Here is a 55,195-nt window from a genome sequence, read left to right as displayed (position 1 = left end):
AAAGTGCGATATATTAAAATGAGAAAATTGACAAAAAAATAAGCCTATATCAAGGTTTTCAAGGAAAATTTATTTATACAACTGTCAAAGACCCGCTCTGCTAACAGACAAAATAAATTGACAAATAAATTGAAATATAATAATATATAAACTAAATACAATAGGATAATGATATTCTTATCCAGAGTGGTGGAGGGACTGGCCCTATGATACCCGACAACCAGCATTTTTCATTTGAGTGTATGGTGTTAATTCCTACAGAATAAGTATTCTGGAAGATAAGAAAAGATCGCTATAAATATTTGATGGTTTAGGCTGCTTTTCTTGGAAAGGCAGCCTTTTATGCTCTTATTAAAAAGTTCAAAGCTCTATTGCAGAAATATATTATTAAAAGAGGATGGTAAAAATGACTTTAGATAATTTATTAGAAAAATTCAAAAACAAATTTATATTCTTTGATGGAGCTATGGGAACTATGCTTCAGAAATGCGGACTTAAGCCAGGAGAACTTCCTGAAATCTTAAATATCACAAATAGTGATACTATAAAAAAAATACATGAAACTTATTTGGATGCAGGTTCGGATATCGTAATAACAAATACTTTTGGTGCCAATGATTTAAAATACAGTGACTCTGAATACTCATCGGATGAAGTAATTGAGGCAGGAGTTAAAATTGCGAAACAGGCAGTAGCAGGCAGAAAAAACAAATTTGTAGCCCTTGATATTGGGCCTATAGGACAGGTTATGGAACCTTCGGGAAACCTGACTTTTGATGGAGCATATAACCTGTTTAAAAAACAGGTAGTTACAGGTGAAAGAGCCGGTGCTGATTTGATATTGATTGAAACCATGATGGATTTGTATGAAACTAAGGCCGCAGTACTTGCTGCCAGGGAAAATAGTTCACTTCCTGTTTTTTGTACCATGACTTTCCAGGAAAATGGGAGAACACTTATGGGTACCGATCCAAAAACCATGGTAATAGCACTTGAGGGATTGGGAGTAGATGCACTTGGAGTAAATTGTTCTCTTGGACCATCGGATTTGCAGTGCATAGTAGATGAAATATTGGAGTATTCTTCTATACCTGTTATGGTTCAGCCAAATGCTGGTCTTCCAAAATATGATGGTAAAGATACTTATTACGATGTAGATGTAGAAGAATTTTCAAATAATATGAGGATTATGGCTAAAAAGGGAGTCAGAATACTTGGAGGCTGCTGTGGAACTAATCCGGATTTTATAAAAGGTGTTGTAAAAGCTGTAGAAGATTTGCAACCATTATCTGTTCAAGAAAAAAATTATACGGCGGTAACTTCATCAACTCAAACTGTAACAATAGGCAAAAACGTTAAAATCGTAGGAGAGAGAATAAATCCTACTGGAAAAGCTTTATATAAGCAGGAACTTAGAGAAAAAAGCGTCAAATATATAGAGAATCAGGCTGTAATTCAAAAGGAAGAAGGAGCAGATATACTTGAATTAAATGTAGGACTTCCTGAGATAAATGAAGTGGAAATGATGAAAAAAGCAATTAAGGCAATTCAGAAAGTATCACATTTACCTGTAAGCATAGATAGTCCTGATGCAAAAGTTCTGGAAACCGGGGCAAGATTATACAATGGCAAACCACTTATAAATTCAGTAAATGGGAAGGAAAAGACTATGCAGGAGGTATTCCCAATAGTTAAGAAATATGGAGGATGCGTCATAGCACTTACCTTAGATGAAAATGGTATTCCAAAGACAGCAGAAGAAAGATTTAAGATTGCAGAGAACATAGTAAAAAAAGCTTCAGAATATGGTATAAATAAAAAAAATATAGTTGTGGATTGTTTATCACTTACGGCATCGGCCCAGCAAAAAGAAGTAATGGAAACTATAAAAGCTATAAAGATGGTAACAGAGAGACTTGGAGTAAATGCAACTCTTGGAGTGAGCAATGTATCTTTTGGACTTCCAAATAGAAAGCTTTTAAATAGAACTTTTCTGCTTATGGCACTTCAAGCAGGACTTAAACTTCCTATAATGAATCCACATGATGGAGGCATGAAGGATACCATAGCTGCTTTTGAAGTACTTGCAAACGTGGATAAAGATAGCAAAACTTTTATAGAAAAATATAAAAATATGCCAAAAGAAGTAAATCAGATATCTGTATCTATTAATAGAAGTGAAATAAAAAATACAGATAATAAAGTAAAATGTGAGAGTTCAGATTCAAAAGATTTAAAACAAGTAATAATAGATGGAATTGAAGACAAGACTATTGAATATACTAATCAACTTTTGAAAACTAATGAGCCTCTTGATATAGTGAATAATTATATAATTCCGGCTCTTGATAAAGTGGGGGTAATGTATGAGGAAAAAGAAATATTTCTTCCACAATTGATACAATCAGCTGAGACTGTAAAAAAGTCTTTTGAAGTTATAAAAAAGAAGATAGATGAAAATGGGGATAAGGGAGTAGAAAAAGGAAAAATAGTTTTAGCCACAGTCAAGGGGGATGTACACGATATTGGAAAGAATATAGTAAAAGTTCTTCTTGAAAATTATGGATTTGATGTAATAGACCTCGGTAAAGATGTAGACATTGAAGAAGTTGTGGAAACCGTAAAAAAACATAAAATAAAGGTTGTAGGATTAAGTGCACTTATGACTACAACAGTAATAAGCATGAAGAGGACAATAGAGGCATTAAGAAAAAATGATTTACCCTGCAGTGTTATAGTAGGTGGAGCTGTTTTAAATGAAGAATATGCAAGTATGATAGGTGCTGATTTTTATGCAAAGGATGCAAGAGATACAGTTAAAATAGCAGAAAAAATATTTTCAGAGGATAAAATAAGCTCTCTTAAATAATATTTTTTATGGAATATTTTAAAAGATTAATATAAAATATACTTATAATATATTTTAGTCGATTTTAGGAGATAATATTATGGAAAAAATTAATGAGAAGGTTAACAAATATGTACCTGAGATAAGGGGCACCCTTAGAGATCACATGATAAATGTACCACGCGTAATAAGAGAATCCAGCGGGATAAAGGTTTTTGGAAAAAGGATAAAGTCTTTTGCGTACACTACAGATGTTGCCGTTATAAAAAACATAGATGCAGATGCAGTTTTTGCAGTTTATCCATTTACTCCACAATCAGTTATAACAGAAGCTCTAGTTGGGGCATCTGATATTCCTGTCTTTTGTGGCGTAGGAGGTGGACTTACTATGGGAAAAAGAGTTATAAATCTTGCACTGAATGCAGAATTTACAGGAGCTATGGGAGTAGTTGTAAATAGTCCTACTTCAAATAAAGTAATAGAAGCTATGAGCGATTCAATTGATATTCCAATTATTGTTACTGTGGTTTCTGAGAAAGATGATATACAGAAGAGGATAGATGCAGGTGTGTCTATTTTAAATGTATCAGCAGGGAAAAATACTGCAGCACTTGTTAAAAAAATAAGAAGTGAATTTCCTGAGTTTCCAATAATGGCAACAGGCGGCAGAAGTGAAAAAGAAATAGTTGAGACTATTAAAGCAGGTGCAAACGCTATTTCATATACACCTCCTTCTACGGCAGAGTTATTTAAAGATACCATGGAGAAATATAGGAATATATAATTCTATTCATAAATATGCATAAAGGTTAAAAAGATTTATGCAAAAAATTGCTTTTAACATAACAAAATAAATGCTTGAACGGATTATTTATAATTATGCATAGTTTTTTATAATTATTCACAAATAAGTGTTGAATAATTATAATATATTATGTATAATTATAATGTAATTTATTAAAACATGATTATACATAATATATATAAGTGAATTTGGGAGGATAAATATGATTAAATTAAAAAAAGTACTGGTTTTGGCGTTGTCAACGATTATGATTTCCGCAGTGTTTGCTGGATGTGGCAATAGCGGCAATAGTAGTTCAAATAAAAACAGTAAAAGTTCAAATACACTTGAAAGTGTAAAAAAATCAGGAGTATTAAAGATAGGACTTGAAGATTCATTTCCACCAATGGAGTTTAGGGATAAACAAAATCAGCTTAAAGGTTTTGATGTAGATCTTGGAACAGAGATAGGAAAAAAATTAGGAGTAAAAACTCAGTTCGTTTCTACAGATTTTAATGGAATTATCCTGGCTCTTAAATCAGGAAAATTTGATGCTATAATGTCAGGAATGAGCATAACTGATGAGAGAAAGAAACAAATAGATTTTTCAGAACCTTATGTAATGTCAGGACAGATTATAGTTATTAAAAATGGTAATGCAGCTATAAATAAATCTGCAGATTTAAAAGGTAAAACTGTAGGTGTAGAACTTGGTACAACCGGTGAAAAATCAGCAGAAAAACTGAGTGGTATAAAGGAAATAAAGAAATATGATAAAGCTACAGAAGCACTTCAGGATTTATTTACAGGAAGAATTGATGCTGTAATAATTGATGAACCTGTAGGAAGATATTATATTTCAAGTCAGAATGAAAAGGGAAAATATAAAGTATTAAATGAAAAACTTACAAGCGAACCAATGGGAATAGGATTTAAAAAGGGAGACAAGGAACTTGAGACATCATTCCAGAAGGCAATAAATGATTTGAAGAAAGATGGTACTTTATCTAAGCTTTCAATAAAATGGTTCGGTAGTGATATCTATAAAAAATAGAGGAAAGAGGATCTAATAGTGAATACTAGTTTTATTAAAAGTATATTACCTATTCTTTTAAAGGGTAGTGTGATAACAGTTGAATTAACAGTTATAACTATAGTTTTAGGAAGCATACTCGGAATACTGCTGGCACTTTTGAGATTGTCTAAAAATAGAGTCTTGAGAATATTATCAGGCTTTTATACATGGGTATTCAGGGGAACACCTCTTTTACTTCAATTATTTTTCTTCTACTATGGATTACCATTTGTAGGAATTGAATTGACTCCGTTCACAGCAGCTGTAATAGGTCTTGGCTTAAATTGTGGAGCGTATATGGCGGAGATTATAAGGGGAGGAATTCAGTCAATAGACAAAGGACAGTTTGAAGCTGCAAAAGCCCTTGGATTCAGTTATTGTCAGACTATGGCAAAGATAATTCTACCTCAAACATTTAAGGTTATAATACCTCCTGTAGGAAACGAATTTATTTCAATACTTAAAGATACTTCTCTAGTTTCAACTATAGCTATGGTAGAGCTTATGAGATCGGCCCAGCAGATATATGCAAGTAGTTTTGATCCAATATCGGTATTCCTTACAGCAGCTGTGCTTTATCTTGTAATGACTACGGTTTTTACAACTGTATTTGGATTTTTCGAAAGAAAATTACAAGTATATAATTAGAAAATGGGTTTTAATGTGAATAAGAGAGGTGAATTGATTTATGGAAACGGCAGCTGAAAGTAAATGCAGTGCTTCTGATGAATATATGATAGAAGCTTCAAATTTAACTAAAAAGTTTAACGACCTGGTAGTATTTGAAAATCTGAATATTAAAGTTAAAAAAGGTGAAGTTTTGGTAGTAATAGGCCCTTCTGGTTCGGGTAAAAGTACACTTTTAAGGTGCTTGAATTATTTGGAAACAATAGATAAAGGAAAAATTGTTATAGAGGGTGAAATATTAAATCCAAAAGACAAAAAAATGCTCAGAAGAGTAACTACAAAAATGGGTATGGTTTTTCAGAATTTTAATTTATTTCCACATATGACAGCTATCCAAAATGTTATGGAAGCACCAATTGTAGTTAAAAAAGAAAATAGAAGTGAAGTTAAAAAAAGGGCGGAAGAATTACTTAATAAAGTTGGACTTGGAGATAAAATGGATTATTACCCATCCAAGCTATCTGGTGGACAGAAACAGAGAGTTGCCATAGCAAGGGCACTTGCTATGAATCCTGATATAATGTTATTTGATGAACCAACATCAGCTCTTGATCCTGAGCTTGTTGGAGAAGTTTTAAATGTAATGAAGAATCTTGCAAAAGATGGTATGACTATGATAGTTGTAACACATGAGATGGGTTTTGCAAGAGAGGTAGCAGATAGAGTTATATTTATGGATGATGGGAAAATAGTAGAACAGGGAAAACCTGAAGACATATTTTCAAACCCTAAAGAAGATAGAACCAAGAGCTTTTTAAATAAAGTATTTAAGTAGTAAAAAATATAATAAAACAAATAGGAGGCTATTTTATGAAAGATAAAGTAGTATTAGCATATTCAGGAGGATTAGATACCTCAATTACAATTTCATGGCTTAAAGAAAATTATGATTTGGATGTTATAGCTGTTTGCCTTAATGTAGGTCAGGGAGACGATTTGGATAAGGTAAAAGAAAAGGCTATAAAGACAGGTGCTTCAAAAGTATATGTGGAAGATTTAACAGGAGCATTTGTAAAAGATTATCTTTTTAAGGCTGTAAAAGCACATTTATTATATGAAGATGAATATATGCTTGGTACTTCACTTGCAAGACCACTTATGTCAAAGAAATTAGTTGAGATAGCTCACAAAGAGGGAGCAAAATATATATCTCACGGATGTACTGGTAAGGGAAATGATCAAGTACGTTTTGAGACTGCAATAGCTAGTTTTGATCCTACAATAAAAATAATTGCACCATGGAGAATATGGGATATAAAATCCAGAGAAGATGCTATAGACTATGCAAATGCAAGAGGAATAGAAATTAATGTAACTAAGAAAAAGATATATTCAGAAGACATGAATATATGGCATATAAGTCATGAGGGCGGAGACTTAGAAGATCCAAGAAATGAACATAAGAGAGAAATGTATTCCATGACTACACCTATGGAGAAGGCAAAGGATGAACCTTCCTATGTAGAAATTTATTTTAAACAGGGAGTTCCTACAAAAGTAAATGGTAAGGAATTAAAACCAGTAGAATTGTTAACTGAGTTAAATAAAATAGGTGGAGAAAATGGAGTAGGAGTTATTGATATAGTTGAGAATAGACTTGTAGGTATGAAATCAAGAGGAGTTTATGAAACTCCAGGAGGAACTATACTTTATGCTGCTCATAGATGCCTTGAAAGACTTACAATAGATAAAAATACTTATCATTATAAACAAATAATATCTCAAAAATATGCAGAACTTGTATATGATGGATTGTGGTTCAGCCCACTTAGAGAAGCACTTGATGCTTTTGTTGAATCTACACAGAAAAATGTTACAGGTTCAGTTAAGCTTAGATTATATAAGGGAAATGTAATTACAGCAGGAATAGATGCAAAAAATGCACTCTATGATGAAGGAATATCGTCCTTTGGTGCCAGTGAATTATACAGTCATAAGGATGCAGAAGGATTTATAAAAATATTCAGCCTTCCAACCAAGATAAAGGCTATGGTTGATAACAAAAATGAAAAATAATAATTTTTGCTCCATCTCTAAGCAGATGGAGTAATTTACAATTAAGCCAAAATAGAAAGGAAAGAAATTTGTATGAAGTTATGGGGAGGAAGATTCAAAAAGTCTGAGAGCAAACTTATGGAAGATTTCAATAGTTCTTTAAGTTTTGACAGGACACTTTATAAAGAGGATATAACTGGCAGTATTGCACATGTAAAAATGCTTGCAAAATGTAATATACTCACAAACGAAGAGAGAGATTCAATATTAAATGGATTAAAATCTATACTTTCAGATGTTGAAGAAGGTAAACTTAAAATAGAAGGAAATTATGAAGATATTCACAGTTTTGTAGAGAGCAATTTACTGGACAGAATAGGCGATGTAGCTAAAAAACTTCATACTTCAAGGAGCAGAAATGACCAGGTGGCAGTAGATTTCAGACTCTATGCCAAAAATAAAGCACATGAAGTAGTAGAAAATATAGATAAACTCAAAAGCACGATAAAAGAAAAAGCTGATAAAAATGATTTCATAATGCCAGGTTATACTCATCTCCAAAGAGCTCAGGTAGTAACATTTAAACATCACTTGATGGCATACCACAATATGCTTGAAAGAGATAGAAAAAGAATAGTGAATGCAATAGATATACTTGATGAAAGTCCACTTGGATGCTGTGCACTTGCAGGAACTACATATGATATAGATAGAGAATTCACTGCAAAGGAACTTGGTTTTAAGAAACCTGTAGATAATTTTCTGGATGGAGTTAGTGACAGGGATTATGCATTAGAACTTTTATCGGATTTTTCCATAATGATGATGCATTTTAGCAGGTTGAGTGAAGAACTTATACTCTGGAGCAGCAAGGAGTTTGGATTTGTTACTATAGATGATGAATTTTCAACAGGCAGCAGTATAATGCCTCAGAAAAAAAATCCGGATGCAGCAGAGTTGATACGTGGAAAGACTGGCAGAGTTTATGGCGACTTGATGTCTCTTCTAACTACTATGAAGGGAATTCCACTTGCATATAATAAGGATATGCAGGAGGATAAAGAGGACTTTTTTGATGCTGCAAAGACAGTTCTTAGTTGTACCAAGATAATGGAAGGTATGATATCCACACTTAAGGTAAATAAAGATAGGATGTTTGCTGCTGTAAAAAAAGGATTTTTAAATGCAACAGAAGCAGCAGATTACCTGGTTAATAAAGGTATGGCATTTAGAGATGCGCACAGGGTGATAGGTGAAATTGTAATCTATTGTGAAGATAATGGCAAAGCCATAGAAGAACTTTCACAGGAAGAACTTGCAAAATTTAGCAAACTTTTTGATGAAGATGTATATGATTTTATAGACTATAATAATTCACTCAATAGAGGTATAAAGAAGAATCTTAAATAACACTGATGTTGAATTACGGGAAAGCTTTAAACTTTCCCGTAATTTGATTATGGTATAAATTATAACTTTTAATTATTTAGGGTCAGCTTCAGTAGTGTTGTCTCTATCTCTTCCAAGAAATGAAATTGCGTATAGTCCGCAGATTCCAACAACTGCATATACAATTCTTGTAAAAGAGGACATAGTACCAAATAGAGAAGCTACCAAGTCATATTGAAAAAATCCAATTAGCCCCCAGTTTATTGCACCTATTATGACAAGTATAAGGGCTGTAGTGTCTAATGTTTTCATAAACTGCATCTCCTTTTTAAATTTATCAAATATATTATTTGCAGTTTATCTATAATTATAAGTGTAAATAAAATTATTATTTAGATTCTGGATTTTTCATATTTTTTTCATTATTATTTTGTAATATGTCTATCTGTATGTTTCTATCTATAGGTTCATAGAGAGATATAAATGTATTTGTCCTTTGAATTCCGTCTACTGCCTGTATTTTGTTCATAAGCAGATTTTGAAGGTCAGCTATGTTTTTACATATAACTTTTACAAATATTGAATACTCTCCTGTAGTATAATGAAGTTCTACTATTTCCTTTATTTCTCTCATTTCATCTAAAACTTCATTAAAATCCTTTGCTCTATCAAGATATATGCCTATGAAGCAGCATACGTCATAACCTATTTTGGAGTTATCTATAATAAGTTTTGTACCTTTTATTATATTCATGTCCTCCATCTTTTTCATTCTTACATGTATTGTTCCACCACTTACATGACATTGTCTGGCTATCTCGAGAAAAGGTGTCCTCGAATCCTTTATCATTATATCTAGAATCTGTATATCTAGATCATCCAAACCGTTAATTTTTAAACTTGTACTCATATAAAAACGCTCCTTTATGTATAAACATACTTTTTTATGGCATTATTAACAATAAATGCCTGTATTTCAGAGTAAAAAATATAATTATTATACTTGATTTAATTACATTTTAACTTTTTAAAATTGTATTTAGGTTATTCATAATAATATTATATCAGAAATTTTTATTAATTTAATAACTGAAAACGATAACATTAAAAAAATATTTTTAAATGCTTAAACTTATATATACATAATTGGTAAATTAATAAATATTTTAAATATAATTATTAATATTGCAATTTTTATTAAAAAGTATTATTATATTAGTAAAGTATTATTATAATTAGTAATGGAAATAAAAATTTAGAATTCGATTTATATATGATTTGTATTTATACAGGGAGGATGTAAATTATGACTATAGCAGTAGAAAGCGAAAATAGAGAAAAGGAATTAAAAGTTTTGGACAAGGCAATAAAAAAAATGTCAAGGAAGGAATTACCACATATACTTCGCGTTCAACAGGCAATATTAAGGGCAGTAGATGAATATATGTATAAAAAAGGTGTAACTAGAATTATGCCAATTATGATAGCCCCAATTACAGATACTTTGAACCACGAGGTAGAAGATTGCGGTATAACATATGAAGGACAGAAGTTCGATATAACAAAATCAATGATATTCCACAAACAGATAATGTTGTCGAGTCCATATCTTGATAAAATATATATAGTATCTCCTAATGTAAGACTTGAACAGGCAGAACCTGGTGATACAAGACATTTATTTGAATTTACTCAAGTTGACCTTGAAATCAAAAATGCAACAATGGATACTATATTTGATTTTGAAGAGGGATTAATAAAGTATGTATTTGATTATATAAAAAAAGAATGTGCGGATGAATTCAAGGCACTTGGAATAGGAACTTCACATCTTGATATAACAGGACCATTTGAGAGACATACTACTCAGGAACTCAGAGCAAAATATGGTGAAGATTTTGAGATGGAAGCTTCAAAAGCCTCAACTCAACCATTCTGGCTTATAAATCACAAGAGAGAATTTTATGATGCTGAAGATTTAGACAACAGAGGAACTTATAGAAATTATGACTTAATCTGGCCAATGGGATATGTTGAAGGATTGAGCGGTGGAGAGAGAGAATACAAATATGATAGAATTCTTGAGAGAATGAGAGAACTTGATGCAGATGAAAATTCACTTAGAAACTATATCCAGCTTGCAAAGGACGGAAAACTTCCAAAGACTGCAGGTGCCGGCTTCGGAGTTGAAAGAATGACTAGATTTGTATGTCAGCAAAAACAGATAGATGATGTTACAGTATTTACAAGAAAACCAGGAGAAACTTATATATTCTAATTGTAAATTATAATAGGCTGAGGACGGTAATTCAGCCTATTATTTATTTTTTAGATTTTATATTTATGAAAGGAGCCTGCACATGAGAAAACAGGTAGTAAAATCCAATATTTTTCTCTTACTTACAGCTGTTATATGGGGATTTGCATTTGTAGCACAGAGAGTTGGAATGAAATTTTTAGGACCATTTACATTTAATGCAGTAAGATTTTTACTTGGAAGTATTTCGATTATTCCAATAATAATATTTTATAAAAATGAAACTGGAAATAAAAATAATGTTAAAAATTTAAAGAGCACTATTTCAGCTGGAATAATTTGCGGAATTTTTTTATTTTTAGGATCATCATTTCAGCAGGTGGGATTACAGGGAGCTACTGCAGGAAAGGCAGCGTTTATAACAGGGCTGTATATTGTAATTGTGCCTATTATAGGAATATTTTTAAAACAACATATCAATATAAATTCATGGATTGGTGCAGTTGCAGCTGTCATAGGTTTGTACTTGTTATGCGTTAATGGTGGATTCAATATATCATATAGTGATTCACTTGAATTGGTTTCAGCTTTTATGTTCTCGGGACAAATAATTTTAATAGGTCATTTTGTCAATAAAGTAGACAGCATTAAGCTTGCATTCTGTCAATTTATGACCTGTACTATACTAAGTTTTATAATAGCGATTTTTAAAGAAAATATAAATTTTCACAATATAATTCTGTCGTCTGCACCTATACTATATGGTGGAATAATGTCAGTAGGTGTTGCATATACCCTGCAGATTATTGGACAGAAATTTTCAGAACCTGCCCATGCATCTATTATTATGAGCATGGAATCAGTATTTGCATCTCTCGGGGGGTTTTTAATTCTTGGAGAATATTTTGGGTGCAAGGAAATAGCGGGATGTATACTGATGTTTGCAGGTATGCTTTTATCTGCTGTCCCTTCATTGAAGGATAAAAATACAGGGACTGTATTTTAGCAAAAATTCAGTTTATAATTAATTATATAAGTATCTTTATTGGGGGGAATTATTGTGCTTGATAACAAAAGTTGTTTGGAGAGAATTAGGGAAGTATATTCATCACTTAATGCTAAAGAACAAAAAGTGGCCAAATACATACTCGATAACACTGAGGATATTGTACATTTTTCTATAACAGAATTGGCAGATTGTAGTTCTGTAAGTGACGCTACTGTATTTAGGTTGTGTAATAAGCTTGGATATAAGGGATATCAGGATTTAAAAATAAATTTAGCCTGTGCAGTTGTAAAGCCAATGGAAAATATTCACGAAGAAATAAATGAAAATGATAATATGTATATAATAATACAAAAGCTTTTGACTGCAAATGAATTCAGTCTTGAAAATACGGTAAAGATAAATAGTGATGAAAATCTCGAAAAAGCTGTTAATCTTATTTTAAATTCTGGAGAAATTATCTTCTATGGAATGGGTGGCTCCGGCAGTCTTGCCTATGATGCATATCATAAATTTGTGAGAACAGGTATAAGGTGTGTAGTTAATACGGATTCTCATTGGCAGGCCATGATATCGTCTATGGCAAAAAAAAATGATGTTATAATAGCATTTTCAAATTCAGGCAGCAATAAGGAACTCATAGAATCTATGAAAATAGGGATAAAAAATGGCGTAAAGGTTATATCTATTACAGGAAATGCGAAATCTCCTATAAGCAAAGTATCAGATGTAGTGCTTGTATCTTATGGAAAAGAATCAAATTTTAGAAGTGAGGCAATGGAATCAAGATTGAGTGCACTTATGCTAATAGATGCATTGTATGTTGGAGTTGCTATTAAACGAAAGAAGGAAACCCTTGAAAATTTGGAGAAAATAAGAGAGGGTATAGCGGAAAAGAGATATTAGAGATATAAAAGATTTAGTACTGAAATAATTTTTATTTTCGGTGCTAATTTTTTTCATTATTTTTATAATACATAATGAAAATTTTTTTTGCACTTGCTTTTCAAAAGCAATATGTTATAATAAAAATGAAAAAAATATTTTTTATTAATATATAATATATTCTAAATGTAAACGTAGAAAAAAATATTTTTTATATAGGGGTGATGTTGTGGATTATATTATAGGAATAGATATAGGTACTACGAGTACTAAGGCAATTGCTTTTGATTTAAATGGAAAAATACTATGCAAGAAAAGTATAGAATATCCAATATTAAATCCAAAGCCATCTTATAGTGAACAGGATCCAGAAGAAATATTTACTGCAGTGCTAAATTCAATAAAATCTGTAATAATAGAAAACGTTTATAAAAAACCTATTGGAGTTAGTTTTAGTGCAGCTATGCACAGTGTAATTGCTGTAGATAAGGATGGTATACCACTTACCAATTGTATAATATGGGCTGATACCAGAAGCAATGAATACGCAGAAAAAATAAAAAATAGTAAAGTTGGACATGAAATATACATGAGAACAGGGACACCTATACATCCAATGTCACCGCTTTCAAAACTGGCATGGATGCAGGACAATATGAAGGATATTGTGAATAAAACATACAAATTTATTTCAATGAAGGAATATGTATTCTTCAAACTGTTTGGAAAGTATGTGATAGATTATTCCATTGCATCTGCGACTGGAATGTTTGATATATACGATTTAAAGTGGAATAAAGATGCACTTGCTATTTTGAATATCAATGAAGATAAGCTATCAACACCGGTTTCACCAACTTATGTTATGAAAGGTATATTAAATGGATATGCAAGCTTTATGGAAATAGATTCAGATACTCCATTTGTACTTGGTGGTAGTGATGGATGCCTTGCAAATCTTGGAGCTAATGCTATAAAACAGGGGGATGCAGCTATTACTATTGGAACTAGTGGTGCTGTAAGAGTTATTTCAAATAAACCTAAAAATGATGAAAAAGAAAGGATATTTAGTTACATACTTACTGAAAACCATTATGTATTAGGCGGACCTGTAAATAATGGAGGGGTTATATTCAGATGGTTCAGGGATAATTTTTCTCCAATGGAAATCCAGGAAGCAAAAGATTTGAATATTGATCCATATGTGCTGCTTACAGATAAAGCGATGAGTGTGCCGGCAGGTTCAGACGGACTTATCTTTCTTCCTTATCTTTTGGGAGAGAGGGCACCTCATTGGGACGCAAATATGCGTGGAGTGTATTTTGGAATAAATATAAAACATACAAGAGATCATTTTATAAGAGCTCTTTTGGAAGGAATAATATTTGGAATTTATAGTGTAGGCAGAGCATTGGAGGAAACTACAGGAAAAATAAATACAATATATGCAACAGGTGGATTTGCAAGATCCAAGATGTGGGTTCAAATGCTAGCTGATATATTTAACAAAAAAGTTGTTATAGCTGAGAGCTACGAAAGTTCAGGTCTTGGAGCTGCTGTGATTGGTATGAAAGCTCTTGGTGTTATAGATAATATAGAAGAAGTTGAAAATCTTGTACCTATATCAAAAGAATTTTACCCGGATGAGAAAAATCATGATATATACATGAAAAATTATAAAATATTCGATAGGTTGTATGAAAAATTGAAGGATGAATTTAAAGAAATAACAAAGATTCAATAAGGGGGAGTATAGTATGCCATTATTTATTGTTTTAGTAGGAGTATTACTTTTATTACTTTTTATGATAGGATTTAAATTAAATGGATTTCTATCTTTAATTGTAGTAGCTTTAATTGTAGGCGTAGCTGAAGGTATGCCGATTGCAAATGTAATCAAGTCTGTAGAAAGTGGAGTTGGAGGTACTCTTGGGAATTTAGCACTTATACTTGGATTTGGTGCCATGCTTGGAAGACTTATAGCAGATAGTGGTGCGGCACAGAGAATAGCTGAAACTCTTATAAATAAATTTGGAAAAAGTAGAATACAATGGGCTGTAGTTATAACAGGTTTTGTAGTGGGAATTGCAATGTTTTATGAAGTGGGATTTGTTCTTTTGATACCACTTGTATTCACTATAGCAGCTGAAGCAGATATTCCTCTTTTGTACATAGGTGTTCCTATGGCAGCAGCATTGTCTGTAACTCATGGATTTCTGCCTCCTCATCCAGGACCAACTGCCATAGCAGTTGTTTATAAGGCTGATATAGGAATGACTCTGGTATATGGACTTATATTGGCTATTCCAACAGTTATAGTAGCAGGACCTTTGTTTTCAAGACTTTTAAAGAAATTTGAACATGAACCACCAAAGGGATTATATAATCCGACTATATTTAAAGATGAAGAAATGCCGGGTTTTGGGATAAGCTTGTTTACTGCTATAGTACCTGTTATACTTATGGCATTTGCAGCTGTTGTAAATATGACTCTGCCAAAGACATCATCTTTGAGAATAATATTTGATTTTATAGGTGATCCAGCCATGGCAATGCTGATAGCGGTATTTGTTGCAATTTATACTCTTGGATTGTCAAAAGGTACAAAAATGAAGGACATTATGAAAATAATTGAAAATTCAATAAGCAGTATAGCAATGATACTTCTTATAATTGGTGGTGGTGGTGCCTTAAAACAGGTACTTGTAGATAGTGGAGTCAGCAAGTATATAGCCGGAGTTATGCAGGGCTCAAGTCTTTCGCCATTAATTATGGCATGGCTTATAGCAGCGGTTTTAAGACTTGCACTTGGCTCTGCCACAGTGGCAGCTATGACTACAGCAGGCATAGTTCTTCCAATGATTGCAACTACTGGAGTGAATCCATGTCTTATGGTTCTGGCAACAGGAGCAGGAAGCTTGATATTTTCTCATGTAAATGATCCTGGATTCTGGATATTTAAAGAATATTTTAATTTAACAATAGGTGAAACTATGGCTTCATGGTCAACTATGGAAACTATAATATCAGTAATGGGACTTGCTGGAGTATTAATTTTAAATACATTTGTTTAAATACAGTAAAATATTAGGAGTGATAAAATGAAGATTGGAATAGTTGGACTCGGAAAAATGGGATATAATTTAGCTTTAAACCTTATTAAAAATGGGAATGAAGTAGCAGCATATGATGTAAATTCTGATTCAGTAGACAAAATAGCACAAGAGGGTGCGTTACCTGCTTGCAGTATAGAGGAATTGATAGGCAAATTACCGGATAAGAAAGTAGTATGGCTCATGGTCCCATCAGGAAATATAACGGAAAGTGTTATAGAAGAAGTTACAAAATATTTAAAAGCTCATGATATAGTTATAGATGGAGGAAATTCAAATTATAAAGATTCTATAAGAAGATACAATAAGCTTAAAGAAAAGGGAATAGATTTTTTGGATTGTGGAACAAGCGGTGGAACAAGTGGTGCTCTGGAAGGAGCATGTACCATGATAGGCGGCGATAAAGAAGTATTTGACTATTGTGAAAAGATATTTAAGGATATATCGGTAAAAGACGGATATGTATATGCTGGAGCTGCTGGAAGCGGACATTTTGTAAAGATGGTTCACAATGGAATAGAATATGGGATGATGCAATCTATTGCAGAAGGGTTTGAAGTATTAAATAAATGTGATTATGATATAAATTATAAAGAAATAGCAAAGGTATGGAATCATGGTTCCGTTATAAGGGGCTGGCTTATGGAACTTATGGAAGATGCCTTTACGAAAGACAGCGATTTAGGAGAAATCAAGGGTATAATGAACTCTTCAGGTGAGGGAAAATGGACGGTAGAAACAGCAATGAACCTTGGAATTCCAACTCCTGTAATTGCACTATCATTATTTATGAGGTACAGATCACAGGAGGATGATACTTTTACCGGCAAAGTTGTAGCTGCTCTTAGAAATGAATTTGGAGGGCATGCTGTAGAAAAAAATAAATAATTACATAATAAAATGCAGGTATACAGTAAAACTAATGCCTGCATTTTATTATATTTGGAATGTTTTCTATAGGTATTGATACATAATATGAAATGTATGATAATATATAATAGAAGTAACAGATTTAATAATTTTATAGGAGGAAAAAAATGTCCTGGAAAACATTAATATTTCAATTATTATTTATTACGGTAATATTTATAGTTGTATATAATTTACTAAAAAAATATGTTCTGGTAAAATTTCATCCAAACCGTACTATAGTACTCATAGCATCTGTAATTGCTTTTTTTATACCTACTATTGTAGGTGGAGCTTTAAAACGAAATATGGCAAATTCAATACTTCAATATATATGTTCAGCTGTATTTGTAGTTCTGTTTTTATGGTTTTTGGATTTGCATAATGGGGTTATGTATACAAAAGGCAGCAACAAAAATATAAAAATAAGACCTAAAGCAAAGCCAAATAGAGTACATAAAAATAAAAAATAAGTCGAAAATTAATTTATAAGAAAAATACATTGACTTATTTGTGAAAAGATGTTACTATATTAAAGTAATGAAACATTGTTTCATTAAATAATATCCCCTATTTAGCCGCATGCTCCCCCATGTAGGCTTTTTTTATTTGATAGTTAATAATTAAGAATTAATAGTTAATTCTCAATTATTAACTATTAATTCTTAACTCAACTAACTGCATCCTGTGGTAGAACCGCAATCAAGGCAAACCATGCAGGTACCATTTCTAACCATTCTTGTACTTGAACAATTAGGACATATGGAACCATACAGTCTTTCTCCAGTTACTTGCTTTGTATTAACTTGTGAATAGTTCATATTTGTAGTCTCTTTGTCATAATTTTCAGGCTTAATCTCGCATCTTGAAAAATCCCCCAGTTCTATATCAATTACTTTACTTATGAGATCTGATATAGAAGATACATATTTTATATAAGGATGTTTTTTAACAAAACCATAAGGCTCATATTTTTGTCCCCTGAGCATTCTTGCAATGTCCTGGGCAGGAACGTGGTACTGCAGCATTACGGATATTGACTTTGAAAGAGAATTTAAAAGTCCTGTGATTATTGTACCTTCTCTGTCTGTAGTTATATAGACTTCTGATATTTCTCCATTTTGGCGCCTGTTTACTGTGGTGTATACTTTAACATCATCTATTTGTGCAGGATGAGTTGTTCCAGTTCTTATGCCAATGGGTTTTTCACGTTTTGAATATTTAATTCCACTTTGGAGTTCCCTTACCTTATTTAAAAGCTGCTTATAAGTTAAATCTTCCAATTTTATATCCTCATCATCTGAAAGAGTTGTATTTAAAGGCTGTGCTGCTTTTGAAGAATCTCTGTAGAGGGTTATACCTTTAACTCCAAGTTTCCAGGAAGATAAAACTACATCTTTGAAATCCTCAACAGTAGCCTCTTTTGGAAGATTGACTGTTTTCGATACTGCTCCGGATATTAATGGAGTTATAGCTGCTACCATTTTTACATGTCCCATAGGAGCAATATATCTTTCTCCGCTTCCACACTTATTGGAAGTATCAAATATTGGCAAATGTTCATCTCTTAGATGGGGAGCACCTTCTATTTTGCCGTCAAGTATTTTTTCATAAGTAAATCCATTTTCGGTTACCTTCTCTTTTTCAAGAACATATTCTAATATATCATCTATTTGGTCTTTGTTATATCCCAGTTTTTTAAGAGCTATATTTATTACAGGATTCATTATTGTCATAAATCCGCCGCCTGAAAGCTTTTTATAAACAATATGACTGAAAAAAGGTTCAATTGATGTAGCACCGCAGTCCATTGCAAATGATATGGTACCTGTAGGTGCAAGCACTGTAACCTGGGCATTTCTATAACCAAATTTTTCTCCGCTTTTTAGGGCATTAGTAAAACTGTCCTTTAATTGTGTGCTTATATAGTCCAAACCCTGATTTTCTAAAAGTTTATGATTTACTTTTAGAGGTGTATAGTTTAATTCTTCAAATTCATTTCCATATTGCACATCCTGATCTTTTGTAATTTCCTTTAAGTCCACTCCGGCAACTCTTGAATGATTTCTTATGACTTTCATCATATAAGGCTTATTTATGTGAAATTTGTTAAATGAACCTATTTCTTTTGCCATAAGTGCTGAAGTGTAATATGATTCACCAGTAAGAATTCCTATAAGTGAAGATGCAAGTGCCCTGGCTTCTTCTGAGTCATAAGGGTATCCCATAACCATAAAAAGAGAAGATATATTTGATATACCAAGTCCTGTAGTTCTGAAAAGATAGGTTTTTCTTGCTATATCCTTTGTAGGAAATTGTCCCCAATGTATAGAGGATTCAAGGATTAATTGCACTAGATGTATTATATGCAGGTATCCCTCAATATCAAAATGTGATGTTTCCGAATTGTAAAACTTATATATATTTATAGAAGCTAAATTACAGGAAGTATCATCTAAAAATGCATATTCTCCGCAGGGATTAGTGGAATTAATTTTATTGTATGGAGCATTGACATTTCCATCTTCTCCAGCAGGACATGTATGCCATGCATTGAAAGTATCATTGAATTGAGGAGCAGGGTCTGCACACTTCCATGCGGAAACATTAAATGCCTCCCATATGTCCTTTACTTTTTCCTTCTTTGTGAAATTTGAATCCACTCTACCTGTAAGATAAATTGTGCCTTCCGGATTATTCTTTAAGTTCTCAACTTTATGCATAAAGTTGTCAGAGAATCTAATTGAATTATTGCTGTTTTGTCCTGATACAGTTTCATAAGCCTCTCCGTCAATGTCCATGTCATAGCCCATTTTCCCGAGAGCCCTTACCTTGTCTTCCTCTCGTGATTTCCAGGTAATGAAGTCCAATACTTCGGGATGGTTTACATCAAGACATACCATTTTTGCAGCTCTTCTTGTAGTACCTCCTGATTTAATTGCACCTGCATTTCTGTCAAGTGCTTTTAAAAAGCTCATAAGACCGGAAGATGCACCGCCGCCTGAAAGCTTTTCACCTTTTGCCCTTATGGATGAAAAATTGCTTCCTGTTCCGGAACCTCCCTTGAAGAGCTTTGTTTCTGTGATAAACTGGTCTGATATGGAATGAGGACCTAAAAGTTTATCCTGTATCGAAAGTATGAAGCAAGCTGATGCCTGTGTTCTTGTATAATTATCTTCACATTCGACTACTTTACCTTTCTTTTCGTCAAAATAATAGTTTCCCTGTTTGGTTCCTTTTATTCCATAGGATAATTTAAGTCCTGTGTTGAACCACTGAGGAGAATTGGGTGCATACATTTGATTTAAAAGTGCATATACGCATTCATCATAAAATATTTGTGCATCTTCTTCAGTATTTATGAGTCCTTCATCTTTTAAAGACTGGCACCAAAAGTTTACAAGTCTGTTTGCGGCAGATTTCATGCTGTTTTCATAACCTAATTTTCCAGGAACGCCTGCTTTTCTAAAATATTTTGAAGCTATTATATCGCAGGCATTTTGAGAGTAATTTTCGGGAAACTCCAGATCTTTAATATCAACGAGAACTTTATTTGACTTTTGATCTTTTAAAAATACATCTACTTTTTTCCACTTAAAAAGATCATATACTGTTTTGGATTTATCTTTTTCCAGTATTTTGGTATAGTATCTTTTGAATATATCCTTTATAGAGTTCAAAGTGTATCCTCCTTGTATAGTTCAATTGTATTAATAAATATCTATATGTTGTATTTTAAATAAATATAAATACAATATATAGAACAATGGTGCTTTTATTATTATAGATTATAGATAAATAATATTCAATATGAATTATTATTTTTTTCTATTATTTAGAAGCCTTGTTATTTGAAATTTTTATTCGTATAATCAAGGTGTATCAAAAGGTGTATCATTATATTTAAAAGAGTTGAGAGGTATAGAGATTTATTTATGAAAAGAATTAATAAGATATATAATTATTTGAGTGAACAGACACAGGGTTTGAAGATAGAGGACTTAACAGAAAAAGTAGGATTTAGTACTATTCAAATATCAAATGAACTTGGAATACTTAAATAATTTAATATTTTTGTTATAATACATATAGATAATAAATTTTTAATACTTATGAGAAGGAAGTGCTTAATTTGATAATGAAATTTAAGAAATACAATCCAGATATAAAAAATGGATGTTTTATTGCAGATAATGCATATGTTATTGGACAGGTTAAAATATGTGAAGATGCAAATATATGGTTTGGAGCAGTACTTAGAAGTGATACAAATAGTATATATGTAGGAAAAAGCAGCAATATACAGGACAATTGTACAGTTCATGTTGATACAGATAGTTCTGTGCATATAGGTAACTATGTAACTATTGGTCATAATTCTGTAATTCATGGATGCACAATAGGTGACTGCACTTTGATAGGTATGGGTTCAATTATTATGAATGGTGCAACTATAGGTAGTGAAACCATAATAGGTGCTGGAAGTCTTGTAACTGAAAACAAAAATATTCCATCCGGAGTTCTGTGCATGGGTTCACCTGCAAAAGTTGTTAGAAAACTTACAGAAGAAGAAAAAAAGGGCCTTAAACGTACAGCAGAATCTTATGTAAAAGAATCTAAAGAGTACAATTAAATCCTGTATGGTGTATTGGATTACTTGTATATGTCAACCAGGAGACCACTTATATCATCTATGGTAGCGGCTACATTTAGGTTTTCTTTTTGTTCACTCATAAGCATGTTTGTAAGTTTTTCAAGTTTGTCATCTATGGTATCAACCGTTATAAAATATTGAGTTTGCCAGAAGCTTATGTCTTTTTTTACACTATACATATAATTCAATACAGATTTAAGATATTCCTGTATCATTTTTTTGTATGCTTTAACATCAGCATAACATTTGGTTATAGATAGTCTGTTTCCTTTTTTCTTGATATCATCAAACATATTTTTCAACTGCTGTTCAGACTTTTTCTCCATTTGAGAATTAAAACTCTGTGAAAAATCTTTTTTTACACTTATGTTTCTACTTTTGGAAGAAGGTGTAGATGGTGCGCTTACTCTAGATATCTCCATAATTTGCCTCCAAGTTTTATTTATAGTAAAATTTACATTTAATTAATTTTTAAATTAAATTATATTTCTATTATATAGTATATTTGTATAAAAATATAGTTAAGTTGTATAAAACTTTTAGGCATATTATGTACAAAGAATATAATTTAATTAAAATGAAATAATTAATCTATGCATAAGATTGAACTTATTATAGAAAATATAAAAGTAGTGGATTTTATATTAAAAATTAGAGTGAGGAAAGGGTGATTTTATGTGGTTTTATAAATCTGGAGAGCAGGTAATTGAAGAACTAAAATCAGATGCTGAAAATGGTTTGACTTCTGATGAGGTTTCTATAAGGCTCCAGAAATTCGGACCGAATAAATTGAAAGATAAAAAGAAAAAATCCATTTTATGGCTATTATTTGAACAAATAAATGATCCTCTTATATATATATTACTCGCAGCAGCTCTAGTTTCAGCACTATTAAAAGAAATAAGTGATGCTGTTATTATAGCAGTTGTAATAATAATAAATTCAATTGTAGGTGTGGTTCAGGAATCAAAAGCGGAAAAAGCACTGGAATCGCTTAAAAAGCTTTCAACACCTAAGGCTATAGTAAGGAGAAATGGTGAGCTTGTAGAAATTTCGTCAGAAGAGCTTGTAGTTGGAGACATAGTCATTTTAGATGCAGGCAGATATGTCCCATGTGATTTAAGATTAATAGAAACTGCAAATCTTAAAATAGAAGAATCAGCACTTACAGGGGAATCGGTACCTTCTGATAAATCTTATGAAAAAATTGAAAAAACTAACGATGCAGCACTTGGGGATCAAAAAAACATGGCATTCATGTCTACTCTGGTTACCTATGGCAGAGGAACAGGTGTAGCTGTAGCTTCAGGAATGGATACTGAAATAGGTAAAATAGCTAAAATGTTGAATACAGATGAAAAAAATCTTACACCACTTCAGAAAAAACTGGCGCAGCTTGGCAAAATTCTTGGATTTGCAGCACTCTTTATATGTGTGCTCATGTTTATAATTGCAGTAATTCAGAAAAGGGATTTATTTGAAATGTTTTTAACTGCAATAAGTCTTGCTGTGGCTGCCATTCCAGAAGGATTGCCTGCTGTAGTTACTATAGTTTTAGCTATGGGTGTCCAGAGAATGATAAAAAAGAATGCTATAGTCAGAAAACTTCCAGCAGTTGAAACTCTGGGAGCTGTAAATATAATATGTTCTGATAAAACAGGTACATTGACTCAAAATAAAATGACAGTTACAAAATTTTATGCAAATAATAAATTGGAGGATATATCATCTTTTAATTTAAAGAATCCCACACAAAAATTGCTTATGAATAGCATGATGCTCTGTAATGATGCCACTTACTCTGAAAATTCAAAAACCGGTGATCCTACAGAAATAGCTTTGCTTGAAGTGGGAAGTAAATTTAATATATTTAAAAATAATCTTGAAGATTTGAATAAAAGAGTTAATGAAATACCTTTTGATTCTGAGAGAAAATTAATGACTACCTTAAATAAGCACGAAGACAAATACTATGCTATAACAAAAGGTGCAGTAGACAATCTACTCAAAATCTGTACGAAAGTGTATATAGATGGTAATATATTGCCTATTACTGACAAAATAAAGTCAGATATACTTGTAGGTTCAGATGCCATGTCGGATGAAGCTTTAAGAGTTCTGGCATCAGCTTTTAAAGAGATTGAATCTCCTGATGTAAAAATAAATTCTCTTGAAGAAGATTTAATATTTATAGGTCTTTATGGAATGATAGATCCACCAAGAGAAAATGTAAAAGATTCTATAGAAGAGTGTAGTGCGTCAGGTATCAGAACTATAATGATTACAGGTGATCATAAAAATACAGCTTTTGCAATAGCAAAGGAGCTCGGCATAGCCCAAAGTGAATCACAAGCTATACTGGGTGCTGAATTTGATACTATGAGTGAAGATGACATATCTGAGAGAATTGATAATTTGAGAGTGTTTGCAAGAGTATCGCCTGAACACAAGGTTAAAATAGTAAAAGCACTCAAGAACAAGGGAAATATAGTGTCGATGACAGGAGATGGGGTAAATGATGCGCCTTCTTTAAAGGCTGCGGATATAGGAGTTGCCATGGGAATCACAGGCACGGATGTAGCTAAAGGTGCTTCTGATATGATACTTACAGATGATAATTTTTCTACAATTGTAGCTGCAATAAAAGAAGGAAGAAATATATATAACAATATAAAAAAGTCCATAATATTTTTACTTTCCTGCAACATAGGAGAGATTGTGGCGATTTTTATAGGAATACTTCTTGGATGGCAGCCGGTTCTACGACCAATACATCTTTTGTGGGTTAATTTGATAACAGATAGTTTGCCAGCACTGGCGCTTGGAGTAGACCCTGATGATCCAGATGTAATGAAAGAAAAGCCAAGGGATCCTAAATCAGGTATATTTCCAGGAAAAACAGGTGTATTCTTATTGATAAATGGAATGATTATAGGTATAACTACACTTACAGCATTTTATATTGGAAATAAAATATACAAGGATTCCCTTATGCATGCTCAGACAATGGCATTTGTAGTGCTTAGCGTATCCCAGTTATTTTATACTTTGAGTGTAAGGCACAATAAAAAGTCAATATTTAAGATCGGAATTTTCAAAAACAAGTATTTAATTGGAGCAATAGTAATTGGAATATTTCTTCAGAATATAGTAATCTCAGTACCTTTCCTGGCAGATGTTTTTAAGGTGTATATGCTCACAATAAGTGATTGGTTTTTTGTAATTTTACTTTCATTCATACCACTTGTACTAAATGAAATATTTAAATCTATTCGATTTTAATCTTTATGTTGCTTTTATCACAGTAAACACTGGTATTCTTAATTATTATATTGCCCTGGTCGTCTGTCCTCAAAACTACTATAGAATTCTTAAGAAGCCTTTTTATGGTAGAATTATTGGGAGATCCAATTCCATTACTTGTTACAATAGCTAATTTGGGTTTTACTTTATTTAAGAATTTTTGCGATGTACTTGTATAAAGCCCATGGTGTGGAACTTTTAAAATATTACATTTTTTAAGTTTATTGTATTTTATCATGTCCTCTTCTTCACGTTCCTCACAATCTCCCGGAAATAGGTATGTTAAATTTCCTATTTTACCTTGAAGTACTATTGAATTGTTATTTTCATCTGAATTGCTGTTTTTTGATTTAACATCTTTGTGAATTGGAGCAATTGCATGAAGCTCCATTTTGCCAAATTTAATACTCCAGTCTTTATCTATATACTCAACTGGAGTATTTGATTTTGAAAGTTGTTTGGATAAAGCAGCTTTCATGGCATTTTTATTATTTGGAAGGTATACTTTGGATACATTCATGAGTCTTGCCATCTTTATAATTCCTTCATAGTGATCGTCATGATAATGAGTTAGTATTATCCCATCAATTTTATTTATTTTGTTTAAATGAAGGTAATTCATGATTCTTGGAGCATAGTAGGCTGCCCCTGAATCTATTAAATAATTTCTATTATTTGTCTTTATAAGTATACAGTCACTTTGACCTGTATCTAAAAAGTGAACCTCTGTATCGCGGTACTTTGCAAAGGTAATAGTATTCATGCATATGACTAATAGTAATGTTATCAGTAATATTGCCTTTTTTTTCATTTTTCATTTCTCCTCGTAAATAAGATTTAACTATATTTTTTGTAATATAGATTTAAATATTCTTATTAATTTTGGAGTAATGAAAAATTTCTAGACTAATTTTGTTCCATTTTTGTCTTGAACTATCAATTTTCTTTTCATAAGTCCCCCAAGTGCATTTTTAAAATAGTTCTTGCTTTCATGGAAGGTTTTTCGTATATCATCAGGAGAGCTTTTATCATTATATGGCATAGTGCCATTGTGTTCTTTTAAATATTTAATTATAGTATCCTCTAGAGAGAGCCTTTCCCTTGAAGCTCTTTCTCTAGGAGTCAAAACCATCTTGCCATCCTCATAAAATTTCTTTATTCTAAGTTTTATTTTTTCACCTGGATTAATTTCTGTGAAATATTCATTTTTTAGGATAATTCCTCTATATTTATTGTTGATAGCTATCATTACACTGCCGTTGGTTTGAAATCCATATACTATTCCTGTCACTTCATCGCCTATCCTACAGTGATTTTCTATAATTTCATCCTGATTTTCAGTATCCAGACATGAAAGATATTTATCGATATTTGTTGTGGCTGCTAATCTATTTGTCCTATCTATATATATATAAAACAAATATTTTGCTTCTTGAATTAATGTATACTTTTGTTCTGCCATTGGTACAAATACGTCTCTTTCAAGGCCTATGTCTATAAAACTTCCAAAGCTTGCATTTGAAGCTACTCTTAAATATGCAATATCTCCTACTTTTGCAATAGGAGTTTTCATTGTAGCTATTAATCTATCTTTTGAATCCCTGTATATGAATACTTGAAGTTCATCTCCAATTTTAATGTCATCTGCTGCAGCACTTCCATTTGGAAGTAGTATATCATCATCTGTATTTCCTGTTTTTGCATCTAAATAATAACCGAAATCAGCCTTTCTAATTACAGTTAGTTTATTAAATTCACCTATTTTTATCAATTAATTTCAACTCCCTGTTTGATTCTATTTTAAACTTTGTACAACTAATTATATACTAAGCTTGAGTATAATTCACTCTCTAAAATTAGTTTTTGTTGAGGAACCTTCTAAGTTTACATCAACTTCTACCTGTAAAGTACTTTTTTTAATTGGATCTTTTATATTTATTTTAGGATATTTTCTTTCGAAATCCTCATCTATATTAAAAATATCAAGGTTTTTGGATTTATATGTTTTAAATACATTATTACATGCATTTGCAATATTTTTTTGCGCATATTGTTCTATTTTCTCCCTTGTAGCATTATTTAAATCTATATAATTTTGCACTTCTGCTATAGTCGTTTTAACTTTAATTATTTTTTTTACCAATATTCTATTGTCTTCATAATAAATTTTAGTTTTAGTTTTACTTTTAAGTATTTCAAGGGTTATGAAGTTATTGGCAGAGTATGGATTTGTAACTTCAAGTGAACCGCCTTTTATATTATCTATTAAAAAGTTATATCCCTCACCATATCTTCCATTAATTATATCTACCATTTTACCTTTTTTGATTACAGCACCATTTATTACTTCAATTTTTGGTTCCGGCTGATCTTTTTTTTGCTCTATCATGGTTATTACAGCAGTACCTTGTTTTGTATAAGCTTTATTTAAAAAATCATTTAATGTAGTAATTACTGTTCTTGAAGATGCAGGAATATTGTGTATCAAATCATAAATAAAAAGTCCTATGTATTTATTTTCACTTAAATTTAATTTTATAAATTTTTCGGGGTCTCCATTTAATATTGCAATATTGCTCCTTATCATAAACTCTTGATCTCTGCCAAAAAAATCTACAAAATTGTATAAACCTTCTTCTGCTGCTTTTTGTGTAAATATTATGCTTTTTACCTGTGTGAAATTTATTTTATTGCCGGCGGACATATTCATGTTTCTTAAAGCTTCAAATAATGTTTTACCAGAAGATTTGAATGTAATTTTTTTACCTGTTCCAGAAGAAGTGCCGCCAGATTTTTCAGACTTAAATGCTTCGACGTATACTATTGCATTTTTATTTAAATTTGTATCTACTATGACAGAGGTAGCAAAAGTAACTTTATCTATATCATTATAGTTAAAACATCCTGAAAGAAAGCAAGTAGCTATTAAAAGGAATATACAAAAAAAATTTTTCATTTGGTATCATCCTTATCTAAATTATTATCTGATATTGAATAAAGGTTGCTTCTATAGAGCAAATCATCATAATTGAAATTTTCACACGTCCCAAGAGGCATGAGAAAAGGATAACCGCATGAATCCAGTGAAGCTATATGTGAAGATAACATAAACAATCCCATATAAAAACCATTTATTCCAATTAATGAAGATAAAAATAATATAATTGAAGACCAAACTAATATAGCTCCATATAATTTTGGAATCAAGAAAGAAGATATGGATGAAAGAGCTATTATTATTACAGTACTTTGTGAAGTAAGTCCTGCACTTACAGCTGTTTGACCAAGTATTAAAGCACCAACTATACTCATGGACTGTCCTATAGGATGGGGAAGTCTTATACTTGCCTCTCTTAAAAGCTGAAAGAAAAAAAGCATCAGAAAAACTTCTAATATAGTTGGAAAAGGGACACTAGCCCTTGAATTAGACAACCTTAATATGAATTCTACTGGTATAAATGAAAAATGATAAGTAGTAAGTGCAATATATAAGCCTGGAAGCAATACAGAGATTCCAAAGGCTATAAATCTGAGTAATCTTGATATATTAGAGTAGATTTTATTTAAATAATAATCATCTGCCATTTGAAAATTTTCTAAAAAGAAATAAGGTGCACTTATTACAAAAGGAGTACCATCTACAAATATTAGGGCTCTTCCCTGAAACAACCTTGATGCAGCAACATCAGGCTTTTCTGTATAACCTATTGTATCAAAGAGAGTATTATTTGACTTTAATTGCTCTTCTATATAATTTGTGTCAAGCATAAAGTTTGGTTTCATATTTTTAAGGGTATGTTTTAACTTTAAAATAAGTTCAATTGGAGCTTTACTTTTAATATAAACAAGTACTACAGAAGTATTGGACTCCTTTCCTAAAATATTTAGTTCTATTTTTAAATCAGAATTTTTAACCCTTCTCCTTATCATTGAGATATTATCATTTAGAATCTCATTGAAGCCTTCTCTAGGGCCTTTTATTACAGTTTCAGTTATGGGAATTTCAGAAGATCTTTTTAAAAAACCCTTCGCTTCACAAAAAATAACATTTGACATATTTTCGAATATTATAAGGACATCGCCCGATAAAATATGTATAATGGCATCATCATTTGATTTAACATCACCTATGGAATTGCCATATAGTACTTTATTTTTTATGATATCCGAATTTATAGTTTTAGTGTTCATATTAACAAGGGGAGCTATTATATATTGACTTATAAATTTTGAATCACATAAATTATCTATGAACAAAATATAAATTTTTCCATATGCTGAATTTACAGTTCGTTTTTTAAAATCAGAATTATTCTTAAGCTTAGTGCAAACATAATCCAAATAAGCATTCATTTATCATCACCCTATATTATTATCTGTATTTAATATGGATAAAATTCGTTTTTTAGTAAACAATATTAGTATAAATAAATGTAAATGGAGAGAGTTTATGGATAAGTTCAGCTTTAAACATATATTTTTTTTAATATGTTCTGTTGCCATAGCATCATTTAAAACTTATCCTGAAATATTTATAAATGTTTCAGGCAGAGACAGCTGGATATGTACAATAATTGCATCCTTAATTGCAATTGCATATTTTGATTATATAATAAATATATGTGTTAAAAATAACTGCTATAGTATTGTAAAAATATTTACTACAGCTTTTGGAAATATATTTGGAAAAGTTTTTTTATGGATATTCATTTTTGGATTGACTTTATCGTTATTTGAGTGTGCATCTATAGAATCAGATGTTATACACACAAATTTATTTTTGGAAAGTCCTACATGGTATATATTATTGTTTATAGTTATCCCAGCTTTATATGTGGTCAAAAATGGCAGATACTCACTTATGATTGTTATTATGATATGTATAATTATATCCATATTTAATGGTATAAATTTATCCATACTTACAGAGCATTTTAAAGATTATAGAATGTTATTTCCTGTTTTTAAATATGGAGTAAACAGTGATTTTTTAATATGTATTATTAAGATTATAGGATTGTATTCCTCTATTTCAATAGTGCTTCCATATTTATCTCAGCTTAAAAGCAGTAAAAGCATAAGAAAATATGCTTTGTTTTCAAATTTATTTGTTGTTCAGATGATTATAGTAGCAACAATTGGAGTAATTGCCACTTTCAATGTTAAAAGGCTTAATGATTTAGTTTATCCCAAAATTGTTGAATGTCAGCTTATATCTTATTTTGGATTTATAGCTAATGGGGAATTTTACGTAATATTTCAGGTTATATCATCATGGTTTGCAAAATATATAACTTCATTATTTGCAATTTTACTATTAATGAAGGAATTAAAATTCAAGAAGCTATTTAAATCAAAAGTTTTTTTAATTGTAATATCTTTTATTGTATATATTTCTTCTTATTTGATTTCTAAAAATCTAATTACATTGTTTAAATTTTTAAATATATATATATATTTATGTATTGTTATATATTTTATAATTCCAATTTTAGCTTTTACTATATTTAACATCAGGAATAAAAAAAACTGTAACTTTTAGTACATCTTTGAATTGCGTAAATAACATTGTATAATAATTATATGATAAATTATATTACAAAAGAGGAATTCGAATGAAAGTTACATTTAATGAAAGTAATAAAAGTTATCGGTTTAAGCTTAGTGACTTGAAGTTGAAGTTGGCAGCAGAAGGAATAGTTACAGGTATATTGACAGGATTTGTAATAGTATTATTTAGATTGTGTATAGAAAAACTTGGACATGAGGTAATTAAAATTTATCAAATATTTTTATTGAAGCTGTGGCTGATACCTTTATGGATAGTTTTATTAATAGCAGCAGGTTACATATTGGGAGTTATGACTAAGAAAGAACCCATGCTAGGAGGAAGTGGTATACCCCAGGTTGAAGGTGTTATTTCAAAAAAACTTAAAATGAAATGGTATAGAATTATTTTAGGGAAACTCATTGGAGGAATTACTGCTATTGGATTAGGACTTTCCCTCGGAAGGGAAGGCCCTTCTGTTCAGCTCGGTGCTGCTGTTGGACAAGGAGTTAGCAGAATTTTAAAAAGGGTGAAGATAGAAGAAAAATATTTAATTACAGGTGGAGCCAGTGCAGGCCTTTCAGCTGCATTTAATGCACCTCTTGCAGGAACAATGTTTTCTCTTGAGGAAGTACATAAAAATTTTTCACCTATGGTTTTGGTGGTATCACTGTCTTCAGCACTTTCGGCAGATTTTATAACTAGTGAATTTTTGGGACTTAAACCTGTTTTTAATTTTAACTATGTATATGCTATACCATTAAAATATTATTTATATATAGCTTTATTTGGAGTTATAATAGGTTTTGCAGGTGTATTTTTTAATATTGTACTTTTAAATACCCAAAAATTGTATTCCAAACAAAAAATTTTACCTAAAGAGTTTAATCCAGTTATTCCGCTTTTAGTTTCTATAATATTTGGACTATTTTTACCTCAAATATTAGGCGGCGGAAATGACCTTATAATGTCATTGACATTGAGTCACTTTTCTTTGATGTTTATTTTAATTTTGATTGTTCTAAAATTTATGTTTACTATGATATGTTATGGATCTGGAGCACCAGGAGGGATTTTTCTGCCTCTTTTGACTATAGGTGCCTTAATTGGCTGCGGTTATGGAAACTTGTTTGTCAATCTGTTAAATTTAAACAATTTGTATATAAACAATTTTATAATCATGGGTATGGCAGGATATTTTGCAGCTGTAGTCAAGTCACCTATTACAGGAATTATACTTATTACAGAAATGACAGGTTCTTTTAATCATTTTCTTTCAATAAGCATGGTATCTATAATTGCATATCTGACAGCAGATATGCTTGGATCAAAACCTATATATGAATCATTACTTAAAAATTATCTCATGGCTCATCCTAAAAAAGAGAACAATTCATGAGGTAAAAAAAATGGAGGAGTTTTCATGTCATCAATGGATTTTATAAGATTATCTGCAGCATGTCCAGTAACTAATGTGGCAGATGTGGATTTCAATTTAAAAAATATAAAAATTTGTATAGATAAAGCTTTAAACGAATGTTCAAAATTGGTGGTTTTCCCTGAACTTGCCGTAACTTCATACACTTGTGCAGATCTTTTTCTTCAAAAATTGCTTCTGGATAAGTCAAATAAAGCTGTGGAGGATATATGCAAATATTCTATAGACAAGGATATACTTATCGCAGTAGGGGCACCACTTAACTACAATTCATGTATTTACAATTGTGCTTATATAATATTTAACGGAAGCATTTTAGGAATTGTACCTAAAAGTTATATCCCCAATTATGAGGAATTTTATGAAAGAAGATGGTTTACTTCCGGGCTTAACATTGTAGATGAAAAGGTGGATTTATATTTTCAAAAGAATATACCTTTTGGAGTAAACATTATTTTTTCCAGTGGAGATTTTAAATTTGGTTTTGAAATATGTGAGGATTTATGGAGTGTAGTTCCTCCAAGTAGTTATTTAAGCCTTTGTGGAGCAAACATTATAGGAAATTTATCTGCATCCAATGATATTGTAAGTAAATCGGATTACAGAAGAAATCTGGTTTCATCTCAAAGTGCCAGATGTATGTGTGCCTATGTATATGCATCTTGTGGAGTATTTGAATCTTCAACTGATCTGGTATTTGGCGGTGAAATGATTATTTCTGAAAATGGAAGCTTGATTAAATGTAATGATAGATTCCAGAGAGAAAATGAAGTCATAACATCTATAGTTGATTTAGAAAGATTGAATATGCAGAGAATTAAAAATATAAGCTTCAGGGATGCAGAGAATACAGTTCCATTTAAAATTTCAAATATTGAGTTCAAGTTTAAAAATTTAGATTACGGAAAATTTGATAAACTTGTTTCAAAGCATCCTTTTGTACCATCGGATGAAAATCAAAGAGAAGAAAGGTGCAGGGAGATATTTAATCTTCAAACATCAGGACTTGGAAAAAGGGTAGAGCATACAGGACTTAAGAAAGCAGTTATAGGCATTTCAGGAGGACTTGATTCCACACTGGCACTTTTAGTTACAGTAAAAACCTTTGATATGCTGAAAATTTCCAGAAAAAATATAATAACTGTTACACTGCCTGGATTTGGAACTACAGATAGAACTTATAATAATGCAGTCAACTTATGCAGAAATCTTGATACTGATTTCAGGGAGATAAACATAGTAGATGCCTGCCTGCAGCATTTCAAAGACATAGGACATGATAGGGAAATTCACGATGTAACTTATGAAAATGTTCAGGCGAGGGAAAGAACGCAGATACTTATGGATATTGCAAATAAAGAAGGCGGCCTTGTAATAGGAACAGGTGATCTTTCAGAACTTGCCCTTGGATGGTGTACTTATAATGGAGATCATATGTCAATGTATGGAGTAAATTGTTCTGTACCTAAAACTCTTGTTAGATATCTGGTTGGGTATGTAGCCCAGAGGGAAGTGTCCCGGGAAATATCAAGCATTTTAATAGATATACTTGAAACTCCGGTTAGTCCTGAACTTCTGCCAAAAGACAGTGAGGGGAAGATAGCACAAAAAACAGAGGACATAGTCGGACCATATGAGCTGCATGACTTTTTTCTTTACTACTTTGTAAGAAATAATTTTTCTCCGGAAAAAATATTATTTCTTGCAAAGGCAGCTTTTTATGATTGCTATGATGAAAATACCATAAAGAAGTGGCTTAAACTATTTATAAAAAGATTTTTTATTCAGCAGTTTAAACGATCGGCTATTCCAGATGGGCCTAAAGTTGGAACAGTCAGCTTGTCTCCAAGAGGCGATTGGAGAATGCCGTCAGATGCAGGTATGAATTTGTGGATAAATAATGTAAAATAAGTATGAGGGGAAGTGAAGAGGATGTCATCTAGTTTAATCTTATGGATTATCATTGGAATTGTTTGTCTGGTAGCGGACATATTAACCAGTGCGTTCTTGTTTGTTTGGTTTACTGTTGGTGCTATTTTTGCACTTATAGCATATACTTTAAAGTATTCCATAGTGGTTCAATTTAGTGTATTCGTCATTGTAAGTGTAATACTTGTTGCAGTTTGCTATCCACTTATAAAAAAGAACATCAAGAAGAATATAAAGCCTACTGCTCTCAGAGAAAGCACATATAAAGGAAAAAAGATAATTATAGACAGGGAAATGCAGGATAATAATGCTGTGAAACTGGATGGAGTTTTATGGAACATTAAAAATGATGACATAGTTCTCAAGGAAGGGGATAAGATAGAAATAACAGGGATTGATGGAAACAGGGTTTTAGTAAAGAAATGCGATTATTAAATTATATATAAAAAGGAGATGTTTTAAATGATAAAAAGTATTTTCTTATTAGTTGTACTTATAATTGTAATTATGATAATTATGTCATGTATTAAAGTTGTAAATACAGGGTATGTTAGTATAATAGAAAGATTTGGACAATTTCATAGAATACTGGAACCAGGATGGCATTTTTTGATTCCTTTTGCCGATTATATGAGAAGAAAGGTATCTACCAAGCAGCAGATACTTGATATTGAACCACAGAGCGTTATAACCAAAGACAACGTAAAGATATCTATAGACAATGTAATTTTTTACAGGATACTGAATGCAAAAGATGTCATATATAATATAGAAGATTATAAAGCAGGAATAGTATTCTCTACTATAACAAATATGAGAAATATAGTTGGAGATATGACGCTTGATGAAGTGCTATCTGGAAGAGATAAGATAAATGCCGAACTTTTGAAAGTGGTAGATGATATAACGGATGCTTATGGGATCAAGATACTTTCAGTTGAAATAAAAAATATAATACCTCCAGCTGAAATACAACAGGCTATGGAAAAACAGATGAGAGCGGAGAGAGACAAGAGGGCGGTTATACTACAGGCTGAAGGTCAGAAACAAAGTGATATAGCAAGAGCAGAAGGTGAAAAACAAGCTAAGATACTTCAGGCGGAAGCAGAAAAAGAGGCAAATATAAGGCATGCAGAAGGAATGAGACAATCTCAAATGCTTGAAGCAGAAGGTAAGGCGCAGGCAATTGAATCTGTGGCAGAGGCTAATGCAAAAGCCATTCACATGGTAAACAGGGCTATAATAGATTCAGGCACAGATGAAAAAGTAATTGCACTTAAACAGGTAGAGGCATTGAAAGAAATGGCAAAGAATCCTGCAAACAAACTTATACTTCCAAATGAAGCTGTATCTTCTCTTGGAAATATAGCAGCTATAGCAGATATGCTGCAGAAGAATCCTTCTTCAGGGGCAGTTCTCAAAAAATAAAATATGAAAATAACAGACCGGCTTTAAGGCAAGCCGGTCTGTTTAACTTCTTCCCACTTTTTCATATAATCTTCAAGTATATTGTGTATGACTTTACCTATTGTAGTATAATCTTCATCATTAAGATTGGAAAGAGATATTCTTATGGACCATTTGGTTCCTTTGAATCCAGCACCGCTTAATAATACTATTGAAGATTTTTCTGCAAGAGAAAATAATATTTCTACAGGCTCGTAATTGTTTTCCAGGTATCTTGTAAATTCATCACCATAAAAGGTTTTTGATAATTCGAGTATATCAAATTCTGTATAATATGAAGCACTATAAGGATCTTCTATTAAATCCAATCCAAGACTTTGAAAAAGTAGTTTTTTACGTCTCCTACAAATATTTTGTATAAGCTCTTTATAGCTATGTTCTTTATCGAGAAGAGAAAATATAGCAAAAAAAGCCATTTGAACCTGCTGAGGCGTAGATAAACCAGCAGTATGGTTAAGGGCTACCTGTCTGCTATCGGCAGCTATTCTGTCGATAAATTTTATGCTTTCAGGATTAGTAGACAGTGCCTCGTAACGTCTTCTAGCTAATTGTTTTTCGTGTTCTGGCAATGTATTTAGCAGGTGATCAAATACATTTTCCTTTGCTAGAGAGATGGTACCAAGACGCCAACCGGTAACTCCAAAATACTTTGAAAAGGAATAGACTCCTATAGAGTTAAATGGAAGATATGATACTAATGACTTAAAATTATCTACGAAGGTACCATAGACATCGTCGGATATTATCATAAGATTTGGATTATGCTTTTTTACTATGTTTATTAACATCTTTATGGATTCAGGCTTCATGGCAACAGAAGGGGGATTGCTTGGATTTACTAAAAATAGAGCTTTAATTTTAGGGTCACTTAATTTTTCAATTTCTTCATTTGGGTATTGCCAATTGCTTCTACTGTCTTTAGAAAATTCTGAAGCATGAATATTAATGACATTGAAATTATAGCGTGGTATCAGTGGAATTTCTAAATAAGGAGTAAAAATAGGTGTCATGATTGCAATGGTATCACATGATTTTAATAAGTTATTTGCAATTAGAGAGTCAAATATATAGCACATTCCAGCAGTTGCTCCTTCTACTGCAAATGAATCAAATTTCGAAGAAAAATCTTTAGAATATATTTCTTCTTTTAAATAATCCTGAATTACAATTTCAATATGCGGTAACATTCTCATAGGTGTAGGATAGTTATCTCCTATAATCCCATCTGCTAGTTCATAAATCCATTCGTCTGGATTAAAGTTCTTCTGTTCTATTCCGTAATTTATAATTTTAATCAAAAGATCTATTCCACACATATCAGCATGTTTTTGTACATATTTTTTAAATTCGGCTGCTATGCCTTCTTTTTTAGGCGTACCCGCTAAATGATGATCATTCCATGTTTTTTTTGCTGAATATACTGAAAATTCACCAAAAGCAAAAAATGCTTCTCTAGGCGAAGCTGCTATCCAGTTTGGATTTCCTCTACCTGCATCTAAAAGGGTATGAGTGCTCTTCTTATTTTCATCATTAGCAAGCTGAATTAAATTATTTCTTAATTCAAAAGGGCTTATTTTCCCATAAATTCTTTCTATCTCCATACGTTGAATATTTTTCTTATCCATAAAAATCCTCCACTATTATAAGTTACTATAACCTTGTATAATATTTTGTTAATTTATATTGTGTGAAATTATGTAATATTATTCTTTGCTCAATTAATTAAAATATATCTGAAATGTTATTTATTATTATTTCAATTGTGCTATAATTACCACAGAAATAATAGTGGAATTGGGGGGCTGTAAATGAAGAAAGTTCTTATAATAGAAGATGAAAATTCTATAAGGGGATTTTTAAAGATAAATTTCAAAAGAAATAATTTTGTAGTAATTGAGGCTGAATCTGGCGAAAAAGGTATAGAAAAAGCCAGAATAGAAAATCCTATAATTACTATTTTGGATATAATGCTTCCTGGAATTGATGGATTTAAAACCTGCGAAATTTTAAGAAAGGAATTTCCTAAAATGGGCATAATAATGCTTACAGCTAGAAGTCAGGATATGGACAAGATAATGGGGCTGGAATTTGGAGCTGACGATTATATGATAAAACCATTTAACCCACTGGAACTTATAGCTAGAGTCAATTCACTGCTGAGGAGAATAGTGGTAAATGACGGAGAATACGAAAATAATCTTATTGTATCTGGAGATTATAAAATAGATGATAAAGCAATGAAAGCATACAAAGGAGACAAAGAACTTGAACTTACTCCAAAAGAATATATACTTATGAAAATTTTTATGGAAAATTCAGGCAAAGCACTCAGCAGGGATGAACTTTTGAACATGGTGTGGGGATATAATTATATAGGAGATACTAAAGTAGTAGATGTAAATGTAAGAAGACTCAGAGAGAAAATTGAAGAAAATTCATCCAGCCCCAAAGTTATTGAAACTGTTTGGGGAGTAGGATATAGATGGAGAAAAAAATAATATGTTAAGAGGAATAAAACAGAGAATGGTAGGAAGCTACCTTATTATAATTATAATGACAGTTTTTGTGCTTGAGACATTTTTGATATTGTCTATAAAAAGAAGGTACTACAAAAACATGGAGAATGTGGTAGAAAATCAAATTAGAGTTTCAGTAGACTTTTATAATAGTTATCTGGCATCCTCAAGCTTAGAAAAAAATATACAGGATAATGCGGATATATTCTGGAAAAATACTTCTGCAGAGGTTCAAATAATAGATAATTCACATAAGATGCTTATGGATTCAATAGGAAATTATATACCTGGAAAAATATCTGGAGATGATATAGACATGGCATTGAAAGGTGAAACCGCGTCTTATATAGAGGTTGATAAAAAAACAGGAGAAAAGCTTTTATGTGTATCAAGTCCGCTTGCATCTTCAGGAAATATAGAAGGTGTAATCAGATTTGTAACATCTCTTTCCGGTGTAGATTCAATAATAAAAAAAATAGCAATTATGCTTATATTCATAGGGCTTATTGTAATATTAATAGCAGGACTGATAAGTATAGGCATATCAAATACTATAACAAGGCCTATAAGAGAAGTTACAGATATGGCTAAAAAGATGGCAAAAGGGAGATTTAATGAAAGAGTCAAAAAACAAAGAGATGATGAAATAGGACATTTGCTTGATGCATTAAATTTTATGGCAGATGAGATAATTAAAAATGAGAAATTAAAAAATGAATTTATAGCTTCCATATCACACGAACTCAGAACTCCGCTTACATCAATAAAAGGTTGGGCAACTACAATGCGTACAGGAAGCCTTGATGACAAGCAGGAAATAATGGATGGACTTGAAATAATAGAAAAAGAAAGCGACAGACTTACCAAAATGGTGGAGGAGCTTTTAGACTTTTCGAAATTCATATCTGGAAAAATAACGTTGAAAAGAGACTATATACATGTCAAAAATACTATAGGATATATACAAAAACAGATGTCGTTTAGGGCCAGCAGGAATAAATTAAATTTTGAAGTTGACGTGGTTGATGATATACCTATTATCTTGATGGATGAGGATAGAATAAAACAGCTTTTAACTAATTTACTTGACAATGCTTTTAAATTTACAAAAGAAGGCGGGCATGTAAAATTAAAAGTTTGGTCGGAAAACGAGGAGCTTATAATAATTGTAAAAGATGATGGAATAGGAATACCAAAAGATGAACTGCCAAGAGTTACTGAAAAATTTTTTAAAGGTAAAAGCGACAAATCGAGTAATGGAATAGGACTTTCAATATGCAAGGAAATAGTGGAAATGCATAACGGAAAACTTGTAATAAATAGTGAAGTTGGAAATGGAACAGAAGTAAAAGTTTCTATTCCATTTGAAAATGAATAAATTTAATCAATTATCTGAGAAAAGGTGATTTTGATGAAAAAAATATGTATTTTAGTATCGATTTTATCTGCTATTTTAATCCTTGTAGTTTATAAAAATGTAAATTCTCCTTTAAATCCAAGTATAATTACAAGGGCGACAATAGATTTACCAATAAAAGGGGACTGGACTGTAAATAGATATGTATTTGCAGGAGATTCAAGTATATCTATGGAGGAAGCCAGGGGAATGGTAAATAAAAAAGCAGTTTTTCAAGGTGACAGGGTTATATTCAATGGTGTGACTTGTAAAAACCCAAATTTTAAAGTAAAAGTTGTAGATAGCGATGTTTATTTTGAAAACAATTATAAAATTAATCCTGATTCACTTGGCATAAATCAAAAACAGGTAAAAGTAATCACAGTATCATCAAACAACAATTTTTTTGATGATTTCATACAGATTAACGATAATTTAATTATGAGGTACAATGATGGTCTGATCTTGTTTTTTACTAGAGATGGTGCAGAAAATGATAAGTCTGTACTTAATAACATAAATGAAAAAGATTCTAAAATAATAACTTCAAGAAAACAAAACGATAGTACATATAAATCAGGTCTTTTGCTTGGACTCAAATATAAAGACGAAGATACGGGGGAGTATAGTTACAGGACTCTATGGATAAGCAGCTCCTATAATAAGATATCACCTGTACTGCAAAGAAAAAATATACTTGTGCCAAGAAAAAATGGATTCTGGGAGATTGGAATAAATAAAAAATATGATAATAATCTTGACAGGGATTTAATTTGGGGTGCACCACTTATGAAAAACAACTCTGAAAAGCATAATTCTAATACTGTAGTTAGAAATATAAAAAATACAACCAGCCAGATATTGTTTGTTGGTACTGATTATATTTCACTGGACAATCAGGAGGTTTACTACGAAGATGATGAACAAAAAACTAAAAATAGTTATTTTAGTATGCTGCCGCTTGACAATCTGAATGGCAAAAGCATGGAATTTTCAAAGGCTTTTAATGTGAAAGCTTTAAATATGCTCCAAATAAGTACTGAAAAGTACCTTAAAAAATTGAATAAGTCCTGGGGAAATGTCAATTTAAATGATTTAAATACGAATTGGGCTGTAACAAGAAGAAATGGAAGATGGATACTCAGGGGAAGAATTAATTATGGAGACTTTGACATAGTTTATGCAGCACCAAATAAGATACTTACTATGTATGATGATTTATATCCTTCATTTGATGTAATAAAAAAAGAAGTTCCAGATATGGTTGATACATATACATCTCCAAATAAAGACTTTGTAGTTGTACTTACGGAAACTGAATTGAAAATATTTAAGCTGAGCAATAGAACAAATTTAAAATTAGAGACTACTTTTAAATTGAAACCTGGTGAAAAAGCAGTTATGTCTGAATGGACTACGGGAAGCTATGTAAATGTCTGGAGTAAACTATTCAAAAAATAGAATTAAGCAGAATAAACGTATTCATTTAAAAATTAAATTAATACTTTAATTACAATAAAAATAAAAAAATAATAAAAATTATGCATTTCTATTGATAATTTACTTAAAAATTAGTATTATATAAATAAGCTTTTAAAATGAATTTCTTAAATTCATTTTAATGGACTTATAAAATATTTAAAATATTTATTTTTAAGGAGGTATTTTTATGAATGGAGTAAATGGGGCAGATACCGTATTCGTACTTATTTCAGCGGCATTAGTAATGATAATGACCCCGGGATTGGCATTATTTTACGCAGGAATGGTTAGAGGTAAAAATACACTGAATAGTACTCTTCACAGTTATTCAGCTCTAGCAATAATATCTATTCAATGGATATTAGTAGGATATACCTTATGTTTTGGTACAGACATTGGTGGAATTATAGGTGGTTTTAATTTTGCAGGTTTAAAAGGAGTTGGATTTGCACCAAATGCAGATTATGCTGGTACAATTCCACAGCAGGTATATATGTTGTTTCAACTTATGTTTGCAATAATAACTCCAGCACTTATATCAGGGTCTATTGCAGAGAGAATGAAATTTCTTCCATGGGTTGCATTTATTATACTTTGGACAACACTCGTTTATGATCCTATTGCACACTGGGTATGGGGTGCAGGTGGATGGCTTAAAAATCTTGGTGCACTGGACTTTGCAGGTGGAGATGTAGTACACATAAGTTCTGGTATATCAGCACTTGTTGCAGCATTAATGCTTGGCAAAAGAAAAAGTGTGGGCAAGCCTAGTAACCTTCCAATGACATGTCTTGGCGCTGCAGTACTATGGTTTGGATGGTATGGATTTAATGCAGGAAGTGCACTTGCTATAAATGATGTAGCAATAAATGCTTTTATTACTACTAATACTTCTGCAGCTGCATCAGCTTTAAGCTGGGCAACTTGTGAATATTTATATAGAAGGAAAGTAACTTCTCTTGGAGTTGCCAGTGGAATAGTTGCAGGTCTTGTTGCTATAACTCCTGGTGCAGGTTTTGTAAGTCCTCTTGCTTCAATACTTATTGGATTAATAGGTGGAGCTATATGTTATTCAAGTGTTACATTTATGAAAGCTAAATTTGGATATGATGATGCACTCGATGCTTTTGGATGCCACGGTGTTGGAGGAATCTGGGGAGGAATTGCAACTGGAATATTTGCATGGAAGGCAATAAACTCTGCAGGTGCAAGTGGTTTAATACATGGAAATCCTAAGTTGGTTTTAATTCAACTTACAGGTATTGTGGCAACTATTGTATATTCTGCTATAGTTACATTTATCATAATTAAAGTAATTAAAGCTGTAAGTGGCATAAGAGCAACTGAAAAGGCTGAACAGACAGGATTGGATGTTACAGAACATGGTGAAGAAGCTTACGGCGGACTTAACAGTTAATAGTTTATAGTTGATAATTAATAGTTTATTTAAAAATATTTTTTAATAGTTGATATTTTTCGATAAAATAGCATAAAATTATATAGAAAATATAAATATATGTTTAGGAGGAGGTAGAATTATGGGTGATAAAATTACTAAAATTGATATCATTACTTCTCAGGGTAAATTTGAAGAACTTAAAAACGCTTTAGGTGAAATTGGGATAGCAGGTATGACTGTTACAAATGTTCTTGGCTGCGGAATGCAAAAAGGACATAAGGAATACTATCGTGGACTTACTATGGACATCAATGTCCTGCCTAAGGTAAAGGTAGAAATAATAGTTTGCGAGGTACCTGTAGAACTTGTAGTTGAAACTGCAAAGAAGGTTCTTCATACTGGAGAAATGGGCGATGGAAAAATATTTGTTTATGATGTCCAAAACGTTATACGTATAAGTACTGGAGATGAAGGCAAAGCTGCCCTTAAATATACCAAAAAATAGTTAAATAGGTAATATTGTAACTACTTTGTAACCTTTTGTTGTAGATTTGTACATATTGATGTATTTTATTGTGATAAAATACAGTTAATATGTACAAGCATAAGGGGGACAAAGGTATATTATGAGAAGGAACAGAAATAAAAAAGGAAGAATAGCAGGATTTATTGTTATTGTTATCGCTGTACTATTTTTATCATCTTTTGGTGGATTTGAGCTGGCGGCGAAAAATAATAATTCGCATGCTAAAAAATTGGCTGTAACCAATGAAAATACATCTAAGGATAAGGCAAAAGCCAAACAAAGTGATGATTCAACAAAAAAAGATGCTAAGTTGCCGCCTAATGCTAAAGTAGCTTATTTGACATTTGATGATGGACCAAGTGCAAATGTAACTCCAAAAGTATTAGAGATATTAAAGGAAAATGATATTAGAGCAACTTTCTTTATAATAGGAAGCAGTGCAAAGCAGAATCCAGGACTTTTGAAACAAGAGAAAGAAGCAGGAGATTCTATTGGAAACCACACTTATTGTCATGATTATAGATATTTATATTCAAGTACAGATAATTTCTTGAATGATTTAAAGAAAAATGAAGATGTGATACATTCAATAATAGGAGACCATGATAAAACTCTTGTAAGATTTCCAGGAGGATCTTTTGGACATACATCGTTTCAGAGGGCTGCAGAGGCAGCTGGATATCATTATATAGACTGGAATGTTTTAAATGGAGATGCTGAAGTTCAGCACTCATCGGTAGATAGATTGGTAAGCAGGTTTAGGCAGACTTTCCTTGGACAGAAAAAAATTGTTATACTTATGCATGATGCAGCAACCAAGGAAACTACAGCTGAGGCACTCCCTCAAATTATTAAGATTTTGAAGGATGATGGATATCAGTTTAGACCTATTACAAGTGATAGCTATAATGTTTTGAAACCATAAAAAATACCTCATGTTAAAATTAACATGAGGTATTTTTTTGTAACTTTTTTGTAACCTTTTGTTGTAGTATTGTACATATTTATACATTTCAATATGTTAAAATTAAAGTGCAAATTGTACAAGCATGAGGGGGAACAGGAATATATTATGAGTAAAAAAAGAAGTAAAAACGGAAGAGTAGTAGGCTTTATAGTTATTATTATTGCTGCGTTATTTTTATCATCTTTTGGTGGATTTGAATTTGCAGAAAAACAAAGCAATTCCAGGGCTGAAAAAATAGCTGCAGCCAGTAACGATGCAGCTAAAGACAAGGCTAAGAAAGAAGCAAAAGAAGCAGAAGAAAAATTACCGCCTAATGCCAAAGTTGCTTATTTGACATTTGATGACGGGCCAAGTGCAAATGTAACTCCAAGGATATTAAATACATTAAAGCAGAATAATATTAAAGCCACGTTTTTTATACTTGGAAGTATGGCACAACAAAATCCAGGACTTTTAAAGCAGGAAAAAGCAGCAGGACATACTATTGGAAATCATACTTACAGTCATGAATACAAGTATTTATATTCAAGTACAGATAATTTCATAAATGATTTAAAGAAAAATGAAACTATTATAAGTTCAATTATAGGAGACCATGACAAAACACTTATAAGATTTCCTGGTGGTTCTTTTAAATTGACTTCTTTTCAGAGAGCGGCTACTGCAGCAGGATATCATTATATAGACTGGAATGCTGAAACTGGAGATGCAGAACGTCAGCATGCGTCAGTAGATTTTCTTCTTACTACATTGAGAAAAGAAATTGCAGGGCAGAAGAAGGTTGTTATACTTATGCATGATGCAGCAACCAAAAGTACAACTGCGGATGCACTGCCTCAGGTTATTGCTATATTAAAAAGTCAGGGATATCAATTCAGACCTATAACAAGTGACAGCTATAATGTTATAAAAAGATAGACTGTAATTTATAAGAAATTAAATTCGATATTGTAATCATTTAACATATGTAATATTATAAACTTGTAAAGATAATGATATACAAACTCAAATGGGGAGGTTTATGTATGAAAATTTCTGTTATAGAACCACTTGGACTTTCTGAAGATGAACTTAGAGATATTGCAAAACCTATTACAGATAGAGGTCATGAAATTGTAATATACAATGATAAAGTTACAGATACTGAAAGCTTGAAAAAAAGGGTAAAGGATTCAGAGGTTATTGTACTTGCAAATATGCCGCTTAAGGCAGAAGTAATATCTTCAGATGAAAAACTTAAAATGATGTCTATAGCTTTTACGGGTGTAGATCATGTTGAGCTTTCGGCATGCAGGGGAAAAAATATAACTGTTTCAAATGCAGCGGGTTACAGTACAGAATCCGTTACAGAATTAACATTTGGCTTCATTTTTTCACTTCTTAGAAATATAGTTTCTCTTGACAAAGTGACAAGAGAAGGTAAAACAAAGGATGGATACAGTCAAAATGATTTAAGTGGTAAAACTTTTGGCGTTATCGGCACTGGTACTATAGGCAGTCAGGTTTGCAAAATAGCAAAAGCTTTTGGCTGCAATGTAATTGCATATAATAGAAGTGAAAAAGAAGACCTCAAAAAAATAGGTGTTGAATATGTCAGTCTGGATGAATTGCTTTCAAAGAGCGATGTGGTATCAATACATCTGCCAAACAATAAATATACTAAAGGCTTGATAAGCAAGGAAAAAATATCACTTATGAAACCTTCAGCACTGCTTATAAATGCAGCAAGGGGACCTATTATTGACAACAATGCATTAGCTGAAGCACTAAATGAAGGAAAAATAGGTGGAGCAGGTATAGATGTATTTGATGGTGAACCACCGCTTGATACTAACTATCCACTTTTGAAGACTAAAAACACAGTAGTTACCCCACATGTAGGATTTGCTACTAAAGAAGCAATGGTTAGAAGGGCACATATAACCTTTGATAACATAATAAAATGGCTGGATGGAGAACCACAAAATCTAGTAAAATTTTGAATATATTGAACAAAAAGCCTTGCATAAATGCAGGGCTTTAATTAATATTATATACATAATAAATTGTAAATTTTCAACTGAAAAGGTGGTGTTTAATTGAGCATAAAATTTATATACGGCAGAGCGGGAAGCGGAAAAACCCATTATTGTCTGAAAAGTATAAAAAATATAATCCGAAATGATACAAACAGGCCTTTGATAATGCTTGTACCTGAGCAATTTTCATTTCAATCTGAAAAAAATTTGCTTGATACAGTAGGTGACAGGGGGCTTTTAAAGGCAAGTGTTTTAAGTTTTAAAAGGATGGCGGATAAGGTTTCAGATGAAGTAGGTGGAGCAACAAATAAGTATATTAATGATTCAGGAAAGAGCATTCTTCTTTATAAGATAATAGAAGAAAATAAAGATAAACTCAAGGTATTCAAAAAAATTTCGGGTAAACAGGGAATCCTTTCAAATATAAGTGATACTATAAGAGAGTTTAAAAAATATGACATAACCATAGACATTTTAAAAGATAGCATGGACAGAATAGAAAACACAAGCTTGAAAAATAAACTTCAGGACATAATAATAATTTTTTCGGAATTTCAAAACAGGCTTGCAGAAACTTATATGGATGAAGAAGATACACTAAGTGTGCTGGCTGAAAAATTGGATAAATCCAAAATGTTTGATAATGCAGAGGTGTGGGTGGACGAATTTTCAAGTTTTACTCCACAGGAATATAGAATTCTGGAAAAGATTATGAATAAAGCATATAAAATTAATTTTACACTGTGTATGGATCTTACAGATCTTTTTTATCAAACTAAAATTACCGAGCAAAAGCTTTTGGAGATAGCTTCACGCAGCAACATATCCTATGAAAAACCAATTGTTTTAAACAGCAGTCCATGTTATAAATTTAGAAACAAAAAAGATTTTTCACACATGGAACACTATTTATCTTCATATCCTTATAAAGTATACAAAGATAGAACTGAGAATATAAAAATTTTCAAGGCGCTTAACAAGTATACAGAAGTAGAAAATACGGCGGCAGATATAATAAGAATATGCAGGGACAAGGGTTTTAGATTTAGGGATATTGCAGTTGTGAGTGGATCTCTTGATGAATATGAAAATGTGGTGAAGGCAGTGTTTGGAGAGTACAATATACCATATTTCATGGACAAAAAAAGAGAAATTTATAACAATCCTATTGTAGTTTTAATAATATCGGCTGTAGAAATACTTGTTAAAAACTGGTCTTACGAAGCTGTATTCAGATATTTGAAAACAGGTCTTCTGGATTTCGAAAATGAAGATATAGACATACTTGAAAACTACGTGCTTGAAAATGGAATAAAAGGTTCAAAGTGGCTGACCGGTGAACCCTGGAAGTTTAAAACAAGTTACAGCATAAATGAAAATAGGGATGAAGCTTTTGAAAATGAGCTCATAGATAGAATAAATTCCATAAGAGACAGGGTAAGGGAGCCTATTTTAAAATTATCAAAGGCTATAAAAGGAAAGAAAAATGGAAAGGATAAGTGCAGGGGGCTTTACGACTTTTTATGTGAAATTAAATTGCCTGAAAAGGTTGAAGAGATCATCCAAAAATTTAAAGATGAGTCCAGACTGGACAGGGCAAATGAATACAGCAGGATATGGGACATTATTATAGATATTCTGGATCAAATAGTGGATACTATAGGCGATGATACATTTGGCTTGAATACCTTCAGTCAGGTTTTGACTTCAGGCTTCAGGGAATATGAAATAGGAGTGATACCACCGTCGCTTGACCAGGTTCTGGTGGGAAAAGTTACAAGGCTTAAGAGCCATAATGTTAAAGCACTTTATATAATAGGTGTTAATGATGGAATTTTTCCGGCAGCTATATTGTCTCAGGGAATACTTACAGATGGAGACAGGGATGAGCTTAAGGAAAGAGGCGTGGAGCTTGCAGAAAATAGCAGGGTAAGGGCTTTTGAGGAGCAATTTCTTACATATACCACGCTTACTATAATGAACAGCTACTTGAGGCTTAGCTATAAAATGGCAGATGATGATGGCAAGACTAAAAGGCCTTCTATAATAATATCCAGGATAAAGAAGCTTTTTCCGAAAGTTATAGAAGAAAGTGATGTAATTGACAGGTCACTGATTTCAAAAAATGAGGAAATGGAGCAGGTAAGTGTGCCTGGTGCTACCTTTAACAAGCTTATCGAAAACATGAATTATAATTCAAATGAAAATGATATAAATCCTCTGTGGATGGATGTGTATGGATGGTACAGAAAAAATGAAGACTGGAACAAGAGGTTGAATACAGTATTAAAAGGATTTTATTATACAAATGAAACAGAAATTTTAGATACAACCAAGGTTAGAAATCTCTACGGAAAGCATATGAATATGAGTGTATCAAAGCTTGAAAAGTTTGTTCAGTGCCCTTTTGCATATTTTGTGCAATATGGGCTAAGGGCGAGGGAGAGAAAAATTTATAATTTAACAGCACCTGATCTTGGAAGCTTCATGCATAGCATACTCGAAGTATTTTCAACAAAATTAAGAGAGAGCAATCTTACGTGGAGGGATATCGACAGGGATTGGTGCAGGAAAAATGTATCTGATATAATTAAAAACACTTTACAGGATAGGCCTAATTCTGTATTGAACAGTTCGAAGAGATATCTGCATATTGCGTCCAGGGTGAATAGAGTTTTAACAAGGGCAGTATGGCTTATAACAGAACATATGAAAAGAAGCGAGTTTGATCCGGCAGGATATGAACTTTCCTTTGGAAAATCCGGAGATTTTCCACCAATTTCAGTAAAACTTCATTCAGGCGAGGAAATCAGCCTATCTGGAAGGGTAGACAGGATAGATATAATGCAGAAAGACGAGTCTACTTATTTGAGAGTAATAGATTATAAATCAGGTGTAAAGCAATTTGACATATCCGACGTATATTATGGAATTCAAATACAACTTCTGGTTTATCTGGATGTAATACTTCAGGAACTTGAAAAAAGGATGAATAAACAGGCTATTCCTGGTGGAATTCTGTACTTTAAATTGGACGATCCCATAATAGATGGAAAAGAAAATATAACTTACGATGAAATAGAGAAGAGGATAAACAAGAGCCTAAAAATGAATGGACTGCTTTTAAACAATGTTGATATAATAAGAGATATGGACAGTGAGATTGAAGGCTCCTCCGACATAATACCTGCGGCTGTAAAAAAGGATGGAGAGCTATCGAAAAATTCTTCAGTTGCTACAATGGAGCAGTTTAATATGCTTAGAAAATATGTCAGGGTTACTATGGCTGAACTTTGTGAAAAAATACTTGAGGGAAATATAGATATTTCTCCATATAAACAAGAAAATAAAAAAGGCTGTGATTTTTGCATTTATTCATCTATATGTGAATTTGATACTTCAGTTAATGGCAATGGTTACAACTTACTTAAAAAGAAAAGTGCAGATGATATATGGAAAGAAATAGAAGAGGTGACTAAGAAGAGGTGACAGGCACCAGTAAATAAATGGAAATTACTAAAAGGGGAGATTATTATGAGTCAATGGGAGATGATATTAAGGCTGATACTTTCTGGAGTACTTGGAGCTCTTATCGGTTTTGAAAGAAGGAGCCATTTTAAGGAGGCGGGACTTAGAACTCACTTCGTTGTGGCATTAGGCAGTGCGCTAATTATGCTGGTATCTAAATATGGCTTCGAGGATTTAGTTGGAAGCCAGTCCGTTTCACTTGATCCAAGCAGAGTCGCTGCCCAGGTGGTAAGTGGAATTGGTTTTCTTGGAGCAGGTACTATAATTGTGGAACATCAGTCTGTAAAGGGACTTACCACGGCAGCTGGATTGTGGGCTACTGCAGGTATTGGTATAGCAATTGGAGCAGGCATGTATATACCAGGTGTAAGTGCAACAATACTTATACTTATAGGGCTTGAGATATTCAATAAAATGGAAAAGGCCACCTTATATTCAACCGGGAAAATAAGCTTGGAAATAGAAGGAATCAATCCTGCACTGGACGTACTTAAGGCTTCCAAGGTTAAAGTGTCCAATATTCAGGTTAACAGACATCTTAAATTTAATGCTTCAGAAGCAAAACTTGTATTCAGAATTTATACTAGAAATCAAGACGAAATAAATAAAATTATGACAAGTCTTCTAAAAATAGAATATGTAAAAACTGTAGATATAGAATAAAAGCTTGTAGAATTTAATTAAAATGGAGGTAAGATATGAGAATATTATTGACTAATGACGATGGAATAAATGCTGAAGGAATTCAGGTACTGGCAAGACACCTTGAAAAAGATAACGAGGTTATAATTGCCGCACCTAGTGAACAGAGGAGTGCCAGCAGTCATTCAATAACAGTGAGAACAGGTATTTTTGTAAAAGAAGAAAAAATTGATGGAATAAAGTCAAGAGCATACAGCATAGGAGGTACACCGGCGGATTGTGTGAGACTAGCGGTGGATAGATTGGTAGGTGGAAAAGTCGATTTGGTAATGTCAGGAATAAATCAGGGATATAATGTTGGTATTGATGTAGTTTATTCAGGTACGGTATCTGCAGCTATTGAAGCGGCAATCTGTAAAATTCCATCTATTGCAGTATCTCTTGGTGTAGTAGATGAGGAATGTGATTATAATATACCGGCAGATTTTGCAGAAAAAATTTTAAATACTGCCAGAGACAAATATTTAAAAGATGATGTGGTACTGAACCTTAATGTGCCAAACTTGAAAAGAGAAGAACTTAAAGGAATTAAAGTATGTAAAACCGGTTTTAAAATGTATGATGATACCTATATGGAAAAACATGATGACGATAACAAGATTAGATATTATCAGCAGGGTAAATTAACAGGATATGATGTGGAAGAGACAGATTTATATTATATAAAGAGGGGATACGTGACTTTGACACCTCTCCACTACGATTTAACAAATTATCAAATATTAAATGAAGTAAAAAAGATATTTTAGGTGACTGTCACCTAAAATATCTTTTCTGTGTTATTGAATGCTTTATTGCATTGGTTTTCTACAATCGTCCATTGGCAAATTGTCAGTACAGCCTGGCATATGGTATATTTTTTTCATGCCTTCACCATTTTGTAATCCGTTAAGTGCTTCTCCGAAACGTTGAAAATGTACAACCTCTCTCTGACGTAAAAATCTCAGTACATCCATAATGTCTGGATCATCTGTAAGATTAATTAAATGTTCGTAAGTTGCCCTAGCTTTTTCTTCTGCAGCCAGGTCTTCATATAAATCTGTTATATGGTCTCCGGTGACTCCTATATAAGTTGCAGACCAGGGTACTCCATTTGCATCTTGCAGGAAAGGTGAATGACCATGCTGGGCATATTGTCCGCCCAAGCCTGCAGCTTCTAGTTCTTTTGGAGAAGCGTCTTTTAATAATTGATAAACCATAGCACATATTATCTCTACATGTGCAAGTTCTTCTGTCCCTATATCTGTAAGCAAGCCTTTGGTCTTGCCGGTAGGCATGGTATAACGCTGGGTTAAATATCTCATGGCGGCACTTAGTTCACCATCAGGCCCACCGAACTGTGTTACGAGATATTTTGCCATTTTTATATCTTTTTTTCTTAAATTAACGGGGTATTCTAACTGTTTTTCGTAGTTCCACATAAAATATATATCCTCCTATTCTCCAGATTCCCATGGCCAAGGTTCATTTATAAAACTCCATGGATAATCACTTGCACTGGTGCCAAAATTAGTTAGTATGCCATATCTCTTTTCATATTCTTTTTTTAATAATATTAATTGATTTGTATAATCATTATAAGCACATAAAGCTTTTTGATTATCAGGAAAATTGTCTAAATATAGATTTAAATCTACAGTAGCAAATTTCAGTTTTCTTATATCATCTAATAATTTTTTCTTGTTTTTCATAGTGTAATTTCCTCCTCAACAATTTTAATTCCTGTTTTTCATATATGGTTTAACCAGATTTGGAAATATAGTTCCGCTTTTTAAAGCTTTGTCCAAAGGCAAAAGTCCTACAAAGGGCTGAGGAAGAATATATGCTCTTGCTAACTGTAGATTCATTCTTGGAAGCATAGCTGGAGAAGGCATATAACCTGGATTTACATAGGGGACAAATTTTGTATACAATATTTTCACCTCTTAAAGTTACTTACAATGTCAATATATTCATAAAGCTTTGATATGTGACTGTAACCCAAAAATAGGGGTTTAATAAGTTGAAATTTAATGGTATAATATATAATGTATTATTTAAGTAGATATTATTGTAGTTAAATTTATGTAAACTCCAGGTGGTATTATATAATTTGTATACCCTCCAATTATATATTTCTATAGATTCGGGAGTTTACATGAATCTTTCTTATATATCTTATATATTATATGATTCATATGGTTAGGATGCTTCAAAACAATGTTTGGGGCATTTTTTATTTTTAAAATTTTTAAAATGAGAATAAATAAATATTCATCTGCAAATAATAGTTTCTGGAGGTGTTTTTATGTCAATTACTTTAAGCAATAAAGAAAAAATGTTACTTGAGGATCAAAAAACTCATGAACAGATGTGTGTGGAAAAATACACTAATTATTCAAATCAGGCAAAAGATCCACAATTAAAACAGCTTTTTGATAAAAATGCTAATTCTGAACAGCAGCACTTGAACAGCATTAATTCTATTTTAAGCGGCCAGGTACCACAGATGAATGCAGGTGGTTCTGCAGGAAGCATGAGCAGTAATGCTGCAGCAGCTCCAGCTGCAAATAGTACAAATGCACAATCCGGCATGAGCAATGTTTGTGATTCAGAATTATGCAAAGATATGCTTATGACAGAAAAATATATATCTGGAGCTTATGATACTACAATATTTGAGTTTAGGGATTCAAATGCCAGAGATGTGTTAAATCACATACAGAAGGAAGAACAGCAGCATGGAGAATCCATATACAATTATATGTCAAGCAAGGGCATGTATTGATGACAATTAAAATGGATTGATAAAAGCAGGCAATTTCGAAATAGAAATTGCCTGCTTATTTAGGTTTACTGAAGATTTATGCCCATTGACATAAATAGCCTGATTTGAGCTATTTCACTGCTGGTTAGATTGTCAAGCTGATAAGATTTTGAATTTCCGGTTTTGCACCACACGGCAAAATGTTCACAATTGTTTTGAAGAAGGTTATAATTTTTTTCTCCAAGTCTTGATCTTGCCATTTTTACAGTTTTATATGAACTGAATTTAGCTGCATTTCCAAGATCTAAAACAAAAAATTTGTTTTTATTGAAATAAGGATAGATACTTGTCTCCTGTATTTGTGTGTTCGATACCTTCCAGTTGCTGCTGCAATAATGTATTACTCTGTTATTTCCGACATATATACCGTAGTGATCATATTTATAACCCATGTATTCATCGGATATTCCTATTATGTCACCATATTTTGGCTGCCTTTTTACTTTTTTAGGAGCAGGAAGGTTTTCATTTTTAACTTTAAATTTTACAATTTTGTCTTTATCCATTTTGTAATCTTTTAAATGAATCCCTGTTGAAACTGTAACAGAATACAAACTATTTTCATTAAAACCTTCTATTGGAGGGTTTATAATTATACTTTTTTTATCCAAAGCTGGAAAAGCATATACTTTAATTGGTTGTCCATTTTGATTTTTTACGGATACACTTTTAATTGAGTTGTTGTCCCATATTATTTTTTTATTTATTGGTATCTTGATTTCATTATATTTGTAAATAACACTGAAATTATTTTTAGCTGAGTAAATTCTGTAACTTGAATATACAAGTATAATACTTAAAACTAACACGAAAATTTTAATAAATTTATGTTTTTTCATAAAAACGCCTCAATACATATTTGATATACAGTCCTATATATAAATTTTATCAGAAAAATTAGATAAAATATATATTTGTAATGAAATTTTTGTAAAAATTGTGTATAGTTAATACAGGGGGATTAATGTATGATAATTTTAAATACGATAATAGGAATATTTTTAATTATAGCGGCTGTAATTATACTTCTAATTATAGTACCGGTAAAATATAATGCGGAAATTTTTTTAAAAGATGAAAATATAAACTATGATTTTAAAATTATGATGCTATTTCACTGTATTTTAATACAAGTACATGGGATAAATGAAGATATAAATTTTACAATAAAGATATTATTCTTAAAAATAAAATTAAAGCTTAATCACAAAAATAACAACTCACGCAAAAGTAAAATGAATAAAAAAAGTCATGGAAAAGAATTAAAAAATTATAAAAACTACTTTATGAAGATTTTAAACAAGTTAAAACCTGAATATTTGAAAATAGAAGGAATATATGGCTTTTGTGATCCGTGCATAACGGGTATGCTTACAGGATTTATATACATGATAAAGGGCATTTTTAAAAAAGCTGTAATTGTTTTGCAGCCGGATTTTTTAAATGAGGTTTTAAACATAAAGTTACACATTAAAGGGAAAATAAGAATTTCATCACTAATTTTAACGATTTTTGGTATTTTAAAACATACAATAAAAAATAGAGAGAAAAAATCATTTAAATTGAAGACAAAATTAAAGACAAACGAAAATTAAATTATTATGGAGGTATATTATGGATATTAAACAAAATGCAGAAGTGCTTTTTTCAAAACTGGAAAACTTTTTTAAAACTGAAACTGTTGTAGGTAAACCAATAAAAATAGATGATATCATTCTTGTACCATTTATAACTATAACATTTGGCTGTGGAACAGGAGGAGGGGAAGGAACTGATTCTGGGAAAAACCAGGAAGGAACAGGTGGAGGACTTGGAGCAGGTGCGCGAATAACTCCAGATGCTGTACTTGTTATAAAAGGTGATATGACTCAGATGATTCCAATAAAAAATAAAGGAAATCTTGACAGACTTATGGAATTGGTGCCGGGATTAATCGAAAAATTGGATAAAATGAGAAAAGAGAAAAAAGAGAAACTTTAATTGCCCTCGGAGGAAAGTCCGCTTTTTTTAAATTCTTTGTTGAATTTACCAGAGATATTTTTAAATATCTTTTTCCAGGACAGCCCTATTATTAAAAATAATATTAAGTATAAGCAGAGTATAAAAATGTCTTTTAAAAATATACCCCATAAAATTCCACCTACAGTTTCTCTCATTCCAGAAACTGCATAAGTAAAAGGAAGCAGGGGATTTATTACCTGGAAGAATTTTGGGGTTACCTGTATAGGGAAAGTTCCACCTGAGGCAGAAATTTGAAGCACTAAAAGTATCATGGCAAGGGCTTTGCCTACATTTCCAAGCACAGACACAAGCGAGTAAATTATCATCATGAATACGGTACTTATAAATATTGAGAATAAGACAAAAGCTGCAGGATTAACTATATAAACTTTAAGCATGAATATATCACCCAGTGTAACCACTAAAGCCTGGCATACAGCTATAGTTAAAAGAGTTAAGTATCTGCCAAGAAACATCTGATGAAGCTTTGGCTGGATTAAATTCTTGCCGGCCATTTTCTTAAAAGGAATGACTTCTGTAGAAAGTATTGAAACCAGTATAAGACCT

At 31.8% G+C, this 55,195-nt stretch carries 50 protein-coding genes and 1 riboswitch (1 of these 51 only partly in view); of the genes, 36 read left to right on the top strand and 14 right to left on the bottom strand.

The features are described 5' to 3' along the window. The first annotated feature begins 174 nt into the window (after window positions 1-174). Window positions 175-285, top strand: a riboswitch (SAM riboswitch). Window positions 286-406: 121 nt separating this feature from the next. The 7 genes from J2Z42_RS04605 (at window position 407) to argH (ending at window position 8,799) form a co-directional block, all read left to right on the top strand. Beyond that, entirely contained in the window at window positions 407-2,869 is a 2,463-nt protein-coding gene (locus J2Z42_RS04605) for a homocysteine S-methyltransferase family protein (protein WP_209701283.1), read from the top strand. 79 nt (window positions 2,870-2,948) lie between these two features. After that, window positions 2,949-3,632 carry a beta/alpha barrel domain-containing protein gene (locus J2Z42_RS04600; protein WP_209701281.1) on the top strand — a complete coding sequence of 228 codons (684 nt, stop codon included), beginning with the start codon at window positions 2,949-2,951 and terminating at the stop codon, window positions 3,630-3,632. A 223-nt stretch (window positions 3,633-3,855) separates the two neighbouring features. Next, window positions 3,856-4,686, top strand: coding sequence for an ABC transporter substrate-binding protein (locus tag J2Z42_RS04595; protein ID WP_209701280.1), 831 nt, complete (start codon window positions 3,856-3,858; stop codon window positions 4,684-4,686). Window positions 4,687-4,704: 18 nt separating this feature from the next. After that, window positions 4,705-5,355 carry an ectoine/hydroxyectoine ABC transporter permease subunit EhuC gene (gene ehuC, locus J2Z42_RS04590; RefSeq protein ID WP_209701278.1) on the top strand — a complete coding sequence of 217 codons (651 nt, stop codon included), beginning with the start codon at window positions 4,705-4,707 and terminating at the stop codon, window positions 5,353-5,355. A 40-nt stretch (window positions 5,356-5,395) separates the two neighbouring features. Further along, window positions 5,396-6,169, top strand: coding sequence for an amino acid ABC transporter ATP-binding protein (locus tag J2Z42_RS04585; RefSeq protein ID WP_281063524.1), 774 nt, complete (start codon window positions 5,396-5,398; stop codon window positions 6,167-6,169). Window positions 6,170-6,204: 35 nt separating this feature from the next. Then, entirely contained in the window at window positions 6,205-7,410 is a 1,206-nt protein-coding gene (locus J2Z42_RS04580; protein WP_209701276.1) for an argininosuccinate synthase, read from the top strand. Between the two features lie 72 nt (window positions 7,411-7,482). Then, the gene (gene argH / locus J2Z42_RS04575) at window positions 7,483-8,799 is read left to right on the top strand and encodes an argininosuccinate lyase (RefSeq protein ID WP_209701274.1); all 1,317 of its coding nucleotides are present in this window, start codon (window positions 7,483-7,485) and stop codon (window positions 8,797-8,799) included. A gap of 72 nt (window positions 8,800-8,871) precedes the next feature. Here argH and J2Z42_RS04570 read toward each other — a convergent pair whose 3' ends face one another. Beyond that, a complete protein-coding gene (locus J2Z42_RS04570) occupies window positions 8,872-9,090 on the bottom strand; it encodes a DUF378 domain-containing protein (RefSeq protein ID WP_209701272.1) in 219 nt (72 codons plus the stop codon). Window positions 9,091-9,166: 76 nt separating this feature from the next. Continuing rightward, window positions 9,167-9,688 (bottom strand): Lrp/AsnC ligand binding domain-containing protein, encoded by a 522-nt coding sequence (locus tag J2Z42_RS04565; RefSeq protein WP_209701270.1) that lies wholly within the window; start codon window positions 9,686-9,688, stop codon window positions 9,167-9,169. A gap of 396 nt (window positions 9,689-10,084) precedes the next feature. Between J2Z42_RS04565 and J2Z42_RS04560 the strand changes: the two genes are divergently transcribed. The 7 genes from J2Z42_RS04560 (at window position 10,085) to J2Z42_RS04530 (ending at window position 17,421) form a co-directional block, all read left to right on the top strand. Beyond that, complete coding sequence (locus tag J2Z42_RS04560; RefSeq protein ID WP_209701268.1) at window positions 10,085-11,056, top strand: asparagine synthetase A; 972 nt, start codon at window positions 10,085-10,087, stop codon at window positions 11,054-11,056. 82 nt (window positions 11,057-11,138) lie between these two features. After that, a complete protein-coding gene (locus J2Z42_RS04555; protein WP_209701266.1) occupies window positions 11,139-12,041 on the top strand; it encodes a DMT family transporter in 903 nt (300 codons plus the stop codon). 54 nt (window positions 12,042-12,095) lie between these two features. Beyond that, on the top strand, window positions 12,096-12,947 hold the full coding sequence (locus J2Z42_RS04550) for a MurR/RpiR family transcriptional regulator (RefSeq protein ID WP_342589995.1): 852 nt from the start codon (window positions 12,096-12,098) through the stop codon (window positions 12,945-12,947). Between the two features lie 208 nt (window positions 12,948-13,155). Further along, the gene (gene gntK / locus J2Z42_RS04545) at window positions 13,156-14,670 is read left to right on the top strand and encodes a gluconokinase (RefSeq protein ID WP_209701264.1); all 1,515 of its coding nucleotides are present in this window, start codon (window positions 13,156-13,158) and stop codon (window positions 14,668-14,670) included. Window positions 14,671-14,683: 13 nt separating this feature from the next. Beyond that, window positions 14,684-16,000, top strand: coding sequence for a gluconate:H+ symporter (locus J2Z42_RS04540; protein ID WP_209701262.1), 1,317 nt, complete (start codon window positions 14,684-14,686; stop codon window positions 15,998-16,000). A gap of 27 nt (window positions 16,001-16,027) precedes the next feature. After that, entirely contained in the window at window positions 16,028-16,927 is a 900-nt protein-coding gene (gene gnd / locus J2Z42_RS04535; RefSeq protein ID WP_209701260.1) for a phosphogluconate dehydrogenase (NAD(+)-dependent, decarboxylating), read from the top strand. A gap of 149 nt (window positions 16,928-17,076) precedes the next feature. Continuing rightward, window positions 17,077-17,421: a hypothetical protein gene (locus tag J2Z42_RS04530; RefSeq protein WP_209701258.1), complete on the top strand. Its 345-nt coding sequence runs from the start codon at window positions 17,077-17,079 to the stop codon at window positions 17,419-17,421. A 201-nt stretch (window positions 17,422-17,622) separates the two neighbouring features. Here J2Z42_RS04530 and J2Z42_RS04525 read toward each other — a convergent pair whose 3' ends face one another. Beyond that, window positions 17,623-20,628 carry a vitamin B12-dependent ribonucleotide reductase gene (locus tag J2Z42_RS04525; RefSeq protein WP_209701256.1) on the bottom strand — a complete coding sequence of 1,002 codons (3,006 nt, stop codon included), beginning with the start codon at window positions 20,626-20,628 and terminating at the stop codon, window positions 17,623-17,625. Window positions 20,629-20,883: 255 nt separating this feature from the next. Here J2Z42_RS04525 and J2Z42_RS14640 point away from each other — a divergent pair, with 255 nt between their 5' ends. Together J2Z42_RS14640 and J2Z42_RS04520 are read left to right on the top strand one after the other, a co-directional pair. After that, window positions 20,884-21,012, top strand: coding sequence for a hypothetical protein (locus J2Z42_RS14640; RefSeq protein ID WP_281063523.1), 129 nt, complete (start codon window positions 20,884-20,886; stop codon window positions 21,010-21,012). 68 nt (window positions 21,013-21,080) lie between these two features. Next, window positions 21,081-21,581, top strand: coding sequence for a gamma carbonic anhydrase family protein (locus J2Z42_RS04520; RefSeq protein WP_439897312.1), 501 nt, complete (start codon window positions 21,081-21,083; stop codon window positions 21,579-21,581). 20 nt (window positions 21,582-21,601) lie between these two features. On the opposite strand, the gene J2Z42_RS04515 is transcribed toward J2Z42_RS04520, so the two are convergent. After that, window positions 21,602-22,024, bottom strand: coding sequence for a YaaR family protein (locus J2Z42_RS04515; RefSeq protein WP_209701254.1), 423 nt, complete (start codon window positions 22,022-22,024; stop codon window positions 21,602-21,604). A 253-nt stretch (window positions 22,025-22,277) separates the two neighbouring features. Between J2Z42_RS04515 and J2Z42_RS04510 the strand changes: the two genes are divergently transcribed. Next, a complete protein-coding gene (locus tag J2Z42_RS04510) occupies window positions 22,278-24,884 on the top strand; it encodes a calcium-translocating P-type ATPase, SERCA-type (protein ID WP_209701252.1) in 2,607 nt (868 codons plus the stop codon). Here the strand turns inward: J2Z42_RS04510 and J2Z42_RS04505 are convergent. The 4 genes from J2Z42_RS04505 to J2Z42_RS04490 all read right to left on the bottom strand — a co-directional run bounded on the left by J2Z42_RS04505 (window position 24,871) and on the right by J2Z42_RS04490 (window position 29,258). Beyond that, window positions 24,871-25,716, bottom strand: a complete 846-nt coding sequence (locus J2Z42_RS04505; RefSeq protein ID WP_209701250.1) for a ComEC/Rec2 family competence protein — start codon at window positions 25,714-25,716, stop codon at window positions 24,871-24,873. The two genes, J2Z42_RS04510 and J2Z42_RS04505, sit on opposite strands and share 14 nt — an antisense overlap. A 90-nt stretch (window positions 25,717-25,806) precedes the next feature. Then, on the bottom strand, window positions 25,807-26,676 hold the full coding sequence (locus J2Z42_RS04500) for a CvfB family protein (RefSeq protein WP_209701248.1): 870 nt from the start codon (window positions 26,674-26,676) through the stop codon (window positions 25,807-25,809). A 72-nt stretch (window positions 26,677-26,748) separates the two neighbouring features. Next, window positions 26,749-27,861, bottom strand: coding sequence for a Ger(x)C family spore germination protein (locus tag J2Z42_RS04495; RefSeq protein ID WP_209701246.1), 1,113 nt, complete (start codon window positions 27,859-27,861; stop codon window positions 26,749-26,751). Continuing rightward, on the bottom strand, window positions 27,858-29,258 hold the full coding sequence (locus J2Z42_RS04490; protein ID WP_209701243.1) for a spore germination protein: 1,401 nt from the start codon (window positions 29,256-29,258) through the stop codon (window positions 27,858-27,860). Before J2Z42_RS04490 ends, J2Z42_RS04495 begins: the two co-directional genes overlap by 4 nt. A gap of 97 nt (window positions 29,259-29,355) precedes the next feature. Between J2Z42_RS04490 and J2Z42_RS04485 the strand changes: the two genes are divergently transcribed. The 5 genes from J2Z42_RS04485 to J2Z42_RS04465 all read left to right on the top strand — a co-directional run bounded on the left by J2Z42_RS04485 (window position 29,356) and on the right by J2Z42_RS04465 (window position 35,248). Then, window positions 29,356-30,447: an endospore germination permease gene (locus J2Z42_RS04485; RefSeq protein WP_209701241.1), complete on the top strand. Its 1,092-nt coding sequence runs from the start codon at window positions 29,356-29,358 to the stop codon at window positions 30,445-30,447. Between the two features lie 73 nt (window positions 30,448-30,520). Further along, a complete protein-coding gene (locus J2Z42_RS04480; protein ID WP_209701239.1) occupies window positions 30,521-31,852 on the top strand; it encodes a ClC family H(+)/Cl(-) exchange transporter in 1,332 nt (443 codons plus the stop codon). Between the two features lie 24 nt (window positions 31,853-31,876). Then, a complete protein-coding gene (locus J2Z42_RS04475) occupies window positions 31,877-33,802 on the top strand; it encodes an NAD(+) synthase (protein WP_209701236.1) in 1,926 nt (641 codons plus the stop codon). Between the two features lie 21 nt (window positions 33,803-33,823). Beyond that, window positions 33,824-34,255 carry an NfeD family protein gene (locus J2Z42_RS04470; protein WP_209701234.1) on the top strand — a complete coding sequence of 144 codons (432 nt, stop codon included), beginning with the start codon at window positions 33,824-33,826 and terminating at the stop codon, window positions 34,253-34,255. A 27-nt stretch (window positions 34,256-34,282) separates the two neighbouring features. Continuing rightward, window positions 34,283-35,248, top strand: a complete 966-nt coding sequence (locus J2Z42_RS04465) for an SPFH domain-containing protein (RefSeq protein ID WP_209701232.1) — start codon at window positions 34,283-34,285, stop codon at window positions 35,246-35,248. Between the two features lie 23 nt (window positions 35,249-35,271). Here J2Z42_RS04465 and aspD read toward each other — a convergent pair whose 3' ends face one another. Beyond that, window positions 35,272-36,912: an aspartate 4-decarboxylase gene (gene aspD / locus J2Z42_RS04460; RefSeq protein ID WP_209701230.1), complete on the bottom strand. Its 1,641-nt coding sequence runs from the start codon at window positions 36,910-36,912 to the stop codon at window positions 35,272-35,274. Window positions 36,913-37,095: 183 nt separating this feature from the next. Between aspD and J2Z42_RS04455 the strand changes: the two genes are divergently transcribed. The 11 genes from J2Z42_RS04455 (at window position 37,096) to surE (ending at window position 50,570) form a co-directional block, all read left to right on the top strand. Beyond that, window positions 37,096-37,785 (top strand): response regulator transcription factor, encoded by a 690-nt coding sequence (locus J2Z42_RS04455; protein WP_209701221.1) that lies wholly within the window; start codon window positions 37,096-37,098, stop codon window positions 37,783-37,785. Between the two features lies 1 nt (window position 37,786). After that, window positions 37,787-39,181 (top strand): sensor histidine kinase, encoded by a 1,395-nt coding sequence (locus tag J2Z42_RS04450; RefSeq protein ID WP_209701219.1) that lies wholly within the window; start codon window positions 37,787-37,789, stop codon window positions 39,179-39,181. A 33-nt stretch (window positions 39,182-39,214) separates the two neighbouring features. After that, entirely contained in the window at window positions 39,215-40,660 is a 1,446-nt protein-coding gene (locus J2Z42_RS04445; protein WP_209701217.1) for a hypothetical protein, read from the top strand. A gap of 208 nt (window positions 40,661-40,868) precedes the next feature. Beyond that, window positions 40,869-42,098 carry an ammonium transporter gene (locus tag J2Z42_RS04440; RefSeq protein WP_209701215.1) on the top strand — a complete coding sequence of 410 codons (1,230 nt, stop codon included), beginning with the start codon at window positions 40,869-40,871 and terminating at the stop codon, window positions 42,096-42,098. A 121-nt stretch (window positions 42,099-42,219) separates the two neighbouring features. Continuing rightward, entirely contained in the window at window positions 42,220-42,585 is a 366-nt protein-coding gene (locus J2Z42_RS04435) for a P-II family nitrogen regulator (RefSeq protein ID WP_209701213.1), read from the top strand. Between the two features lie 121 nt (window positions 42,586-42,706). Further along, window positions 42,707-43,531, top strand: coding sequence for a polysaccharide deacetylase family protein (locus tag J2Z42_RS04430; protein WP_209701211.1), 825 nt, complete (start codon window positions 42,707-42,709; stop codon window positions 43,529-43,531). A gap of 147 nt (window positions 43,532-43,678) precedes the next feature. Then, window positions 43,679-44,491, top strand: coding sequence for a polysaccharide deacetylase family protein (locus tag J2Z42_RS04425; RefSeq protein WP_209701208.1), 813 nt, complete (start codon window positions 43,679-43,681; stop codon window positions 44,489-44,491). Window positions 44,492-44,598: 107 nt separating this feature from the next. Next, window positions 44,599-45,555: a 2-hydroxyacid dehydrogenase gene (locus J2Z42_RS04420; protein ID WP_209701206.1), complete on the top strand. Its 957-nt coding sequence runs from the start codon at window positions 44,599-44,601 to the stop codon at window positions 45,553-45,555. 96 nt (window positions 45,556-45,651) lie between these two features. Continuing rightward, complete coding sequence (gene addB / locus J2Z42_RS04415; protein WP_209701205.1) at window positions 45,652-49,080, top strand: helicase-exonuclease AddAB subunit AddB; 3,429 nt, start codon at window positions 45,652-45,654, stop codon at window positions 49,078-49,080. Between the two features lie 45 nt (window positions 49,081-49,125). Then, the gene (locus J2Z42_RS04410; RefSeq protein WP_209701203.1) at window positions 49,126-49,782 is read left to right on the top strand and encodes an MgtC/SapB family protein; all 657 of its coding nucleotides are present in this window, start codon (window positions 49,126-49,128) and stop codon (window positions 49,780-49,782) included. 35 nt (window positions 49,783-49,817) lie between these two features. After that, the gene (surE, locus tag J2Z42_RS04405) at window positions 49,818-50,570 is read left to right on the top strand and encodes a 5'/3'-nucleotidase SurE (RefSeq protein WP_209701201.1); all 753 of its coding nucleotides are present in this window, start codon (window positions 49,818-49,820) and stop codon (window positions 50,568-50,570) included. Window positions 50,571-50,612: 42 nt separating this feature from the next. Here surE and J2Z42_RS04400 read toward each other — a convergent pair whose 3' ends face one another. Genes J2Z42_RS04400 through J2Z42_RS04390 form a run of 3 tightly spaced genes read right to left on the bottom strand, consistent with a single transcriptional unit; the run spans window position 50,613 to window position 51,743 of the window. Continuing rightward, window positions 50,613-51,242 carry a manganese catalase family protein gene (locus J2Z42_RS04400; RefSeq protein ID WP_209701199.1) on the bottom strand — a complete coding sequence of 210 codons (630 nt, stop codon included), beginning with the start codon at window positions 51,240-51,242 and terminating at the stop codon, window positions 50,613-50,615. 15 nt (window positions 51,243-51,257) lie between these two features. Beyond that, window positions 51,258-51,512 (bottom strand): spore coat protein CotJB, encoded by a 255-nt coding sequence (locus J2Z42_RS04395; RefSeq protein WP_209701197.1) that lies wholly within the window; start codon window positions 51,510-51,512, stop codon window positions 51,258-51,260. Between the two features lie 24 nt (window positions 51,513-51,536). Then, the gene (locus tag J2Z42_RS04390; protein ID WP_439897311.1) at window positions 51,537-51,743 is read right to left on the bottom strand and encodes a spore coat associated protein CotJA; all 207 of its coding nucleotides are present in this window, start codon (window positions 51,741-51,743) and stop codon (window positions 51,537-51,539) included. 365 nt (window positions 51,744-52,108) lie between these two features. Between J2Z42_RS04390 and J2Z42_RS04385 the strand changes: the two genes are divergently transcribed. After that, entirely contained in the window at window positions 52,109-52,588 is a 480-nt protein-coding gene (locus J2Z42_RS04385) for a spore coat protein (RefSeq protein ID WP_209701195.1), read from the top strand. Window positions 52,589-52,653: 65 nt separating this feature from the next. Here J2Z42_RS04385 and J2Z42_RS04380 read toward each other — a convergent pair whose 3' ends face one another. Then, a complete protein-coding gene (locus J2Z42_RS04380) occupies window positions 52,654-53,466 on the bottom strand; it encodes a lecithin retinol acyltransferase family protein (protein WP_209701193.1) in 813 nt (270 codons plus the stop codon). A 129-nt stretch (window positions 53,467-53,595) separates the two neighbouring features. Here J2Z42_RS04380 and J2Z42_RS04375 point away from each other — a divergent pair, with 129 nt between their 5' ends. Then, complete coding sequence (locus J2Z42_RS04375; RefSeq protein WP_209701191.1) at window positions 53,596-54,222, top strand: DUF2953 domain-containing protein; 627 nt, start codon at window positions 53,596-53,598, stop codon at window positions 54,220-54,222. 19 nt (window positions 54,223-54,241) lie between these two features. Beyond that, the gene (locus J2Z42_RS04370) at window positions 54,242-54,607 is read left to right on the top strand and encodes a GerW family sporulation protein (protein ID WP_209701189.1); all 366 of its coding nucleotides are present in this window, start codon (window positions 54,242-54,244) and stop codon (window positions 54,605-54,607) included. Here the strand turns inward: J2Z42_RS04370 and J2Z42_RS04365 are convergent. Further along, window positions 54,604-55,195, bottom strand: partial view of a YhgE/Pip domain-containing protein gene (locus J2Z42_RS04365; RefSeq protein WP_209701187.1) — the final stretch only. It continues 1,589 nt past the right edge of the window; 592 of the gene's 2,181 nt are visible here — the last part of the coding sequence; the start codon falls outside the window, past its right edge; it ends in the stop codon at window positions 54,604-54,606. The two genes, J2Z42_RS04370 and J2Z42_RS04365, sit on opposite strands and share 4 nt — an antisense overlap.

This window comes from Clostridium algifaecis, from assembly GCF_017874415.1.
In the GTDB taxonomy this organism is placed as follows: domain Bacteria; phylum Bacillota; class Clostridia; order Clostridiales; family Clostridiaceae; genus Clostridium_B; species Clostridium_B algifaecis.
Note: the sequence above shows the minus strand (reverse complement) of the source record. Positions and strands in the feature narration are given on the sequence as shown.

Excerpts from the sequence above, each read along its gene's own strand:
- J2Z42_RS04605 (WP_209701283.1), top strand. The coding sequence starts at position 407 with ATGACTTTAGATAATTTATTAGAAAAATTCAAAAACAAATTTATATTC.
- J2Z42_RS04600 (WP_209701281.1), top strand. The coding sequence starts at position 2,949 with ATGGAAAAAATTAATGAGAAGGTTAACAAATATGTACCTGAGATAAGG.
- J2Z42_RS04595 (WP_209701280.1), top strand. The coding sequence starts at position 3,856 with ATGATTAAATTAAAAAAAGTACTGGTTTTGGCGTTGTCAACGATTATG.
- J2Z42_RS04585 (WP_281063524.1), top strand. The coding sequence starts at position 5,396 with ATGGAAACGGCAGCTGAAAGTAAATGCAGTGCTTCTGATGAATATATG.
- J2Z42_RS04580 (WP_209701276.1), top strand. The coding sequence starts at position 6,205 with ATGAAAGATAAAGTAGTATTAGCATATTCAGGAGGATTAGATACCTCA.
- argH (WP_209701274.1), top strand. The coding sequence starts at position 7,483 with ATGAAGTTATGGGGAGGAAGATTCAAAAAGTCTGAGAGCAAACTTATG.
- J2Z42_RS04570 (WP_209701272.1), bottom strand. The coding sequence starts at position 9,090 with ATGAAAACATTAGACACTACAGCCCTTATACTTGTCATAATAGGTGCA.
- J2Z42_RS04565 (WP_209701270.1), bottom strand. The coding sequence starts at position 9,688 with ATGAGTACAAGTTTAAAAATTAACGGTTTGGATGATCTAGATATACAG.
- J2Z42_RS04560 (WP_209701268.1), top strand. The coding sequence starts at position 10,085 with ATGACTATAGCAGTAGAAAGCGAAAATAGAGAAAAGGAATTAAAAGTT.
- J2Z42_RS04555 (WP_209701266.1), top strand. The coding sequence starts at position 11,139 with ATGAGAAAACAGGTAGTAAAATCCAATATTTTTCTCTTACTTACAGCT.
- J2Z42_RS04540 (WP_209701262.1), top strand. The coding sequence starts at position 14,684 with ATGCCATTATTTATTGTTTTAGTAGGAGTATTACTTTTATTACTTTTT.
- gnd (WP_209701260.1), top strand. The coding sequence starts at position 16,028 with ATGAAGATTGGAATAGTTGGACTCGGAAAAATGGGATATAATTTAGCT.
- J2Z42_RS04530 (WP_209701258.1), top strand. The coding sequence starts at position 17,077 with ATGTCCTGGAAAACATTAATATTTCAATTATTATTTATTACGGTAATA.
- J2Z42_RS14640 (WP_281063523.1), top strand. The coding sequence starts at position 20,884 with ATGAAAAGAATTAATAAGATATATAATTATTTGAGTGAACAGACACAG.
- J2Z42_RS04515 (WP_209701254.1), bottom strand. The coding sequence starts at position 22,024 with ATGGAGATATCTAGAGTAAGCGCACCATCTACACCTTCTTCCAAAAGT.
- J2Z42_RS04510 (WP_209701252.1), top strand. The coding sequence starts at position 22,278 with ATGTGGTTTTATAAATCTGGAGAGCAGGTAATTGAAGAACTAAAATCA.
- J2Z42_RS04505 (WP_209701250.1), bottom strand. The coding sequence starts at position 25,716 with ATGAAAAAAAAGGCAATATTACTGATAACATTACTATTAGTCATATGC.
- J2Z42_RS04495 (WP_209701246.1), bottom strand. The coding sequence starts at position 27,861 with ATGAAAAATTTTTTTTGTATATTCCTTTTAATAGCTACTTGCTTTCTT.
- J2Z42_RS04490 (WP_209701243.1), bottom strand. The coding sequence starts at position 29,258 with ATGAATGCTTATTTGGATTATGTTTGCACTAAGCTTAAGAATAATTCT.
- J2Z42_RS04485 (WP_209701241.1), top strand. The coding sequence starts at position 29,356 with ATGGATAAGTTCAGCTTTAAACATATATTTTTTTTAATATGTTCTGTT.
- J2Z42_RS04480 (WP_209701239.1), top strand. The coding sequence starts at position 30,521 with ATGAAAGTTACATTTAATGAAAGTAATAAAAGTTATCGGTTTAAGCTT.
- J2Z42_RS04475 (WP_209701236.1), top strand. The coding sequence starts at position 31,877 with ATGTCATCAATGGATTTTATAAGATTATCTGCAGCATGTCCAGTAACT.
- J2Z42_RS04470 (WP_209701234.1), top strand. The coding sequence starts at position 33,824 with ATGTCATCTAGTTTAATCTTATGGATTATCATTGGAATTGTTTGTCTG.
- J2Z42_RS04465 (WP_209701232.1), top strand. The coding sequence starts at position 34,283 with ATGATAAAAAGTATTTTCTTATTAGTTGTACTTATAATTGTAATTATG.
- aspD (WP_209701230.1), bottom strand. The coding sequence starts at position 36,912 with ATGGATAAGAAAAATATTCAACGTATGGAGATAGAAAGAATTTATGGG.
- J2Z42_RS04455 (WP_209701221.1), top strand. The coding sequence starts at position 37,096 with ATGAAGAAAGTTCTTATAATAGAAGATGAAAATTCTATAAGGGGATTT.
- J2Z42_RS04450 (WP_209701219.1), top strand. The coding sequence starts at position 37,787 with ATGTTAAGAGGAATAAAACAGAGAATGGTAGGAAGCTACCTTATTATA.
- J2Z42_RS04445 (WP_209701217.1), top strand. The coding sequence starts at position 39,215 with ATGAAAAAAATATGTATTTTAGTATCGATTTTATCTGCTATTTTAATC.
- J2Z42_RS04440 (WP_209701215.1), top strand. The coding sequence starts at position 40,869 with ATGAATGGAGTAAATGGGGCAGATACCGTATTCGTACTTATTTCAGCG.
- J2Z42_RS04435 (WP_209701213.1), top strand. The coding sequence starts at position 42,220 with ATGGGTGATAAAATTACTAAAATTGATATCATTACTTCTCAGGGTAAA.
- J2Z42_RS04430 (WP_209701211.1), top strand. The coding sequence starts at position 42,707 with ATGAGAAGGAACAGAAATAAAAAAGGAAGAATAGCAGGATTTATTGTT.
- J2Z42_RS04425 (WP_209701208.1), top strand. The coding sequence starts at position 43,679 with ATGAGTAAAAAAAGAAGTAAAAACGGAAGAGTAGTAGGCTTTATAGTT.
- J2Z42_RS04420 (WP_209701206.1), top strand. The coding sequence starts at position 44,599 with ATGAAAATTTCTGTTATAGAACCACTTGGACTTTCTGAAGATGAACTT.
- J2Z42_RS04410 (WP_209701203.1), top strand. The coding sequence starts at position 49,126 with ATGAGTCAATGGGAGATGATATTAAGGCTGATACTTTCTGGAGTACTT.
- surE (WP_209701201.1), top strand. The coding sequence starts at position 49,818 with ATGAGAATATTATTGACTAATGACGATGGAATAAATGCTGAAGGAATT.
- J2Z42_RS04400 (WP_209701199.1), bottom strand. The coding sequence starts at position 51,242 with ATGTGGAACTACGAAAAACAGTTAGAATACCCCGTTAATTTAAGAAAA.
- J2Z42_RS04395 (WP_209701197.1), bottom strand. The coding sequence starts at position 51,512 with ATGAAAAACAAGAAAAAATTATTAGATGATATAAGAAAACTGAAATTT.
- J2Z42_RS04385 (WP_209701195.1), top strand. The coding sequence starts at position 52,109 with ATGTCAATTACTTTAAGCAATAAAGAAAAAATGTTACTTGAGGATCAA.
- J2Z42_RS04380 (WP_209701193.1), bottom strand. The coding sequence starts at position 53,466 with ATGAAAAAACATAAATTTATTAAAATTTTCGTGTTAGTTTTAAGTATT.
- J2Z42_RS04375 (WP_209701191.1), top strand. The coding sequence starts at position 53,596 with ATGATAATTTTAAATACGATAATAGGAATATTTTTAATTATAGCGGCT.
- J2Z42_RS04370 (WP_209701189.1), top strand. The coding sequence starts at position 54,242 with ATGGATATTAAACAAAATGCAGAAGTGCTTTTTTCAAAACTGGAAAAC.